The organism is Variovorax ureilyticus (assembly GCF_037889935.1).
Taxonomy (GTDB): Bacteria; Pseudomonadota; Gammaproteobacteria; order Burkholderiales; family Burkholderiaceae_C; genus Variovorax; species Variovorax ureilyticus.
In genome coordinates, this window is sequence record NZ_JBBKZU010000010.1 from 1 (window position 1) to 56,650 (window position 56,650).

53 protein-coding genes and 1 tRNA gene (1 of these 54 cut by a window edge) are annotated in these 56,650 nt (G+C 67.1%); 18 read left to right on the plus strand and 36 right to left on the minus strand.

The genetic code is table 11. From position 1 onward, the window contains the following. Window positions 1–184: 184 nt before the first annotated feature. From urtE to ppk2, 8 genes are all read right to left on the minus strand, one after another. A complete protein-coding gene (urtE, locus tag WKW77_RS21560) occupies window positions 185–877 on the minus strand; it encodes an urea ABC transporter ATP-binding subunit UrtE (RefSeq protein ID WP_184525351.1) in 693 nt (230 codons plus the stop codon). An 11-nt stretch (window positions 878–888) separates the two neighbouring features. Further along, window positions 889–1,764: an urea ABC transporter ATP-binding protein UrtD gene (urtD, locus tag WKW77_RS21565; protein WP_340358934.1), complete on the minus strand. Its 876-nt coding sequence runs from the start codon at window positions 1,762–1,764 to the stop codon at window positions 889–891. Further along, window positions 1,761–3,002, minus strand: coding sequence for an urea ABC transporter permease subunit UrtC (gene urtC, locus WKW77_RS21570; RefSeq protein WP_340358935.1), 1,242 nt, complete (start codon window positions 3,000–3,002; stop codon window positions 1,761–1,763). The genes urtD and urtC overlap by 4 nt, the downstream gene beginning before the upstream one ends. Next, window positions 2,999–4,561: an urea ABC transporter permease subunit UrtB gene (gene urtB, locus WKW77_RS21575; protein ID WP_422823249.1), complete on the minus strand. Its 1,563-nt coding sequence runs from the start codon at window positions 4,559–4,561 to the stop codon at window positions 2,999–3,001. The genes urtC and urtB overlap by 4 nt, the downstream gene beginning before the upstream one ends. A gap of 132 nt (window positions 4,562–4,693) precedes the next feature. Next, complete coding sequence (urtA, locus tag WKW77_RS21580) at window positions 4,694–5,962, minus strand: urea ABC transporter substrate-binding protein (protein ID WP_340358936.1); 1,269 nt, start codon at window positions 5,960–5,962, stop codon at window positions 4,694–4,696. 212 nt (window positions 5,963–6,174) lie between these two features. Then, window positions 6,175–7,023 carry a lipase family protein gene (locus tag WKW77_RS21585; protein WP_340358937.1) on the minus strand — a complete coding sequence of 283 codons (849 nt, stop codon included), beginning with the start codon at window positions 7,021–7,023 and terminating at the stop codon, window positions 6,175–6,177. Window positions 7,024–7,040: 17 nt separating this feature from the next. Continuing rightward, window positions 7,041–8,090, minus strand: a complete 1,050-nt coding sequence (locus WKW77_RS21590) for an extracellular catalytic domain type 1 short-chain-length polyhydroxyalkanoate depolymerase (protein WP_340358938.1) — start codon at window positions 8,088–8,090, stop codon at window positions 7,041–7,043. Between the two features lie 90 nt (window positions 8,091–8,180). Then, entirely contained in the window at window positions 8,181–9,098 is a 918-nt protein-coding gene (ppk2, locus tag WKW77_RS21595) for a polyphosphate kinase 2 (RefSeq protein ID WP_340358939.1), read from the minus strand. 166 nt (window positions 9,099–9,264) lie between these two features. Here ppk2 and WKW77_RS21600 point away from each other — a divergent pair, with 166 nt between their 5' ends. The 7 genes from WKW77_RS21600 to WKW77_RS21630 all read left to right on the plus strand — a co-directional run bounded on the left by WKW77_RS21600 (window position 9,265) and on the right by WKW77_RS21630 (window position 15,658). After that, the gene (locus WKW77_RS21600) at window positions 9,265–10,308 is read left to right on the plus strand and encodes a transporter (protein WP_340358940.1); all 1,044 of its coding nucleotides are present in this window, start codon (window positions 9,265–9,267) and stop codon (window positions 10,306–10,308) included. A gap of 116 nt (window positions 10,309–10,424) precedes the next feature. Beyond that, window positions 10,425–11,279, plus strand: a complete 855-nt coding sequence (locus WKW77_RS21605; protein ID WP_340358941.1) for a 3',5'-nucleoside bisphosphate phosphatase — start codon at window positions 10,425–10,427, stop codon at window positions 11,277–11,279. A 5-nt stretch (window positions 11,280–11,284) separates the two neighbouring features. Continuing rightward, window positions 11,285–12,217 carry a DMT family transporter gene (locus WKW77_RS21610; protein WP_340359192.1) on the plus strand — a complete coding sequence of 311 codons (933 nt, stop codon included), beginning with the start codon at window positions 11,285–11,287 and terminating at the stop codon, window positions 12,215–12,217. Between the two features lie 99 nt (window positions 12,218–12,316). Continuing rightward, window positions 12,317–12,952: an L-threonylcarbamoyladenylate synthase gene (locus tag WKW77_RS21615; RefSeq protein ID WP_340358942.1), complete on the plus strand. Its 636-nt coding sequence runs from the start codon at window positions 12,317–12,319 to the stop codon at window positions 12,950–12,952. Window positions 12,953–12,993: 41 nt separating this feature from the next. Beyond that, window positions 12,994–13,665 carry a site-2 protease family protein gene (locus tag WKW77_RS21620; protein WP_340358943.1) on the plus strand — a complete coding sequence of 224 codons (672 nt, stop codon included), beginning with the start codon at window positions 12,994–12,996 and terminating at the stop codon, window positions 13,663–13,665. 10 nt (window positions 13,666–13,675) lie between these two features. Continuing rightward, entirely contained in the window at window positions 13,676–14,992 is a 1,317-nt protein-coding gene (locus WKW77_RS21625; protein WP_340358944.1) for a tryptophan--tRNA ligase, read from the plus strand. Window positions 14,993–15,061: 69 nt separating this feature from the next. Then, complete coding sequence (locus tag WKW77_RS21630) at window positions 15,062–15,658, plus strand: response regulator transcription factor (RefSeq protein WP_340358945.1); 597 nt, start codon at window positions 15,062–15,064, stop codon at window positions 15,656–15,658. A 113-nt stretch (window positions 15,659–15,771) separates the two neighbouring features. Here the strand turns inward: WKW77_RS21630 and shkS are convergent, their stop codons facing one another. The 3 genes from shkS to serS all read right to left on the minus strand — a co-directional run bounded on the left by shkS (window position 15,772) and on the right by serS (window position 18,937). Further along, window positions 15,772–17,208, minus strand: coding sequence for a surface-behavior sensor histidine kinase ShkS (shkS, locus tag WKW77_RS21635; protein WP_340358946.1), 1,437 nt, complete (start codon window positions 17,206–17,208; stop codon window positions 15,772–15,774). A gap of 258 nt (window positions 17,209–17,466) precedes the next feature. Continuing rightward, window positions 17,467–17,557 (minus strand) — tRNA-Ser (locus WKW77_RS21640). 48 nt (window positions 17,558–17,605) lie between these two features. Beyond that, on the minus strand, window positions 17,606–18,937 hold the full coding sequence (gene serS, locus WKW77_RS21645) for a serine--tRNA ligase (RefSeq protein ID WP_340358947.1): 1,332 nt from the start codon (window positions 18,935–18,937) through the stop codon (window positions 17,606–17,608). A gap of 60 nt (window positions 18,938–18,997) precedes the next feature. On the opposite strand from serS, the gene WKW77_RS21650 reads away from it, so the two are divergent. Beyond that, window positions 18,998–19,408, plus strand: coding sequence for a VOC family protein (locus WKW77_RS21650; protein WP_340358948.1), 411 nt, complete (start codon window positions 18,998–19,000; stop codon window positions 19,406–19,408). 12 nt (window positions 19,409–19,420) lie between these two features. Here the strand turns inward: WKW77_RS21650 and WKW77_RS21655 are convergent, their stop codons facing one another. The 3 genes from WKW77_RS21655 to WKW77_RS21665 are packed head-to-tail and all read right to left on the minus strand — an operon-like array spanning window position 19,421 to window position 21,800. Beyond that, entirely contained in the window at window positions 19,421–20,383 is a 963-nt protein-coding gene (locus tag WKW77_RS21655; RefSeq protein WP_422823241.1) for a threonine/serine dehydratase, read from the minus strand. Further along, on the minus strand, window positions 20,380–21,345 hold the full coding sequence (ispH, locus tag WKW77_RS21660; protein ID WP_340358949.1) for a 4-hydroxy-3-methylbut-2-enyl diphosphate reductase: 966 nt from the start codon (window positions 21,343–21,345) through the stop codon (window positions 20,380–20,382). The genes WKW77_RS21655 and ispH overlap by 4 nt, the downstream gene beginning before the upstream one ends. Continuing rightward, window positions 21,342–21,800 carry an FKBP-type peptidyl-prolyl cis-trans isomerase gene (locus WKW77_RS21665; RefSeq protein WP_340358950.1) on the minus strand — a complete coding sequence of 153 codons (459 nt, stop codon included), beginning with the start codon at window positions 21,798–21,800 and terminating at the stop codon, window positions 21,342–21,344. The genes ispH and WKW77_RS21665 overlap by 4 nt, the downstream gene beginning before the upstream one ends. Window positions 21,801–21,865: 65 nt before the next feature. On the opposite strand from WKW77_RS21665, the gene radC reads away from it, so the two are divergent. Further along, a complete protein-coding gene (gene radC / locus WKW77_RS21670; RefSeq protein ID WP_340358951.1) occupies window positions 21,866–22,543 on the plus strand; it encodes a RadC family protein in 678 nt (225 codons plus the stop codon). A 110-nt stretch (window positions 22,544–22,653) separates the two neighbouring features. Continuing rightward, on the plus strand, window positions 22,654–23,310 hold the full coding sequence (locus tag WKW77_RS21675; protein WP_340358952.1) for a Smr/MutS family protein: 657 nt from the start codon (window positions 22,654–22,656) through the stop codon (window positions 23,308–23,310). A 6-nt stretch (window positions 23,311–23,316) separates the two neighbouring features. Here WKW77_RS21675 and WKW77_RS21680 read toward each other — a convergent pair whose 3' ends face one another. Beyond that, the gene (locus WKW77_RS21680) at window positions 23,317–23,877 is read right to left on the minus strand and encodes a GNAT family N-acetyltransferase (RefSeq protein ID WP_340358953.1); all 561 of its coding nucleotides are present in this window, start codon (window positions 23,875–23,877) and stop codon (window positions 23,317–23,319) included. A gap of 251 nt (window positions 23,878–24,128) precedes the next feature. Continuing rightward, window positions 24,129–24,542: a group II truncated hemoglobin gene (locus WKW77_RS21685; protein WP_340358954.1), complete on the minus strand. Its 414-nt coding sequence runs from the start codon at window positions 24,540–24,542 to the stop codon at window positions 24,129–24,131. 39 nt (window positions 24,543–24,581) lie between these two features. Here WKW77_RS21685 and WKW77_RS21690 point away from each other — a divergent pair, with 39 nt between their 5' ends. Together WKW77_RS21690 and WKW77_RS21695 are read left to right on the plus strand one after the other, a co-directional pair. Beyond that, entirely contained in the window at window positions 24,582–25,604 is a 1,023-nt protein-coding gene (locus WKW77_RS21690) for an isopenicillin N synthase family dioxygenase (protein ID WP_340358955.1), read from the plus strand. A gap of 110 nt (window positions 25,605–25,714) precedes the next feature. Continuing rightward, complete coding sequence (locus tag WKW77_RS21695) at window positions 25,715–26,965, plus strand: D-alanyl-D-alanine carboxypeptidase family protein (RefSeq protein WP_340358956.1); 1,251 nt, start codon at window positions 25,715–25,717, stop codon at window positions 26,963–26,965. A gap of 83 nt (window positions 26,966–27,048) precedes the next feature. Here WKW77_RS21695 and WKW77_RS21700 read toward each other — a convergent pair whose 3' ends face one another. The 13 genes from WKW77_RS21700 to WKW77_RS21760 form a co-directional block, all read right to left on the minus strand. Continuing rightward, the gene (locus WKW77_RS21700) at window positions 27,049–27,639 is read right to left on the minus strand and encodes a GNAT family N-acetyltransferase (protein WP_340358957.1); all 591 of its coding nucleotides are present in this window, start codon (window positions 27,637–27,639) and stop codon (window positions 27,049–27,051) included. Between the two features lie 14 nt (window positions 27,640–27,653). Continuing rightward, on the minus strand, window positions 27,654–30,170 hold the full coding sequence (locus WKW77_RS21705) for an ABC transporter permease (RefSeq protein WP_340358958.1): 2,517 nt from the start codon (window positions 30,168–30,170) through the stop codon (window positions 27,654–27,656). A 75-nt stretch (window positions 30,171–30,245) separates the two neighbouring features. Then, the gene (locus WKW77_RS21710) at window positions 30,246–31,109 is read right to left on the minus strand and encodes a formate dehydrogenase accessory sulfurtransferase FdhD (protein ID WP_340358959.1); all 864 of its coding nucleotides are present in this window, start codon (window positions 31,107–31,109) and stop codon (window positions 30,246–30,248) included. Further along, a complete protein-coding gene (locus tag WKW77_RS21715) occupies window positions 31,106–31,510 on the minus strand; it encodes a hypothetical protein (protein ID WP_340358960.1) in 405 nt (134 codons plus the stop codon). The genes WKW77_RS21710 and WKW77_RS21715 overlap by 4 nt, the downstream gene beginning before the upstream one ends. Next, window positions 31,507–32,718, minus strand: a complete 1,212-nt coding sequence (locus WKW77_RS21720) for a formate dehydrogenase subunit gamma (RefSeq protein WP_340358961.1) — start codon at window positions 32,716–32,718, stop codon at window positions 31,507–31,509. Before WKW77_RS21720 ends, WKW77_RS21715 begins: the two co-directional genes overlap by 4 nt. A 12-nt stretch (window positions 32,719–32,730) precedes the next feature. Continuing rightward, complete coding sequence (locus tag WKW77_RS21725) at window positions 32,731–32,982, minus strand: hypothetical protein (RefSeq protein WP_340358962.1); 252 nt, start codon at window positions 32,980–32,982, stop codon at window positions 32,731–32,733. After that, window positions 32,979–33,599 carry a formate dehydrogenase FDH3 subunit beta gene (fdh3B, locus tag WKW77_RS21730; RefSeq protein ID WP_340358963.1) on the minus strand — a complete coding sequence of 207 codons (621 nt, stop codon included), beginning with the start codon at window positions 33,597–33,599 and terminating at the stop codon, window positions 32,979–32,981. The genes WKW77_RS21725 and fdh3B overlap by 4 nt, the downstream gene beginning before the upstream one ends. Before the next feature lie 99 nt (window positions 33,600–33,698). Beyond that, on the minus strand, window positions 33,699–36,686 hold the full coding sequence (locus WKW77_RS21735) for a formate dehydrogenase subunit alpha (RefSeq protein ID WP_340358964.1): 2,988 nt from the start codon (window positions 36,684–36,686) through the stop codon (window positions 33,699–33,701). Window positions 36,687–36,703: 17 nt separating this feature from the next. Continuing rightward, the gene (locus WKW77_RS21740) at window positions 36,704–36,931 is read right to left on the minus strand and encodes a formate dehydrogenase (protein ID WP_340358965.1); all 228 of its coding nucleotides are present in this window, start codon (window positions 36,929–36,931) and stop codon (window positions 36,704–36,706) included. Window positions 36,932–37,050: 119 nt separating this feature from the next. Then, the gene (locus WKW77_RS21745; protein ID WP_340358966.1) at window positions 37,051–37,668 is read right to left on the minus strand and encodes a TorD/DmsD family molecular chaperone; all 618 of its coding nucleotides are present in this window, start codon (window positions 37,666–37,668) and stop codon (window positions 37,051–37,053) included. Further along, a complete protein-coding gene (locus WKW77_RS21750) occupies window positions 37,665–39,743 on the minus strand; it encodes a 4Fe-4S binding protein (protein ID WP_422823250.1) in 2,079 nt (692 codons plus the stop codon). Before WKW77_RS21750 ends, WKW77_RS21745 begins: the two co-directional genes overlap by 4 nt. Further along, on the minus strand, window positions 39,703–40,374 hold the full coding sequence (locus tag WKW77_RS21755) for a DUF3306 domain-containing protein (protein WP_340358968.1): 672 nt from the start codon (window positions 40,372–40,374) through the stop codon (window positions 39,703–39,705). The genes WKW77_RS21750 and WKW77_RS21755 overlap by 41 nt, the downstream gene beginning before the upstream one ends. After that, on the minus strand, window positions 40,313–40,900 hold the full coding sequence (locus WKW77_RS21760) for a DUF3305 domain-containing protein (RefSeq protein ID WP_340358969.1): 588 nt from the start codon (window positions 40,898–40,900) through the stop codon (window positions 40,313–40,315). Before WKW77_RS21760 ends, WKW77_RS21755 begins: the two co-directional genes overlap by 62 nt. Before the next feature lie 200 nt (window positions 40,901–41,100). On the opposite strand from WKW77_RS21760, the gene WKW77_RS21765 reads away from it, so the two are divergent. After that, a complete protein-coding gene (locus WKW77_RS21765) occupies window positions 41,101–41,625 on the plus strand; it encodes a hypothetical protein (RefSeq protein ID WP_340358970.1) in 525 nt (174 codons plus the stop codon). Here WKW77_RS21765 and WKW77_RS21770 read toward each other — a convergent pair whose 3' ends face one another. The 6 genes from WKW77_RS21770 to apbC form a co-directional block, all read right to left on the minus strand. Then, a complete protein-coding gene (locus WKW77_RS21770; RefSeq protein ID WP_340358971.1) occupies window positions 41,626–41,991 on the minus strand; it encodes an FHA domain-containing protein in 366 nt (121 codons plus the stop codon). Window positions 41,992–42,157: 166 nt separating this feature from the next. Next, window positions 42,158–43,060 carry a LysR family transcriptional regulator gene (locus WKW77_RS21775; RefSeq protein ID WP_340358972.1) on the minus strand — a complete coding sequence of 301 codons (903 nt, stop codon included), beginning with the start codon at window positions 43,058–43,060 and terminating at the stop codon, window positions 42,158–42,160. Beyond that, window positions 43,042–46,014 (minus strand): formate dehydrogenase subunit alpha, encoded by a 2,973-nt coding sequence (gene fdhF / locus WKW77_RS21780; RefSeq protein ID WP_340358973.1) that lies wholly within the window; start codon window positions 46,012–46,014, stop codon window positions 43,042–43,044. The genes WKW77_RS21775 and fdhF overlap by 19 nt, the downstream gene beginning before the upstream one ends. Continuing rightward, a complete protein-coding gene (locus WKW77_RS21785; RefSeq protein ID WP_340358974.1) occupies window positions 46,011–47,837 on the minus strand; it encodes an NADH-ubiquinone oxidoreductase-F iron-sulfur binding region domain-containing protein in 1,827 nt (608 codons plus the stop codon). The genes fdhF and WKW77_RS21785 overlap by 4 nt, the downstream gene beginning before the upstream one ends. A gap of 152 nt (window positions 47,838–47,989) precedes the next feature. After that, on the minus strand, window positions 47,990–48,946 hold the full coding sequence (locus tag WKW77_RS21790; RefSeq protein ID WP_340359194.1) for a LysR family transcriptional regulator: 957 nt from the start codon (window positions 48,944–48,946) through the stop codon (window positions 47,990–47,992). Between the two features lie 132 nt (window positions 48,947–49,078). Continuing rightward, window positions 49,079–50,170: an iron-sulfur cluster carrier protein ApbC gene (gene apbC, locus WKW77_RS21795; protein WP_340358975.1), complete on the minus strand. Its 1,092-nt coding sequence runs from the start codon at window positions 50,168–50,170 to the stop codon at window positions 49,079–49,081. A 156-nt stretch (window positions 50,171–50,326) separates the two neighbouring features. Between apbC and WKW77_RS21800 the strand changes: the two genes are divergently transcribed. Continuing rightward, on the plus strand, window positions 50,327–51,268 hold the full coding sequence (locus tag WKW77_RS21800) for a CysB family HTH-type transcriptional regulator (RefSeq protein WP_340358976.1): 942 nt from the start codon (window positions 50,327–50,329) through the stop codon (window positions 51,266–51,268). A gap of 32 nt (window positions 51,269–51,300) precedes the next feature. After that, entirely contained in the window at window positions 51,301–52,566 is a 1,266-nt protein-coding gene (locus tag WKW77_RS21805) for a patatin-like phospholipase family protein (protein WP_340358977.1), read from the plus strand. Here the strand turns inward: WKW77_RS21805 and WKW77_RS21810 are convergent. Next, window positions 52,541–53,008, minus strand: coding sequence for a GNAT family N-acetyltransferase (locus tag WKW77_RS21810; RefSeq protein ID WP_340358978.1), 468 nt, complete (start codon window positions 53,006–53,008; stop codon window positions 52,541–52,543). The genes WKW77_RS21805 and WKW77_RS21810 overlap by 26 nt on opposite strands. A 130-nt stretch (window positions 53,009–53,138) precedes the next feature. On the opposite strand from WKW77_RS21810, the gene metG reads away from it, so the two are divergent. The 3 genes in view from metG to WKW77_RS21825 are tightly spaced (at most 35 nt apart) and all read left to right on the plus strand, a layout consistent with a single transcriptional unit that may run on beyond the window. After that, a complete protein-coding gene (gene metG, locus WKW77_RS21815; protein ID WP_340358979.1) occupies window positions 53,139–55,217 on the plus strand; it encodes a methionine--tRNA ligase in 2,079 nt (692 codons plus the stop codon). After that, on the plus strand, window positions 55,217–55,435 hold the full coding sequence (locus WKW77_RS21820; protein WP_340358980.1) for a hypothetical protein: 219 nt from the start codon (window positions 55,217–55,219) through the stop codon (window positions 55,433–55,435). Before metG ends, WKW77_RS21820 begins: the two co-directional genes overlap by 1 nt. A 35-nt stretch (window positions 55,436–55,470) precedes the next feature. After that, a protein-coding gene (locus tag WKW77_RS21825; protein ID WP_340358981.1) for a SulP family inorganic anion transporter crosses the window boundary here: on the plus strand, window positions 55,471–56,650 show its 5' portion. Its footprint extends 503 nt past the window's final position; 1,180 of the gene's 1,683 nt are visible here — the first part of the coding sequence; it begins with the start codon at window positions 55,471–55,473; its stop codon lies off the right edge, out of view.

The window sequence follows — 56,650 nt, forward strand, 5'->3', positions numbered from 1 at the left end:
CATCGGTCACCACCCACGACTCAACTCGCTTCTTCGCCAAGGTATCGATCCAGCGCCGCGATCACAACGCGGCTCGGATCGATAGTTTACCTATTTACGGATAGGTTCTTAGCCGGGCCACCGGTGTTGCCCCCGGTAGGGGGGGTGGAGAGCGACACGAAGTGCGCGAGCCTGGGGGCGAGCTTTATATAGCGACGAGCTGGCGAACGCCCTGCGCTTCCATGTCCTTGCCAAGGCCGCGCGCGATGACTTCGCCGCGTTCCATCACGAGATAGTCGTCGGCCAGCTCCTGCGCGAAGTCGTAGTACTGCTCGCACAGCACGATCGCCATGTCGCCGCGGTCGGCCAGCATGCGGATCACGCGGCCGATGTCCTTGATGATGCTGGGCTGGATGCCTTCGGTGGGCTCGTCGAGGATCAGCAGCTTCGGCTTGGGCGCCAGCGCACGCGCGATCGCGAGCTGCTGCTGCTGCCCGCCCGAGAGATCGCCGCCACGCCGGTTGAGCATCTGCTTGAGCACCGGGAAGAGCTCGTACAGCTCCGGCGGCACCGGCGTGCTGCCCGACTTGTAGGCGAGCCCCATGCGCAGGTTCTCCTCGACCGTGAGCCGCGCGAAGATCTCGCGGCCCTGCGGCACGAATCCCATGCCGGCGCGGGCGCGCTCATACGGCGTGCGCTTGTGGATCGGCGCGCCGTCGAACTCGATGCTGCCGCTCTTGATGGGCACCAGCCCCATAAGCGACTTCAGCAGCGTGGTCTTGCCCACGCCGTTGCGGCCGAGCAGCACGGTCACCTTGCCGAGCCGCGCCTCGAAGCTGACGTCGCGCAGGATGTGCGAGCCGCCGTAGTACTGATGAATGTTCTTGACCGTGAGCATGTACTGCCTTCTTATCGACCGAGATAGACCTCGATGACGCGTTCGTCCGCCTGGACCTCGTCCAGCGTGCCCTGCGCGAGCACCGAACCGTCGCACAGCACGGTCACGATCTCGGAGATGGTGCGGATGAAGCTCATGTCGTGCTCCACCACCATGAGCGAATGCTTGCCCTTGAGCGACAGGAACAGCTCCGCGGTGCGCGCGGTTTCCTCGTCGGTCATGCCGGCGACCGGCTCGTCGAGCAGCAGCAGCTTCGGGTCCTGCATCAACAGCATGCCGATCTCCAGCCACTGCTTCTGGCCGTGGCTCAGGTTGCCGGCCATGCGCAGCACGCTGCCTTCGAGATGAATGGTGTGCAGCACTTCAGCAAGGCGGTCGCACTGCGCCGAATCGAGCTTGAAGAGCATGGAGGACTTGACGCCCTTGTCGGTGGCCAGCGCCAGCTCGAGGTTCTCGAACACGGTGAGGTGTTCGAACACCGTCGGCTTCTGGAACTTGCGTCCGATGCCGAGCTGCGCGATCTCGGCCTCCTTGTGGCGCAGCAGGTCGATCGTGCTGCCGAAGTAGACCGAGCCTTCGTCCGGCCGGGTCTTGCCGGTGATGATGTCCATCATCGTGGTCTTGCCCGCGCCGTTCGGACCGATGATGCAGCGCAGTTCGCCCGGTGCGATGTCCAGCGAGAGCTTGTTGATCGCCTTGAAGCCGTCGAAGCTCACGCTCACGTCTTCGAGGTACAGGATGCGGCCGTGCGTCACATCGACTTCGCCCGGCGTCAAGTGCCGGCCGTAGCCGGCGGCACGTCCACCGGATTCGGTGTGCAGGGCCTGTTCGAAGGCGATGTGGCGGGCGACGCGCTCGGCCCCGGCGTCCATCAGGTCGGGGGTCATGCGCGTGCTCCCTTGGGTTCGACGGCGAGCGGCGGCGTGAGCGATGGAGGCTCGACGCCCTGCTCCGCAGCAACCGCGCGCTGGGCCTCGCGGCGCGCCTCGCCGGGTTCCGCTTCGACCGGTGCGACCTTCTTCTCTTTGGACGCCCATTTCCTCACCAGCCCCACGATGCCGTCCGGCAGGAACAGCGTGACCGCGATGAACAGCGCGCCGAGGAAGTACAGCCAGTATTCCGGGTAGGCCACCGTGAGCCAGCTCTTCGCGCCGTTGACGATGAAGGCGCCCAGGATCGGCCCGATCAGCGTCGCCCGCCCGCCGACTGCCGCCCAGATCGCGATCTCGATCGAGTTGGCCGGGCTCATCTCGCTCGGATTGATGATGCCGACCTGCGGCACGTAGAGCGCGCCGGCCACGCCGCACATCACGGCCGAGATCACCCAGATCGTGAGCTTGTAGCCCAGCGGGTTGTAGCCAGAGAACATCACGCGCGACTCGGCATCGCGGATCGCCTGCAGCACCCGGCCGAACTTGCTGCCGATGAGCCACTTCGAGAACAGGAAGAAGCCGAACAGCGTGAGTCCGGTGAGCGCGAACAGGACCATGCGCATTTCCTGCGTCTGGATCGGAATGCCCAGGATGCGCTTGAAATCGGTGAACCCGTTGTTGCCGCCGAAGCCGGTCTCGTTGCGGAAGAAGAGCAGCATCGCCGCGAAGGTCATCGCCTGCGTGATGATCGAGAAGTACACGCCCTTGATGCGCGAGCGGAAGGCGAAGAAGCCGAACACGAAGGCGATGAGGCCCGGCACCGCGACGATCAGGATCAGCGTGGCGACGAAGCTGTCGCTCACCGCCCAGTGCCACGGCAGCGTCTTCCAGTCGAGGAACACCATGAAGTCCGGCAGATCGCTCTTGTAGTTGCCGTCGCGGCCGATCTGTCGCATGAGGTACATGCCCATCATGTAGCCGCCGAGCGCGAAGAAGAGGCCGTGGCCCAGCGAGAGGATGCCGGTGTAGCCCCAGATGAGGTCCATCGCGAGCGCGCAGATCGCGTAGCACATGATCTTGCCGACCAGCGCCACCGCGTAGTCGCTCATGTGCAGCACGCTGCCGGCGGGCACCACCATGTTGAGCACCGGCGCCAGCGCGCACACCACGATCAGCGCGACGAAGAAGGCGGTCCAGCCCTTGCCGCTCAGCAGCGGGCCCTTGGAGGGAAGTACGACTTTGCTGCTGCTCATGCTTCGGCGCTCCGCCCCTTGACCGCGAAGATGCCCTGCGGACGCTTCTGGATGAAGATGATGATGAAGACCAGCACCGCGATCTTCGCGAGCACCGCGCCGGCCCAGCCTTCGATGAACTTGTTCAGGATGCCCAGGCCCAGCGCCGCGTACACCGTGCCCGCGAGCTGGCCGACGCCGCCCATCACGACCACCATGAACGAATCGACGATGTAGCTCTGGCCGAGGTCCGGGCCGACGTTGCCGATCTGCGAGAGCGCGCAGCCCGCGAGCCCCGCGATGCCCGAGCCGAGCGCGAAGGCGTAGGTGTCGATGCGCGCGGTGTTCACGCCCATGCAGGAGGCGATCGGGCGGTTCTGCGTCACGCCGCGCACGAAGAGGCCGAGCCGCGTGCGCCCGATCAGCCAGCCCATCGCGAGCAGCACCAGGCCCGCGAAGATGATGATGCAGATGCGATTCCACGGCAGCGTGACGTTGCTCAGCAGGCTGAGCCCGCCGCTCATCCAGGCGGGGTTCTCCACGCCGACGTTCTGCGCGCCGAAGATCGAGCGCACCAGCTGCTGCAGCATCAGGCTGATCCCCCAGGTGGCGAGCAGCGTTTCGAGCGGCCGGCCGTAGAGGAACCGGATCACGCCGCGTTCGAGCACCGCGCCGACGAAGGCCGATGCAAGGAAGGCGACCGGGATCGCCGCCACCAGGTACCAGCCGAACATCGATTCGGGCAGCAAGCGTTGGAAGATGCCCTGCATCACGTAGGTCGCATAGGCGCCGATCATCATCAGCTCGCCATGCGCCATGTTGATCACGCCCATCAGCCCGTAGGTGATGGCAAGGCCCAATGCGGCCAGCAGCAGCACCGAGCCCAGGCTGATGCCACTGAACACGGCGTTGATGCGGTCGCCCCAGACGAGCGAGCCGTCGATGCTGCTGATCGACGCGATGATCGCCGCCTTCACGTCGGCCTCGGTCTCTTCGGCGAGGCGTTGGTTCAGCAGCAGCTTGGTGTCCGGGCTGCGGCTGTCGCCAAGCGCCTTGGCGGCATCGAGCCGCTTGGCCTTGTCGGCGCTGCTCAGCAGGCTCGCCGCGCGCACCAGTTCGAGCTGCGCCTTGACCTTGTCGTTGGCCTCGGCGGCCAGCGCCTTCTCGACCATCGGCAGCCGCGATTCGTCGGGCTCCTTGAACAGCGCCTGCGCCGCTTCCATGCGCACCGCGTCGTCCTTGCTCGTGAGCTTGAGGGCGGCCTGTGCCGCCTCGAGCGCGCCGCGCATCATGTTGTTGTTGACCACGTCCTCGGCATCGTCCGGCAGCTTCAGTTCCGCGCCGGTGACCGGGTCGTAGGCCTTGTCGTCCTTGATGACGAACACCTTGTCCGCGGTGACTTTCACCGCGTCATCCGACATCGCCTGGATGAAGGCGGCGGTCTTGTCGTCAGCGGCGGCAACCGCCTTGTTGAGCGCCTCGACGCGGGCTTCCGTGTCTCCGGAGGCGATGCTCTTCGCCTCGTCGGCAGTCAGCGCATGCGCGGGCAGACCCACCAGAAGCGCAAGCCCCGCTGCCAACAGATAAGAGCGCGAAAAAAATTGCACAACATTCCCTATTCCAGAAACACCGCGGATCCGGCTTTGCCGGTCCGCTGGTGTTGCCCCCTGAAAGGGGGTGTCAGAGCCACACGAAGTGGGCGAGGCTGGGGGTCAGAGAGATTTACCGGCCGGGTAGTCCGGCTTCTTGTCGTTGCCCTCGATGTACGGGCTCCACGGCTTGGCCTTGACCGGACCCGGCGTCTTCCACACCACGTTGAACTGGCCATCGGCCTTGATCTCGCCGATAAACACGCTCTTGTGCAGGTGGTGGTTCTTCTCGTCCATCTTCGAGACGATGCCCGACGGCGCGGTGAAGGTCTGGCCGGCCATCGCGGCGATCACCTTGTCGGTGTCGGTGCTCTTGGCCTTCTCGACCGCCTGCTTCCACATGTGGATGCCGATCCAGGTGGCTTCCATCGGGTCGTTGGTCAGCGGCTTGTCCTTGTGGCCGGCGATGTTCTTCGCCTTGGCGTAGTCGCTCCACTGCTTGATGAACGCCGTGTTGGTCGGGTTCTTGATGCTCATGAAATAGTTCCACGCCGCGAGATGGCCCACGAGCGGCTTGGTGTCCACGCCGCGCAGTTCTTCCTCGCCGACCGAGAAGGCCACGACTGGCACATCCTTGGCCTTCAGGCCGGCGTTGCCGAGTTCCTTGTAGAAGGGCACGTTCGAATCGCCATTGATGGTCGACACCACCGCGGTCTTGCCGCCGGCCGAGAACTTCTTGATGTCGGCGACGATGGTCTGGTAGTCGCTGTGTCCGAACGGCGTGTACTTCTCGTCGATGTCCTTGTCGGCCACGCCCTTGCTCTTGAGGTAGGCGCGCAGGATCTTGTTGGTGGTGCGCGGATACACGTAGTCGGTGCCCAGCAGCACCCAGCGCTTGGCGCCGCCGCCTTCCTTGCTCATCAGGTAGTCGACGGCGGGAATGGCCTGCTGGTTCGGCGCGGCGCCGGTGTAGAACACGTTCTTGCTCAGCTCTTCACCCTCGTACTGCACGGGGTAGAACAAGAGGCCATTCATTTCCTCGACGACCGGCAGCACCGACTTGCGCGAGACCGAAGTCCAGCAGCCGAAGATGACGGCGACCTTGTCCTGGCCGAGCAACTGCTTGGTCTTCTCTGCGAACAGCGGCCAGTTGGAGGCCGGGTCGACCACCACCGGCTCGAGCTTCTTGCCCATCACGCCGCCCTTGGCGTTGATGTCGTCGATCGCCATGAGCACCGTGTCCTTGAGCACGGTTTCCGAGATCGCCATCGTGCCGGAGAGCGAGTGCAGCACGCCGACTTTGATGGTGTCCTGCGCGAACGCGGGCGCAACTGAAAGTCCCGCCAGCGCGGCGGCGGCGGCGAGCGCCTTGAGGGTGAAACGACGTTGCATGATGAGACCTTCTCCTGTGGTTTGAACGATGGAGAGAGTCTGCGGAAAGGGTCGCCCCCCCGAAATACGCCGGGTGGCGTACAGGGTGTTGCTCGCCCCCAGCCTCGCCCACTTCGTGTGGCTCTGCACCCTCGACCGGGGGCGCAACCTGCGGCCCGGCCAAGCCGGTTCCGCGGTTGCCCGCGAACGGGCGCGCCTGGCGGCGCTGCCGGCTAGAAGAATCCGCGGGCGTAGTTGATCGGCGCGTGGTCCGCCAGCTCGCGCAGCAGTACGGCGCCGGGCTTCCACGCATGCTCCGACGCATACCGCGCCCGGCCTTCGGCACGGTCGGCCTCGATCATGGTCGGCGCCGGGTCGTCGATGCATTCGCCGGTGATGCAGGTGATGTAGGTCACTGCACCCGCGTGCGCATAGAACGACAACGCGGGTGGCAGTTGGGTGACCACGTCGCACCCATCCACCAGCCGCGCGACGTTGATGTGCGCGAGGGACGCGACGAACTCCGCGTCGCCGACACGCGGCGAGCCGAGCGTCACAAGCATCTCGGGCTTGAGGACGCTCGCGGCCAGCGTCGCCAAAGCGGCGCCGAGGCTGTGGCCGGTGAGGATGAGACGGCTGCGCGGCTGAGCCTCGCCGGCCAGCCAGTCCATCAGCTGCGGCATCACGCCGCGCGTCGCCTTGGCGAAGCCGGCGTGCACGCGCCCGCCGCTTTCGTGCCATTCGATCTGCTGTGCCTGCAGGTTGGTGGCGAGGTGGCGGATCTCGTCCGGCTGCGTGCCGCGGAAGGCGATGAGCGCCGTGCCGTCGCCGCCATGGATCGTCGCGAATGCGAAGGTCGCTGCATCGATGAACAACCTCGGTTCGCCAAAGCCGGCCCGCGCGAGTGCGGCAGCAAGACGCATTTCCTCCGACTCCCCCTGCTCCGCCCGGTAGTACGCGAGCCGCGAGGCCTCGACAGCCCATTGCGTCGGCGTGTAGAGACCGCCGCGCTCGAACAGCGTCTCCTGGCGCTCCGGCGTGTAGAGGGCGGCGCGGCTGGCGTCGTAGGCGATGGTGGGCATGTGGACTCCTCCCCGATTCAGGGCGCGCGTTGGCCGGCACTCAGGCGCAGCTGGCGTGCCGCGAAGGCCCAGACCAGCTTGCTCGCGTCCGGCCCGGCCGCATCCGTGAACAACATGCTGGAGACACCGCCGCTCCACGCATGGCCGAGGCCGGCGATCTCGCACAGGGTGACCGCGACGCGTCCCCGGCGCGTGAAATCGGTGATGCGCATGGGATGGCGCTTGCCCCGCTGCACGGTGCGCACGGCGCCGGCGCGCGCGCCGGTGGCCACTGCCCACACCGCCGCGGTGCTGCTGGCGTTGCTGGCGGACACGACGGTGTCCGCATCGCCGTGCAGCACCAGCAGCGGCGGCAGCGTCGCGAAAACCGCCGCGGCGCCCATGGCCTTGCCCACCGCGGTGGCGAGCATCGGCGGCACGTGCTGCCCGCGCATCGCACCGAGCGCGGTGGCCGGCGACTTGGCCGCGCCCGGTGCCACGCCCGAATGCATCGCCACGGCCTTGAAGCGCAGCGGATAGCGCGTCGCCAGCAACGCCGCCATGCTGGCGCCGGCGGAGAGCCCGGCGAGCGCGACGCGCTCTCGATCGAGCGGATACAGCATCAGCACCTGGTCGACGGCCGCCATGAGCGTGGCGGCCTCCGCGTCGGCCTTGCCGGAGCGGCGGTCGTACCAGTTCCAGCAGCCCTGTGCGTTGGCGATCCGGTCCTGTTCGGGGTAGAGCACCATGAACCCTTCTCGCTCGGCGATGCGGTTCATGCGGGTGCTGATGGCGAAGTCGCGCCCGGTCTGCCCGCAGCCGTGGAGCATGACCAAGAGCGGCAGCTTCTCGCCGAACTTGAGCTGCAGATCGGGCGGCCGGTAGAGGTGATAGCGCCGCGCCCCCGCCGGCCCCAGCGCGACGCCGGGCAGCCAGTCGCCGCGCCCCGGCGGAGGCTTGAGCTGCTTTGCTGCGGCCCGCTGCACCTGGGTGGCGATGCGCTTGCTGCTGCCCAGCGTCGCCTTGGTGAGCGCCTTCAGGTTGCGCTGGTAGGCGCGTGTGAGCGGAGAGATTGCACGGCGGGCCATCAATATGCGAGAAGGGTCGTCCGCGCACGGTAGCAGCTTCGACCGAAGCAGGCTACCCGGACGATTGGCCGATCCGGCCCGGCGGCTCGATCAGTACAGCTCGGGCACGTACATGCTCTCGGGCACGGGGTGGCGCAGGTAGTCCGCATGGCGCTCGCGGGCCGGCAGGACCACCGGCGCATGCTCGACCTCGTGGTAAGGCAACTGGCCCAACAGGTGGCTGATGCAGTTGAGCCGCGCCTTCTTCTTGTCGACCGCCTGCACGACCCACCACGGTGCCTCGGGGATGTGGGTGCGGTCGAGCATCAATTCCTTGGCCTTGGTGTATTCCTCCCACCGGCGGCGCGATTCGAGGTCCATGGGGCTGAGCTTCCACTGCTTGAGCGGGTCGTGGATGCGGCTCAGGAAGCGCATGTGCTGCTCGTCGTCCGTGATGGAGAACCAGTACTTGATCAGCTTGATGCCTGAGCGCACCAGCATCCGCTCGAAGTCGGGCACCGTGCGGAAGAACTCCTCGTACTCGTCGTCGGTGCAGAAGCCCATCACGCGCTCGACGCCCGCGCGGTTGTACCAGCTGCGGTCGAAGAGCACCATCTCCCCGGCCGCGGGCAGATGCGCCACGTAGCGCTGGAAGTACCACTGGGTGCGCTCGCGATCATTCGGCGCCGGCAACGCCGCCACGCGCGCCACGCGCGGGTTCAGGCGCTGCGTGATGCGCTTGATCACGCCGCCCTTGCCGGCCGCGTCGCGGCCCTCGAACAGGATGACCACCTTCTGCCGGGTGTTCTGCACCCAGTCCTGCAGTTTCACCAGCTCGCCCTGCAGGCGGAACAGTTCCTTGAAATAGGCCTGGCGGGCGGCTTTGTCGTCGATCTTGCCGCTTTCGATCTCCTCGATGCTGCGGTCTTCGATCTCGAGCTCGATCTCTTCGTCGTAACTGTCGACCAGGTCGCGCGCGATGCGCTGCATGAGTTCTTCCTGGTCGCTCAGGATGTTGGGGAGCGTCATGATCCGTCTCTGGGGCAAGAGAAAACCTCATCCTGCGACGGCCGGATGACAGTCCTGTGACGAAAAGTGAGCAGGACGGCCGGCGTCACATGACTGTCACGAGCAGGGTGGAGCATGCCGGATTCGCCCACGGGATGTTCACTCATCTGTTCTGACACATACGGCTTTGGCACTTTCCCAGGATTGGACGTTCGGTGCCTATGGCAGCGATGAAGCAGGCCTGATCTGCGGCTACCTGTTCGACGCAGGGTCGGCCCGGCCGGTGCGCGCGGTCGATTCGTCGCAGGCGGCCGAATGGCTGGCCCGGGACGCGGGCCACGAGGACGGCATGGCGGATCGCGCATTCATGTGGCTGCACTTCAACCTCAGCCACGCGCCGGCCGAGCGCTGGCTGAGACGCCACGCGGGCCTGTCCGACGTGTTCTACGAGACGCTCAGGGACGGCCTGCACTCCACCCGCATCGAGCGTGCGGACGACTCGCTGATCGCGGTCATCAACGACGTGCACTTCGAATTCAGCTTCGAGCCCTCGGACATCTCCACCCTCTGGATCAGCGTCGGCCCGCGACTGGTGGTGACCGCGCGCAGCCAGCCGCTGCGCTCGGTGGACGCGCTGCGCACGGCCGTGAAAGCCGGGGACGCGCCGAAGTCGTCGACCGAATTGCTCGAACACCTGATGCGGGTGCAGGCGGATGTGCTGGTGAAGATCGTGCGCGACGGGACCGCCCGCATCGATTCGATCGAGGACGAACTGCTGGCGGGCCGCCTCGACCACAAGCGGGCACGCCTGGGCATGCTGCGGCGGGTGCTGGTGCGCCTGCAGCGCCTGCTGGCGCCCGAGCCGGCGGCGCTGTTCCGCCTGCTGCAGACGCCGCCGCAGTGGATGTCGGAATCCGACGCCCGGCAGTTGAGCGCCGCGACTGAAGAGTTCTCGGTGGTGCTGCGCGACATGGGCGCTCTGCAGGAGCGCATCAAGCTGCTGCAGGAAGAGATCGCGGCCAACGTGAACGAGGACAACAACCGGAGCCTGTTCGTGCTGACGGTAGTGACGGTGCTCGCGTTGCCGATCAACATCATGGCGGGCCTGTTCGGGATGAACGTGGGCGGCATCCCGCTGGCCGAGCACAAGCACGGCTTCTGGATCATCGTGGGCATCGTGGCCACGTTCACCGCGGTGGCCGCCTGGCTTGCCTTCCGGAAGAAGCAGTGAGATCCGCCCGGCCCGCAGCGTAGCACCCGGGCCACTTGACTGCTATTCATTCGATAGCAATTCGCTCAGCAACCATGCGCCCTGCAGGCAAGAACCAGAACGAATAAGATCATAGCGTGACATCCATCCTCAACGCCGATCTGCACTGCCATTCCGTGGTCTCGGACGGCACGCTCACTCCCGAGGAACTCGCAGCGCGCGCCGCGGCCAACGGCGTCGAGCTCTGGGCGTTGACCGATCACGACGAGATCGGCGGCCAGCGCCGCGCGGCCGCCGCGGCACGCCAGAACGGCATCAAGTACCTCACCGGCACCGAGATCTCGGTCACCTTCGCGGGCGAGACGGTGCACATCGTCGGCCTGGGTTTCGACCCCGACGACGCGGGCATGAGCGAAGGCCTCTACGACACCCGCGGCGGGCGCGGCAAGCGCGCGCAGGAGATGTCCGAGCAACTCGCCAAGGTCGGCATCCAGGATGCCTACGAAGGCGCGCTCAAGTTCGTCGGCAACCCCGAGCTGATCTCGCGCACGCATTTCGCACGATTCCTCGTGGAAGGCGGCTACTGCCGCGACACCGCGGAGGTCTTCCGCAAGTACCTGACGGAAGGCAAGCCCGGCTACGTGCCGCACCGCTGGGCCACGCTGAAGGACGCGGTGACCTGGATCACCGCCGCCAACGGGCTGGCGGTGATCGCGCACCCCGGCCGTTACAAGTTCACCGCCAACGAGGAATACGCGCTGTTCCTCGAATTCAAGGCCCACGGCGGCAAGGCGATCGAGGTGGTGACCGGCAGCCACACGCCTGCCGAGTACGTCGAATACGCCGACAAGGCGCTGGAGTTCGGCTTCGCCGCCTCGCGCGGCAGCGATTTCCACAGCCCCGACGAAAGCCATTGCGACTTGGGCAAGCTCCCGTGGCTGCCCGGGAACCTCACGCCGGTGTGGGAGCTGCTGGAGCACCGCATCCAGTGAGCTCGCTGCCAGACGGCGTCATCGCAACGAGCCGAACCACCCGCGACATCGAATCCGAGCGCATCCTTGCCGGCATCGGGCTGGTGCTGCTGGCCGTCGCCTGCTTCGCGACGCTCGACACCGCGACCAAGCTCTCGACCGCGTCGGTGCCGATCCTCATGGGCGTGTGGGTGCGCTATGCCTTCCAGGCGGTGGCGACCACGATGGTGCTGCTGCCGCGGCACGGCACCGCGCTGTTGCGCACGCGCCATCCGCGCTACCAGCTGCTGCGCGGTGCGCTGCTGCTGGCATCGAGCACGCTGGCCTTCTTCAGTCTGCGCTACATGCCGCTGGCGGAGTTCACCTCGATCGTGCTGATCGCGCCGCTCGTGATCACGCTGCTCGCCGCCACCACGCTCAAGGAACAAGTCTCTCCGCTGCGCTGGGTGTTGGTGGCGGGCGGCTTCGTCGGCACGATCGTCATCCTGAGGCCGGGCGGCGGCGCCTTCAGCTGGGCCGTGCTGCTGCCGATCGGGCTGGTGCTGACCAATGCCTGGTTCCAGGTGCTGACGAGCAAGCTCGCGCGCACCGAGAACCCGCTCACGATGCACTTCTATACCGGCTGGGTGGGCACCCTGCTGGCCTCGATCACGGTGCCCTTCGTCTGGACTGCGCTGCCGTCCTGGCATTGGTGGGCGCTGCTGTGCCTGATGGGGTTCATGGGGACGATCGGGCATTTCCTGCTGATCCTCGCCTACCAGCGCACGCCGGCCTCGACGCTCACGCCCTATCTCTACGCGCAGATCGCTTTTGCGATGCTGGGCGGCTGGTTCATGTTCTCGCAAGTGCCCGACATCGTCTCGCTGGCCGGCATGGCCTTGATCGCAGTCTGTGGTGCGGCGGGCGCGTGGCTCACGGTGCGCGAACGCCGCGTGCCGATCGAACCGGCGGAGTCTTGACCTACCCCGTGCTCGCTCGCTGCGTGCAGCCGCCTCGCAGGCTTGAGGAGACTGACGGCAGAATGGCGGGCTCCCTTCGTACGTTCCCGTCAGGTTTTCATGGCCCAGTACTTCGAAGTCCATCCCGACAACCCCCAGCAGCGGCTTCTCAAGCAGGCCGCGGCCCTGCTCGCGCGCGGCGAGATCGTGGCGGTGCCGACCGACTCCAGCTACGCGCTGGCCTGCCACCTCGACGACAAGGACGCGGTCGACCAGTTGCGGCGCATTCGCCAGGTCGACGAGAAGCACCACCTCACGCTGATCTGCCGCGATCTGAGCGAGCTCGCGAACTACGCCCGTGTCGACAACAAGCAGTACCGGCTGCTGAAGGCCGCGACCCCGGGCCCTTACACCTTCATCCTCGAAGCAACGAAGGAAGTCCCGCGCCGCGTGAGCCATCCGCAGCGCAAGACCATCGGCCTGCGCATGCCCGACCACAAGGTGCTGTGCGAGCTGCTCACCCTGCATGGCGAGCCGCTGCTCGCCACCACCCTCATTCCGCCCGGCGAGACCCGGGCGATGAACGACGCGGAGCAGATCCGCGAACGTTTCGAGAAGCAGATCGGCGCGGTGATCGATTCCGGCGCGTGCCCGTCGGAGCCGACGACCGTGGTCGACCTCGTGCCCATGGGCACCGGCGGCGACCCCGTGCTGGTGCGGGAGGGCCGCGGCCCGCTCGCCCTGCTCGGCCTCTGAGACGCCCGAGGGACACGCAACCCGTCTGAGACAATTCGCCAGTGGACATTTCCAACACCATCCAGACCGTGCTCATCTACGCACTGCCGGTGATCTTCGCGATCACCGTGCACGAAGCCGCGCACGGCTACGTCGCCCGCTATTTCGGCGACAACACCGCCTACGTGCTCGGCCGCGTGACGCTCAATCCGATGAAGCACATCGACCCGGTCGGCACCATCCTGATGCCGCTGCTGCTCTTTTTTGCGACCTCGGGCAGCTTCCTCTTCGGCTATGCGAAGCCCGTCCCGGTGAGCTTCGGCCGGCTGCGCCATCCCAAGCGCGACATGATCTGGGTCGCGCTGGCCGGGCCGGCGGCCAACTTCATCCAGGCAATCTTGTGGGCGCTGTTCTACGTCGCGCTTGCCGCCTTCGGTGTCAGCGAACCTTTCTTCCTGAAGATGGCGCAGGGCGGCGTGCTGGTGAACCTCGTCATGTGGGCCTTCAACCTCTTTCCGCTGCCGCCGCTCGATGGCGGACGCGTGCTCGCCGGACTTCTGCCGCGCGGCCGCGCGCAGGAATTCCTCGCGCGCATCGAGCCCTATGGCTTCTTCATCGTGATGGCCCTCGTGCTCGCCGGCATCGTGAGCACCTACTGGCTGCAGCCGCTGATGGCCCTCGGCTACGAAGTCGTCAACCTGCTGCTCTCCCCCATCATCGCCCTGATCCGCTGAGTCTTTTCACATGGCTTCGTCCAACCCCGACATCGTCCGCTTCCTCACCGGCATCACCACCAGCGGAACGCCGCATCTCGGCAATTACGTGGGGTCGGTGCGGCACTCGGTGCGCTTCAGCCGCCGCGCGGACGTGCAGAGCTTCTACTTCCTCGCGGACTATCACGCGCTGATCAAGGTCGACGACCCCGCGCGCATCCAGCGCTCGACGCTCGAGATCGCCGCCACCTGGCTGGCCTGCGGGCTCGATCCCGAGCGCGTGACCTTCTACCGGCAGTCCGACATTCCCGAGATTCCCGAGCTCACCTGGTTCCTGACCTGCGTGGCCGGCAAGGGCCTGCTCAATCGCGCCCACGCCTACAAGGCGCAGGTCGACAAGAACGTCGCCCGGGGTGAAGACCCTGACGCGGACGTGAGCGCCGGCCTCTTCATGTACCCCGTGCTGATGGCGGCGGACATCCTGATGTTCAATGCCCACAAGGTGCCGGTGGGCCGCGACCAGGTCCAGCACATCGAAATGGCGCGCGACATGGGCGCGAGCTTCAACCATCTCTACGGCGAGCACTTCACGCTGCCCGAGGCCGAGATCGACGAAGCGGTGGCGACCCTGCCCGGCCTGGACGGCCGCAAGATGAGCAAGAGCTACGACAACACCATTCCGCTCTTCACGCCACGCGCCAATCTGCAAAAGCTCATCGCGGGCATCGTGACCGACTCGCGCGCGCCCGGCGAGCCCAAGGAGACCGAAGGCTCCGCCCTGTTCCAGATCTACCAGGCGTTCGCAGACAGCGAGGAGACGGAGACCTTGCGCAAGGCCTTCGCCGACGGCATCGGCTGGGGCGAGGCCAAGCAGGTCCTCTTCGAGCGCATCGACCGCGAGATCGCACCGATGCGAAAGCATTACGAAGAATTGATCAACGACCCGGCGCAAATCGAGACGATCCTGCGTACCGGGGCCGAGAAGGCGCGCGCGCTGTCGAAGCCCTTCCTCGCCGAGCTGCGCCACGCGGTCGGCCTGCGCAACCTGGCCGCGAGCCCCAAGCCCGCTGCGCGCAAGGCGGCGAAGGTCGCGCGCCCGAGCTTCAAGCAATACAGGGAAAGCGATGGCCTTTTCTACTTCAAGTTTCTCGACGCGACGGGCGCCCAACTGGTACAAAGCCGAGGGTTCGCAACGCCGCAGGAAGCCGGACGCGCCATCGCCACGCTGAAGCAGGAGCGCGGCGCTGCGCTGGCTCTGCTTGCCGAGCAGCTCGAACCCATGGACGACAAGGGAGTGAGCGCGGCATCCGCCGCGCTAGAGACACTGGCCGCCGAAGCGGCCGAGTGAAGGATGATCTGAGAGAAAGCAACGCACGGCGAGGGGCACGACCCGGACCGCGCACACAGTGAGAAAACCATGAGTATCTACGTCATCGACGACCACCCCCTGATGCGCGACGCCATCGTGATGGTTCTGCGCCGCCTCCGCCCGGCCGAGACCATCGTCGAACTCGAACGCCTCGACAAGCTCACCGCCGCCGTCAAGCAATACGGAGCGCCGGGGCTTTTCTGCCTCGACCTGAAACTCCCCGACATCACCGGCGTTTCCGGCGTGGTCGCGGTGAAGCGCGACTATCCGGAAGTCCCGATCGCGGTCTATTCGGCATCGCCGTCGGCCGACATGGAAGAGGCCTGCATCGAGGCCGGCGCGGACACCTACATCGAGAAGTCCGCCAGCTCGGCGGAACTCACCGCGGCGCTGCGCGGCCTGCTGATGGCCGACTCTGAAGCTGAAGAGCCGGTGACGGCGACCAGCAACAAGCTGTCCAAGCGCCAGACCCAGTTGATCGCCATGCTCGATCAGGGCATGAGCAATCGCGACATCGCGACCGAGCTGGACATCAGCGAGCACACGGTCAAGGTGCACCTGTGGCGCCTGTTCCGCCGCCTTGGCGTGAAGAGCCGCACCCAGGCGCTGCATCACGCCCGTACGAACGGACTCCTGCCCGGGTAGCTAGGCACACCCCCAGGCTCGCGCACTTCGTGTCGCTCTCCACCCCCTTGCAGGGGGCACTCCCGGCGGCCCGGCAAAGCCGGTTCCGCGGGGAGCTCGGGCATTTCGGGTTCTTAGCCTACTGCGCCGGAGATCCGGGTTTGGGCCTGGCTCTCGTCCGCGTCATGCAATGCGACGCGGAACACGCTGCCCTTGCCCAGGCGAGATCGCACGCTGACCGGATGGCCCAGCGCATGCGAGAGGCGCGCGACGATCGCGAGGCCGAGACCGAAGCCGTCCGAGGTGCCGGCATGGTCCGCCACCTTGTAGAACTCCAGGAACACGTCGCGCAGGTGTTCACGGGCAATGCCGATGCCGGTGTCCCAGACCTCCACCCGCAGGCCGTCGCGCGTCTGCCTTGACGCGAGCAGCACGCCGCCCTCGGCCGTGTACTTGATCGCGTTGGCGAGCAGGTTGCCGATCATGCGGCGCACGCGGATCGGATCGGTGAGCACCGTTCCCGGCGTCACGTGCATGCGGAAGGTCAGGCCCTTGGCTTCCGCGACGGGGCGGTATTGCAGTTCGAGATCGTGCAGGAGCTGGGCCACGTCGACCCGCTCGATATGCAGCCGCACCTGCCCCGAATCGATGCGCGCGAGATCGAACAGCGAGTCGAACAGCGCATTCACCGCATGGGTGGCGCGCACGATCTTCGGCGCGATCTCGGCCACCAGCTCCGGCTCGTTGCGCAGCCAGTCGGCGTAGAGGGATAGCGCGAGCACCGGCTGGCGCATGTCGTGCGCGGCGCTCGCGAGGAAGCGGTTCTTCATCGCCACCGCCGACACGGCCGCCTGGCGCTGCTGGGTGAGCGAATTGATCAGGATGTGGTTGTGGAACAGCAGCTCGAAGCTGTTGCGCGCCGTCTCGTGGATGCGCCGGCCCGCACGCAGCAGCAGCCACCAGTGCAGGCCCGGCAGCATCAGGAAGCCGTAGTGGAAATGCGGCTTCTCGAAATTCAGCTCGATCATGCGCAGCGCGATCGCCGCCAGCATCGTGAAGAAGAGCGTGTTCACGTAGCGCTTGAGCAGCGGCGGATGCAGCGCCAGCCCGTTGAGCGGGAACGTCGCGACACCGGCCACGATCAGCCAGCTCATGAACTGGTTCACCAGCGGCGTGCGCTCGAAGAAGATCAGGATCGACAGGCCCCAGGCGAAGGCGCTGGTGCTCCAGAGAAAGCGGTAGTGGTCGACGAAGTACTGCTGGGCCGCCGAATCGCGATCGGCGTAGTGCCGCGCATAGATCTGCTCGCCCCAGATGCGGCAGGCGGTGGCCGCGATGCCGATCGCGAGCCAGACCATGAGCTGCCAGACGGGCACGTGCCCCCAGCTCAGGCCGACCATCGCGGGCATCAGCGCCGCGGCCAGCAGATACGAGCCGCGCGAGGCGCGCATCAGGCTTCGGATCAGCTCACCGCGAACCCATGGTTCGGCCTCGTCGGCAGACGCCGGTGCCGGCGTGAGGCTCGCGAAGGACGAGTTGCCCAAGCCCGCAAACGACGAATTTCCCATCATGGCAATACTGGTCCCTTGTCAGTCAGGCACAAAAAAGCCCCTCGCGGGGCCATGAAAGCGGCTGCCTCTACCAACCTGCAGCGGTCTGCCGAGCATTCGATCTTAATTCGCTGTGCGAAATGTCTTGCTTCGATTCTTCCCCGATGCGTCGCATGCACACAACGTGCCGCCGAGGCCGCAAGGAATCACGCGAGAAAAAAAAACGGGCCCGAGGGGCCCGTTTGATCTTGGCTGGACCAGAGCGATCGCCAAGGTTACTGGAGGAGAGGGAGGGATTCGAACCCTCGGTGGGCTATGAACCCACGCCTGATTTCGAGTCAGGTACATTAGACCACTCTGCCACCTCTCCGGTGTTGGTCGAGCCCGCGATTCTAGCAGAGCTTCAACGGGTTTTTTCTCAGGGCCGCAAAACTTCGAGGCCGCCGAGGTACGGCCGGAGGGCGGCCGGCACGGTGATCGAGCCGTCCTCGTTCTGGTGGTTCTCGAGCACCGCAACCAGCGTCCGCCCCACCGCCAGACCCGAACCGTTGAGCGTGTGCACCAGTTCGTTCTTGCCCTGCGCGTTCTTGAAGCGCGCCTGCAGCCGGCGCGCCTGGAAGGCTTCGCAGTTCGACACCGAGCTGATCTCGCGATAGGTGTCCTGCGCCGGCAGCCACACTTCGAGGTCATAGGTCTTGCTCGACCCGAAACCCATGTCGCCCGTGCTGAGGAGCACCACGCGATACGGCAGTTCGAGCGCCTGCAGCACGGCCTCGGCATGGCCGACCATCGCCTCGAGCGCTTCGTAGCTTTTCTCGGGATGCGTGATCTGCACCATCTCGACCTTGTCGAACTGGTGCTGGCGGATCATCCCGCGCGTGTCGCGGCCTGCGCTGCCCGCTTCCGAGCGGAAGCACGGCGTGTGCGCGGTGAGCCGGATCGGCAACTGCGCCTCGGGCACCACTTCGTCGCGCACGAAATTCGTGAGCGGCACTTCGCTGGTCGGGATGAGATAGAGCGCCTGCAGGTCGGGCGCAGCCTCGCCTTCCTGGCCGCCCTTCTTCGCGGCGAACAGGTCGCCTTCGAACTTGGGCAGCTGGCCCGTGCCGCGCAGCGTCTCGGCATTGACGATGTAGGGCACGTAGCACTCGGTATAGCCGTGCTGCTGCGTTTGCAGGTCGATCATGAATTGCGACAGCGCGCGATGCAGGCGCGCGATCGGCCCCTTCATGACATTGAAGCGCGAGCCCGACAGCTTGGCGCCGGTCTCGAAATCCAGCCCCAGCGGCGTGCCGAGATCTACGTGATCCTTGGCGGCAAATGGCAGCGGCTCTGCAGAACCTCCAGCGCCACCCTTCGGGCTCCAGCGGCGGATCTCGACATTGGCCTGCTCGTCCTCGCCGACCGGCACGCTCGCGTGCGGCAGGTTGGGCACCGCCAGCAGCAGTGCGTGGAGCTCAGGCTGGAGCGCATCGAGGCGGGTGGCCGACGATTCCTGCTCGGCCTTGAGCGCATTGACCTCCGCCATCAGCGCATCGACCGATTCGCCCTTGGCCTTCAGCGGCCCGATCTGCTTGTTGAGCGCGTTGCGCTTCGCCTGCAATTCCTCGGTGCGGGTCTGCAGGGTCTTGCGTTCGGCCTCGAGCGAACTGAACCTGGCGACGTCGAGGTAGGGCTGGTTCTTCTTGCGGGTTTCGAGGCGCGCAACGACCGAGGCGAGGTCCTTGCGTAACAGTGTGATATCGAGCATTGCGCGATTTTAGGTGCGCGTGCATGGTGGTCCCCTGAACACAAACCTCAAGGAGCCAGCATGGAAGCCTATCTGACCTTCAACGGCAACGCGGCCGAGGCGCTCGCGTTCTACGCCAAGTGCCTGGGCGGCAAGATCGAATTCAGCATGACCTTCGCCGAGAGCCCCATGGGCGCGCAGACGCCCGACAACTACAAGGACAAGATCATGCACGCCACGCTGACCGCGCGCGGCCAGAAGCTGATGGCCTCCGACGCACCGCCCGAATACAAGTTCGAAGGCTACAAGGGCTTCTCGCTGTCGGTGCAGGCCAAGGACGTGAAGGAAGGCGAACAGCTTTTCAGCGCCCTCTCCGCCGGCGGCAAGGTCGCGATGCCCTATGCGGCGACCTTCTGGTCGCCGGGCTTCGGGATGCTCGAAGACAAGTTCGGCGTGCCGTGGATGATCAACGTGGATCATCCACCGGCCTGACCGGCCGGCGCTTCAGGCGAGGGTGGCCGGATCCACGTTCGCGCCGCAGACGATCAGGCAAAGCTTCTCGCCGCTGTGCGGCACATAGGCGCCACTTTGCAGCGCCGCCAACGGCAGCGCTGCGGCCGGCTCGACGGCGAGCTTCAGTTCCTTCCACAGCCAGAGCTGCGCCGAGCGGATCGCTTCGTCCGTGAGCAGGAGAGCCTCGGGCACATGGCGCTGCGTGATGTCCCACGAGATGCTTCCGATGCGCCGCGCGCCGAGAGAATCGGCTGCGATGCCGCCGACTTCGACGTCCACCGGCGCGCCGGCCTCACGCGCCTTGAACAACGTCGGCGCCCGCTCGGGCTCCAGCGCCACCACACGGGCACGGGACTCGAACCACGCGGCGAGGCCCCCGATCAGACCGCCACCGCCGACGCTGACGAGCACCGAATCCGGGATGCCGCCCTGCCGTTCGATCTCGAGCCCCAGCGTCCCGGCCCCGGCGACCACCTCGGGCTGGTCATAGGCATGCGTCAACAACGCGCCCGTCTCACGCTGCCGCGCGAGGCACGCAGCCAACGCATCGGCGTAGGCATCACCGCCGACCACCACCTGCGCACCCAGCGAACGCAGCCGCGCACGCTTGGCCTCGGAGGACACGTTCGGCAGGAAGACTTCGCAATGCACCCCCAGCGCCTGCGCCGCAGCCGCCGTCGCGATGCCGGCGTTGCCGCCCGAAGCGACGATCACGCCGCTTGCCGGGATGTCGTTGGCCAGCAGCCGGTTCATCATGCCCCGCGCCTTGAAGCTGCCGCTGACCTGAAGCTGCTCCAGCTTCAACCAGACTTCGACATCGCGAGCCGCGAGGCCGAGCGCGGCGCCCTGGAGCTTCCACAGCGGCGTCTCGCGCAGGAAGCCCGGTGTGCGTTCGCGCGCACGCCTGGCTGCCGACTCGATGTCCCGACGCCAGTCGACCGCGCCGTCCGTCACGAGATGTGCCCCGGCGCGGGAACGTCGTCCAGCTTGAGCCCCTTGGGCAAAGGGAACTTGAGCGTTTCCTGGATGCCGTCCATCTTGCGCACCGACACCGCGCCGAGGGCCTTGATCCGGTCGGTCACCTCGCGCACCAGCACCTCCGGCGCCGAAGCGCCTGCCGTCAGGCCGACGCGGGACTTGCCTTCGAACCACTCGGGCCGGAGCTCTGCGGCCGAATCGACCATGTAGCTCTCGGTCCCCAGGCGCTGCGCCAGTTCGCGCAGGCGGTTGCTGTTGGAGCTGGTCGGGCTGCCCACGACGATCACCAGATCCACTTGCGGACTGAGCAGCTTCACCGCGTCCTGGCGATTCTGGGTCGCATAGCAGATGTCCTGCTGCTTGGGCTCGCGCACCTTGGGGAAGCGCGCGCGCACCGCGGCCGAGATCTCGGCCGCATCGTCGACCGACAGCGTGGTCTGCGTGACCACCGCGAGCTTCTCCGACTGCGAAGGCGCCACGCGCGCCACGTCTTCCACGTCTTCCACCAGATGGATGCCGCCGGAGAGCTGGCCCATCGTGCCTTCGACTTCCGGATGGCCCTTGTGGCCGATCATGATGAACTCGTAGCCTTCCTTGGCGAGCTTGGCGACCTCGACGTGGACCTTGGTCACCAGCGGGCAGGTGGCATCGAAGATCTCGAAGCCACGCGCACGCGCCTCGGCCTGCACCGCCTTGCTCACGCCATGCGCGCTGAACACCAGCGTCGCGCCCGGCGGCACTTCGGCGAGGTCCTCGATGAAGACCGCGCCCTTGGACTTCAGCTCGTTCACCACGAAGGTGTTGTGGACGATCTCGTGGCGCACGTAGATCGGCGCGCCGAATTTCGCGATGGCGCGCTCGACGATCTCGATCGCGCGATCCACGCCGGCGCAGAAGCCGCGCGGCTCGGCAAGGATGACTTCTTCGACGCGGCTCACAGCACGCCGATCAGCTTGACCTCGAAGGTCACGGGCTGACCTGCGAGCGGATGGTTGAAATCGAAGCGCACCGCGGTCTCGTTCGACTCGATCACCGCACCGGCATAGCTGCCGGTGCCGTCGGGCGTCGGGAACTGCACCACGTCGCCGACGGCGTACTGCTCGTCGGGGTCGCCCATCTGCGCGAGCAGCTTGCGCGCGACCCACTGCTGCATGTCGGGATTGCGTTCGCCGAAGGCCGCGCCGGCCGGCAATTCGAAGGTGGCGTGCGTGCCCTCCTCCAGGCCGATCAGCCGCTGCTCGACCGCGGGCGAAAGCTCCCCGGTGCCCAGCGACAGCGTGGCGGGCTTGTCGTTGAAGGTGTTGATGATGTCGCCCGCAGGCCCGGCAAGGCGGTAGTGCAGGGTGAGGAAGGAACCGGCCGTGACGACGGCGGGCTGGGTGGTCGAGGACAAGGTGAGAGGCCGCTATAGACTGAGAGGCGTATTTTAGGGAGAGGGGCCACGACCCCGTGCAAGCCATGTCATTCAAGGACCTGATCGAGGGATCGCGGCCGCGCGAAAAGCTCATGGAATTCGGCGCCGGCGCGCTGGCCGATGCGGAGCTGGTGGCGCTCTTGCTGCGCACCGGCATCCGCGGCAAGAACGTGCTGCAGCTCGCGCAGGAGCTCCTCGATGCGTTCGGCGGCATCTCCGGGCTGCTGCACGCGGGGCCGGGCGACCTCAAGCGCATCAAGGGCCTGGGCGGCACCGCCAAACGCGCGGAGCTTGCCGCCGTGCTCGAACTCGCCCGGCGCGCCATGGCCGAAGGCCTCAAGGAAAGCCCGATCTTCGACACGCCGGATGCCGTGAAGCAGTACCTGCAGCTTCATCTCTCGGCCAGGCCGCACGAGGTGTTCGCAGCGCTTTTCCTGGACGCTCGGCATCGCCTGATCGCGATGGAGGAGCTGTTCCGCGGCACGCTGACGCAGACCAGCGTCTACCCGCGCGAGGTGGTGGCCCGATCGCTGCACCACGGCGCCGCCGCAGTGGTGCTGGCCCACAACCACCCGAGCGGTTGCACCGAACCCTCGCGCGCCGACGAACTGCTGACCCAGACGCTCAGGAATGCGCTGGCCACCGTCGACGTGCGCGTCCTCGATCACATGGTCGTCGGCCGGGGCCACACGCTCTCGATGGCCGAACACGGGCTCATCTGAAGCGCCGCCATCGGCGATCCACGACAATGACCGTGGTCTTGCGAACGATTCGGCGATGCCGCCCGGTCGACGTGAGCATGACCGCTCGAGTCCTTTCCCGCATCGCACGCATGCCCCCCAAACCCCGAAACCTCAAGAGCCTCGCCGACCTCAAGGACGTGCAGCGCTCGCTCGCCCAACAGCGCGAACGCGAAGCCGCCGAGGCGATCGCCCGCGCGGCGGCCGAGAAGAAGCGCGCCGCCGAGCAGGACCTCTTCGCACGCGCCATCGGCGCCACCCAGCCTTTGCGGCGCAAGGCCGCGGTGCATCTGGCGCCCGAACCGCCGGCGCCGGTCCCGGTGCAGCAGCAGCTCGACGAACAGCGCGTGCTGCGCGAATCGCTCTCCGACGAGTTCGACGTCACCACGCTGCTCGACGCCGACGACGCGATGAGCTTCCGCCGACCCGGCGTCAACACCGACGTGACGCGCAAGCTGCGCGCCGGCGAGTGGACCATCCAGCGCCAGATCGACCTCCACGGCATGCGTACCGACGAGGCGCGCGAGGCCCTCGGCGCCTTCATCCGCGAGGCCTACAAGCAGGGCCTGCGCTGCGTGCGCGTGGTGCACGGCAAGGGCCTGGGCTCCCCGGGCCGCCAGCCGGTGCTCAAGGCCAAGGTGCAGCGCTGGCTGATCCAGAAGAACGAGACGCTGGCCTTCGTGCAGGCCAAGCCGGCCGAAGGCGGTGCCGGCGCGCTGGTGGTGCTGCTGGCGCCGTCGCGGCGCTGAACGCCGTCAGCGCATCGGCACCAACCGCGCCATCGCCACGGCATCCACGTAGCGGCCGTCGCGCAGGGCATACGCGCGATGCAGGCCTTCGTCGACAAAGCCGAAGCGCCGATAGAGTTCCTGCGCCCGCAGGTTGTCCACATAGACAGTCAACTCCAGCCTCGAAATCCCCAGCCATCGATCTGCGTAGTCGCACAACGACTTCATGAGGAGCGTGCCAGCGCCCCGGCCTTGCCAATCGGAACGCACCTGAATGCCGATGTACATCACGTGGCGCCGTCGCGGCGATGGACCGGTCGAATGCAGACCCGCCGCCCCAATCACCTCGCCGTGAGCCTCGACCACCAGAAGCAGGCCTTCCTGATTGGCGGCGCACATCTTGGTCAACCGCTCGCGCCAGAGATCAGTATCGCCATACGGCATCTGCAGCAGCTGCGGGTAGACCTCGGGGTCGGACATCATTTGAGCAAACGCCTCCGCATCCGTAGTTCGCGCTCTACGCACTTGCATCGCCGGGCGACCCGTCTCGCCGGGTTCCACTTGCCTGTTGATGTCGTGATCGCTCATCGAGATTCCTTCCTGATGGTTTGAACGGCCAGAAAAACACAAGGCCCGCGAATGCGGGCCTTGTGAAGCAGAAATCTGGATTGGAAAGCAGGCGACCCTAACCCGTACTTCCCAACAAGGCGACACCCACGGCATGCAGTCGCATGCCGGCGCGCATCGGAAGGATGGGTAGGAGCTTCGCGGTCATGGCGTTGGAGTATGGCGACCGCGCCCAGACCGGTCAAGACATCGAAGGTGCATGGGCGTGCGAGCTATCGGTTGCGCATCCAGTCCGCAGTCTGGAAGAACGAGCCGCGCAAGCGCTCGCGCAAGGCCTCCGGCACGCCGGTCTCGCCCATCGCCTGGTCCATGCAGGCAAGCCACTCGTCGCGCTCCTTGATGCCGATGGTGTGGCCGCCGATGCTCTGCGGCAGGTGGCGCGCCCGCAGCATCGGGTGGCCGAAGCGGTCGGTGTAGTGCTGCGGGCCGCCGAGCCATCCGCAGAGGAACCAGAAGAGCCGCTGGCGCGCGTTGTCCAGCGAGCTGCCGTGCACCGCGCGAAGGCGGGCGTAGGCGGGCTCCAGGTCCATCAGATCGTAGAAGCGCTCCACCAGCGCGTGGACTTTTTCCTCGCCGCCGATCCATTCGAAGGGCGTGTCGAAAGGCGGCTTTTCCTGAATTTGCATGGGCGACATTGTCCCAAGGACTTGCGGCACCATCGCGGGATGCGTGATTTACCCCTTTCCCCCGGCGATGGCGCCCTGCCGGTCATCGACGTGTCCGGACTCGCGGCCGGCGGCGAGGCCCGCGAGGACGTGGCGGCGGGGATCGGCGCCGCGTGCCGCGCCCACGGCTTCTTCTACGTCGTCGGCCATGGCGTGGATGCGGCGCTCGTACATCGGCTCGAAGAGCTGAGCCGCCGCTTCTTCGCACAGGACGAAGCGACCAAGATGCGCTGGCGGATGGCGCTCGGCGGCCGGGCGTGGCGCGGCTACTTCCCCCTGGCGGGCGAACTGACATCCGGCCGGCCGGACTGGAAGGAGGGCCTGTACCTCGGCACCGAACTGCCCGAGGACCACCCGCTGGTGCGCGCGCGCACGCCGGTGCACGGGCCCAACCTGTTCCCCGAGATCGAGGGGATGCGCGAAACCATCCTCGCCTACATGGATGCGGTCACGAAGCTCGGTCACAGGCTCATGGAGGGCATCGCGCTGAGCCTCGGCCTGCCGTCCGGTTACTTCGCGGAGCGCTACACCGCGGATCCGCTGATCCTCTTTCGAATCTTCAACTACCCCACGCAGGCGGTGCCGCAGGGCATGGACGTGCACTGGGGCGTCGGCGAGCACACCGACTACGGCCTGCTCACGATCCTGCACCAGGACGACGTCGGCGGCCTGCAGGTGCGCACGCCCGAAGGCTGGATCGAGGCGCCGCCTGTCGCAAACTCTTTCGTCTGCAACATCGGCGACATGCTGGACCGCATGACCGGCGGGCTCTACAAGTCGACGCCACACCGCGTGACGCGCAACACCTCGGGGCGCGATCGGCTTTCGTTCCCGCTGTTCTTCGATCCCAACTTCGAGGCCCGCGTGCAGCGCATCGAAGGACTGGCCGGCGCGCAGGCGCTCGACGACAGCGCCCTGCGCTGGGACCGTGCGAACGTACACGCCTTCAGCGGCAAGTACGGCGATTACCTGCTGGCAAAGGTGTCGAAAGTGTTTCCGCAGCTTCGGGACGAAGTGCTTTAGCACTGAACTCCCGCTCCAATCTTCGATCCTTCATGCGCGATCGAAGTCGGCGGTCGCATTCGATCCGCGACAATCGCGTCCTGCCTCTGCGTCCTGCTCCCTGAATTCCCATGCAATCCAAGACTCTCTCCATCCTTCCTCTCGCCTTCGCCATCGCCGCCGGCGCCCTGGTTCCCAATTCGGCGTCCTTCGCGGCCCCCCCTCACGCTGCCAAGCATGCCGCAGCCCCGAAGAAGCCCGCGGCGGCCGAGGCGCCTGCCCCGGCGGCGGCCCCTGGGCAAACCGCCGTGGCAGGCGGTGCGCCGGCGCTCGCCGCCAAGGCATGGCTGCTGATGGACTTCGACTCCGGCGAAGTGCTCGCCTCGTCCAACCCCGACGAACCGCTGCCGCCGGCGTCCCTGACCAAGATGATGACCAGCTTCCTGGTCGAACAGGCACTTCGCTCGGGCAAGCTCAAGAAGGACGATCTCGTCACGACCAGCCAGAATGCCTGGTGCCGCGGCTCGAGCACCGAGTCCTGCATGTACCTGCCGCTGAACAGCCAGGCCACGGTGATCGACATCCTGCGCGGCATCATCATCCAGTCGGGCAACGACGCGTCCAAGGCGATCGCCGAGCACATGGCCGGCTCCGAAGAGGGCTTCGCCAAGCTCATGAATGCCGAAGCCAAGCGGCTCGGGATGACGAACACGAACTTCGTCAACGCGACGGGCCTGCCCGACCCGGCGCACAAGGCGTCCGCGCGGGACCTCGCGATCCTGGCGCGCGCGATCATCCGCGACAGTTCCGACTACTACCCGATCTACGCGGAACGCGAGTTCAAGTACAACAACATCAAGCAGGGCAATCGCAACGCCCTGCTTTACACCGACCCGACGGTCGACGGCCTGAAGACCGGCCACACCCAAGAGGCCGGCTACTGCCTCGTCACGTCGTCCAAGCGCAACGGCATGCGCCTGATCACGGTGATCCTCAACACCAACAGCGCGCAGGCGCGTGCCGACCAGACGCGCCAGCTCCTCGGATGGGGCTACAGCAACTTCGAGAAGGCCACCCCGATCCAGCCGAACACGGTCGTCACGAACGCCAAGGTCAGCTTCGGCAAGGCCGACACCGTCGCCGCGGGCCTGGGGTCGCCTTGGACCCTGACCGTGCCGCGCGGCCAGCAGGTGCAGACCTCGGTGGAAGTCAAGCCCGACCTGCAGGCGCCAGTGGCCAAGGGCGCGGTGATCGGCAAGGTGGTCGCGACCTCGAACGGCAAGCCGGTCGGAGAAACGCCGCTCGTCGCGCAGGCCGATGTGGAACGCTCGGGCCTGATGCTGCGCGCTTGGCAGCACGTGGCCAAGTTGTTCGGCAAGTGAGCGATGGCGGCGCGCGGCGTGCGGTGATCCCGTGTGCCGCCGCGCCGTGCTCTCCGCGACGCGCTTCCCTCACGCAGGCATCCTCACGAGACACGCAGCTCGAACGGCCTTTCACGTTCCCCTGAAGCGAGCCACGCCTCCCGCCTCAGCCGATAGAGCACATGCAAGCGAAGCGGATGCCCCACAGCCATGCGCGGATGTTCGAAGGTCCCGTCCGCAGCCATCCCGAGGCGCTTCATGACCGCCTCCGAGGGCAGGTTCCGCGCCGCCGTGAACGACACGATCTCCGGAAGCCCGAGACGCTCGAAGCCCACTCTCAAGGCCCCGCGCGCGGCTTCGGTCGCATAGCCGCGCCCCCAGAACGCACGCGCCAGCCGCCAGCCGACCTCGACGCATGGCGAGCACGGCAGGTCAGCCCGCGGAACGCTCAGCCCGACGAAGCCGATGAAGGCGCCGCCCGCGCGCTCCTCCACCGCCCAGAGGTCCCATCCGCGTTCATCGAAGCCGGCCTCGATGCGATCGACCATGGCATCGCTTTCGGCGCGCGAGAGCGGCGCCTGGAAGAACGCCATCACGCGCGGATCGGCGTTCAGCGCCGCGAAGGGCTCGCGGTCGCCGCCCTGCCACCGGCGGGCACGCAGGCGTTCGGTCTCGAATTCGATGGACGCGACCATCGAAGCACGGCCCGCTATTCCGCCGCCTGCCGCAAGGTGGCAACCACCGGCCGGCGCAGCACTTCGCGCAACCCCCACCAGCCCGCGGCCAGCGCGAGCACCGCGCCCGACAGCGCGCCGGCAATCGGCACCAGGGGCGATGCGGTCCAGGTGAAATCGAACACGTAGCGCGCGAGCGCCCAGCCGATGACCGAGGCCACGATGCTCGCGAGGAAGCCGGCCATCAGCCCGACGCCCGCAAGCTCCGCGCGCTGCACCTGCCGCAGCAGGCTGCCGCGCGCACCGACCGCGCGCATCACCGCGAACTCGCGCGCACGCTCCTCGCGCGTGGCGGTGACCGAAGCGAACAGCACCACCAGCCCCGCCGCCAGCGTGAAGCCGAAGAGAAACTCCACCGCGCGGATCACCTGGTCCAGCACGCGCTGCACCTGCCCGATGGTCGCGCTCATGTCGACATTGGTGATGTTGGGATAGGTGCGCACGAGCGCGTTGTCAAAGCCCTTGACGTCCGGTGCGCGGAAGGCGCCCATGTAGGTCACGGGCACGTCGGTCAGCTCGGGCACGGTGTACATCACGAAGAAGTTCGCATGCATCGAACCCCAGTCCACCTTGCGCAGCGAGGTGATGCGCGCATCGTTCTGCAGCCCGCCGATGTCGAAGCGCAGCGTGTCGCCCAGCTTCAGGCCAAGCGTCTCGGCCAGGCCCTCCTCCACGCTGACTTCGCCTGCCGCACCCGGCGTCCATGTACCGGCGGTGACCATGTTGTGCGGCGGCGCCTCGGCGCTGTTGCTGAGGTTGAACTCGCGATCCACGAGCCGCTTCGCGCGATCGTCCGCGTAGTCGTCCGGCGAGACCGGACGGCCGTTGACTGACACCAGCCGGCCGCGAATCATCGGATACCAGTCGAACTTTCGAACGCCGGCATCGCGCAGCGTCTTCTGGAACACATCACTCTGTTCCGGCATCACGTTGATGACGAAGCGGTTCGGCGCATCGGGCGGCGTGGCCTTGCGCCAGCTCGACACGAGATCTGTGCGCAGCAGCACGAGCAGGATCAGGGCCAGCAGGCCGACCGCCAGCGCGCTGACCTGCACCACCGCATAGGCGGGCCGCGCCGAGATCTGCCGCGTGGCGAGCACCAGCCAGCGCGGCGCGGTCGTCTCGTTGACGCTGCGGCGAAGCACCAGCACCGCCAGCCAGCTCAGCAGCGCGAAGACCGCCACCGCACCCGCGAAGCCACCGACCGCGATCAACCCCAGCTTCAGGTCGCTGCTCGCCGCCACCAACAAGGCCGCAAAGCCGGCCACGCCGAGCGCGAGCACCGCGATCGACGCCGGCTTCAAATTGCCGACGTCGCGGCGGATGACGCGCAGCGGCGGCACGCGCGACAGCTGAAGCACCGGCGGCAGGCCGAAGGCGAAGAGCAGCGTGAGCCCGACGCCGAGCCCGAAGGCCACCGGCCAGAACGTGGGCGCGGGCAGCGAGTTCTCGACCAGTCCCGCCAGCAGCATCACGAAGGCGTAGTGCACGCCGAAGCCGATTGCGACACCGAGCACGCTGGCGATCACGCCGACGACGGCGAACTCGAAGGCATAGGCGCCGGCGATCGTCCGCTGGCTCTGCCCGAGCACGCGCAGCATCGCGCAATCGTCGAGATGCCGTGCCGCGAAGCCCCGCGCCGCCAGGGCCACCGCCACCGCCGACAGCAGCGCAGCGAGCAACGCGACGAGGTTCAGGAATTTCTCGGCGCGATCCAGCGTCTGGCGCATCTCGGGCCGGCCGCTCTCGAAGGATTCGAGTCGCGCACCGCGAACTTCGCCGCGCTTGAGCGTTGAGTCCGCCCAGTCGCTGAAGCGCTTCACCGCAGCCGGTTCACCCGCCACCGCGAAGCGATAGCTCACGCGGCTCGCCGGCTGCACGAGGCCCGTGCGCGGCACGTCGACCTGGTTGAGCATCACGCGTGGCGCGAAGCTCATGAACCCGGCGCCGCGATCGGGCTCCAGCGTGATCACGCGGGCGATGCGCAGGCCCGCATCGCCGAGCAGCAGCGTGTCGCCGACCTGCAGGCCGAGCGCTTCGAGGAGCGATCCGTCGACCCAGGTGTCGCCTGGCGCCGGAATGTCCCGCGTCGACTGCCCCGGCGAGGTGGTGTCGCCGCTCACGAGCAGGCTGCCGCGCAAGGGATAGCCGGCGGTGACCGCCTTGAGGGCCACCAGCTTGGTCGCGCCGCCCTGCGCATCGCTCGCGCGTGCCATCGTCGGGAAGCCGTAGTTCGTGGTGGTCTGCAGCCCCAGCGCACGCGCGCGGTCGATGAAGGCGGCGGGGGTCGGGTTGTCGCTGGCGAGCACCGCGTCGCCGCCGAGCAACTGCCGCGCATCACGCTGGAGCCCGCCCTTGAGACGGTCGGCGAAGAACCCGACGGCGGTCAGCGCCGCGACCGCGAGCAGCACGGCCACGATGAGCAGCCGGAGTTCGCCCGCGCGCAGATCGCGCCATAGCGTGCGCCAGCCAAGGCGAAGGGAAGCATTCATGGAGGGTGACGATAGCCGAGCGGCCAACGCCCGCCAAACTGAAGGATTTAGGGCCTGCTCACAGCCCCTCGTCGCTCAGGCAGCCGCCGGCTGGCGCGAACCCGCCAGCTCGGGCTGGAGCACCAGCCGCCCGGCGCCGGCGAAGCAGAGGAAACGCCGGTTTGTCGCGCGGCCGATGGCGCACAGGCCCACGCGGGTCGCCACATCGTGGCCCATCTGGGTGATGCCGCTGCGCGAAACCACGATCGCGACACCCATCTGCGCCGACTTGATGATCATCTCGCTGGTCAGCCGGCCCGTCGTGTAGAACACCCGCGCGCCGCCCAATTCCTGTGCGGGCTGCATGGCGATCCAGCCCGCGATGGTGTCGATCGCGTTGTGGCGGCCGACGTCCTCGATGAAGCAGCGCATGCGCACCGCCTCGCCGCCTTCTTCGAGCGTGAAGAGCGCGCAGCCGTGCACCGATCCCGCCGACTTGTAAGTGCTCTCCTGGACGCGGATGGTGTTGACGAGCGCATAGAGCTGGGCCTGCGTCATGCGTGTGTCCGGCAGGCGCAGCCGCTCGATGCCGGCCATCAGTTCGCCGAAGACGCTGCCCTGTCCGCAGCCGGTGGTGACGACCTTCCTGGCGGTGCGCTCCTCGATGCGGTCGATGCCGGCATGCGTGCGCACCGCCGCGCCTCCGACCTCCCAGTCGACAGTGATCGATTCGACGTCCGCCGCCAATTCGATGAGCCGCTGGTTCAGCAGGTAGCCCAGCACGAGCAGCTCGGGCTCGGCGCCGAGCGTCATCAGCGTGACGAGCTCGCGCTGGTCGACGTAGACCGTAAGGTCCCGCTCGGCGGGAATGGACACGATGCCGCGGTCGCCGTGCTCATCGACGATTTCGACCTCGCGCGTGAGCGGCGCCCGGGCCTTCGTCAGGCGCGGGAGATTCACTGCTTGGATGCGGGATTCTGCTCGGCCGACGTCTGGTTGGAGCTCGGCGGCGACGCCGCGGTCGCGGCCGGCGAATGCGCGCCGGAGGCCTCGATCGGCTTGGGCTCCTCGGGCGGCGCGAAGGCGAACGGACCCGGGTCGCTGCAAGGCGGTGTCGGGGTCGCCGTGGGCACCGGCTTGCCGGAGGCCACGAGGCCATCGCGCACATGGGCCGCGACCCGCTCCTGCGCCTGGCAGAGCTGGTAGGTGTCGAGCTTGGCCTGCCAGGCCGCCTTTTGCGTCGTCTCGGCTGCCTTGAGCTTGGCTTCGGGCGTCGAGGGCGGCGCTGGCAACTTGGCGAACGCGGCCGGCGCGGCCACCACGCCGGCGATCAAGCCGCAGAGGATCAACGACTTCTTCATGAGGGACTTCCTTCGACGCGGGCACTGCCGACCGGCGCATGGGCCGCAGCCCGGGCCTCGGCGCTGCGCCGTGCCGGGATCTTGCCATCGGCGACGTCGTCGTACCAGAGCGCGTGATGTTCCCTGGCCCAGGTTTCGTCGACGTAGCCTTCGCGCATGGCCGTGTAGGCACCACGCATGCCCAGCGTGCCGATGTAGATGTGGCCCATGATCAGCGCGATCATGAGCAGCGTGGCCGTCGCATGGATCATGTGGGCGATCTGCATCTCGCCGCGCGTATAGACGAAGCCCGGCAGGAGCTTGTCGAGGAACAACCCGGACGCGATCACGAAGCTGCCGAGCAGGAGCACGCCGCCCCAGAACACGACCTTCTCGCCGGCGTTGAAGCGGTGCGACGGAGGTTCGGTGCCCCCTAACAGCCCGCCGCCCTGGCGAACCCATTTCATGTCGCCCTTTTGCGGCAGGTTGTCGCGGAAGAAGGTGACGATCATGAAGAGCGTGGTCAAGACGAACAGCGGACCGACGAAGTTGTGGATCGTCTTGAGCGCGTAGGTCACCCAGCCGAACAGCGCACCGCCGATGACCGGCAGCAGGAAGAACTTGCCGAACGCCATCACGAGGCCGGAGATCGCGAGCACGATGAAGGCGATCGCGTTCGACCAGTGGGTCGCGCGCTCGAACGGTGTGAAGCGCTCGATCTTGTGGCCGGTTTCCCTTTCATGCAGGCCGATCGGCCCGCGCGTGAAGTAATAGATCGTCAAGGCCAGCAGGGTCACGAAGAGCAACGCGGCGCCGTAGGGAATGATCAGGTTGTTGCGCGTCTGCCGCCAGGCCTCGCCGGCGTTCGTGTAGTGCGAGCCGGGGTACTTCACGAAGCGCTGGATCAGGTTGCCGGCCTCCGGCGCCTGCTCGACCGGCAGGCTGCTGAACCCGGTGACGCCGCCGCTCACCTGCCGCCACATCGGCGCGTTGTTGCCGGGCTGCACGCGCTGGCGCTCGCCGTTGGTCTGTTCTAGGTAGCCGGGGTCCTGGCTCGCGTCGGGCTTGACCTCGAAGATGTTCTGGCTGCGGATGCCGCTGTCCGCCTGGGCCGGCACGGCGGGCGCCGCTGCAGGCGCGGCTGCCGTGGCCGGCGCCTGCGTCTGCGCGCCGGCCAGGCCGCAGCCCAGAGCCGCGACAACGACCAGCGCGTTAAGCACGTGTCTCATACGGCCTCCGCTTCAGTTGATCCGCGTGTATTCGTTCTGGCTGAACTGCATGCGCGCCTTGAGATGCTGTTCCCAGGAGTTCCGGTCGCCGGGCTGCCAGCCGCTGGCGGTGAAGGCGGTGCCGGTATTGGGCTGCGTACCGGTGCCGGTCCACGGCGGGGCATCCAGCCGCACGCCGTGCTCATTGGTCTGCGGCTTCTCGCTGCAGGCGCCGAGCAGCAGCGCGGCGGCGATGACAACAACGGCGGAGAGTGCGCGCTTCACTTGCTGCCTCCATTCGTCTGCGTTCCGGCCTGGCGCGAACCGTAGGCCGTGCCCCAGCCCCAGACCTCGGCGCCCTTGCCGCGCTGGACAACGCGTGTGCGGAAGATGTCCGCCACCACGTCGCCGTCGCCCGCGAGCAGTGCCTTGGTCGAGCACATTTCGGCGCAGGCGGGAAGCTTGCCTTCCGCAAGGCGATTGCGCCCGTACTTCTCGAACTCGGCCTGCGAGCCGTTGGCTTCGGGGCCGCCGGCGCAGAAGGTGCACTTGTCCATCTTGCCGCGCGCACCGAAGGTGCCCTGCGACGGGAACTGCGGTGCGCCGAACGGGCATGCGTAAGAGCAGTAGCCGCAGCCAATGCACACATCCTTGTCGTGCAGCACCACGCCTTCCTCTGTGCGATAGAAGCACTGCACCGGGCACACCGCCATGCACGGCGCGTCGGAACAATGCATGCAGGCGACGGAGATCGAGCGCTCGCCCGGCACGCCGTCATTCAGCGTGACGACGCGGCGGCGGTTCACGCCCCACGGCACTTCGTTCTCGTTCTTGCACGCGGTGACGCAGCCGTTGCATTCGATGCAGCGCTCGGAGTCGCAGATGAATTTCATTCTTGCCATGTCATGCCTCCTGCCGAGCCGCCTCAAAGGAGGCACGCGCCCCCTCGGGGGGCAGCGAATACATGAAATGATGAGAGTGGGGGTTCATGTTCTTCTCCTTCACGCTCTCTCGACGTTGCAGATCGTCGTTTTTGTCTCTTGCATCATGGTCACGCTGTCGTAGCCATAGGTGGTCGAGGTGTTGATCGCTTCGCCGCGCACGATCGGGTGCGCACCTTCGGGGTAATAGGCCAGCATGTCGGCGCCCTGCCAGTGCCCCGAGAAGTGGAAGGGCAGGAACACCGTATCGGGCCCGACACGCTCCGTCACCAGCGCCTGCACGTTGAGGCGCGCGCCGGTCGGGGTCATGACCCAGGCGCGCTCGCCGTTGCGGATGCCCTTCTCGGCCGCGACCTTCGGGTTGATCTCGATGAACATCTGCTGCTGCAGCTCGGCGAGCCACGGGTTGGAGCGCGTTTCCTCGCCGCCGCCCTCGTACTCGACCAGGCGGCCGGAGGTCATGATGTAGGGGAACTTCTCAGAGATCTTGTCGGCGATGTTGCGCTGCTGGACGGTCTTGTAGAGCGTCGGCATGCGCCAGAAGGCCATTTTGTCGTCGTGCGTCGGGTACTTCGCCGCCAGGTCCGGCCGAGTGCCGTAGAGCGGCTCACGGTGCTGTGGGATCGAGTCCGGGAAGTTCCACACCGTCGCGCGCGCCTTGGCGTTGCCGAAGGGATGGCAGCCGTGGTTCTTCATGAACACGCGGATCATGCCGCCCGAGGGGTCGGTCTTCCAGTTCTTGCCGTCGGCCTTCTTCTTCTCGTCATCGGTGAGTTCGTCCCACCAGCCGAGCCGCTTGAGCAGGAGGTGATCGAGTTCGGGGTAGCCGGTGGTGATGGCTGCGCCCAGCGAGTGCGAACCATCCTCGGCGAGCAGGTTCTTGCCGTTGCGCTCCACGCCGAAGTTCGCGCGGAAGTTGCCGCCGCCATCCATCACGTGCTTGGAGGTGTCGTAGAGGTTCGTCGACCCGGGATGCTTGAGCGCCGGTGTGCCATAGCAGGGCCACGGCAGGCCGAAGTAGTCCCCCGCGATGTCGTAGCCGTTGACCTTGTCCTTGACGGAGCCCTTGGCCTTGAGCGTGACCACGTCGAAGGCCGCCATGTTGCGCATGTGCGCCTGCAGGCGCTCGGGGCTCTGGCCGGTGTAGCCGATGGCCCAGCAGTTCGTGTTGATCTCGCGCAGGATGTCGTCGGGCACGGGCTCGTCCATGCCCTTGACCTTCTGCATCTTGTAGTTCTTGCTCAGTTCCTTGCCGAAGCCGAGGCGGTCGGCGAACTGCTGCATGATCATGTGGTCGCTGCGGCTTTCCCACAGCGGCTCGATGACCTTCTCGCGCCACTGGAGCGAACGGTTCGACGCCGTGCAGGACCCGCTGGTCTCGAACTGGGTGCAGGCCGGCAGCAGGTAGACCGCGCGATTGGGGTTGAGGTCTTCCGCCTTGCCGGGCATGGCCGCCATGGCGGCCGTCGCGGACGGATACGGGTCGATCACGACGAGCAGGTCGAGCTTGTCCATGGCCCGCTTCATTTCGAGACCGCGCGTCTGCGAGTTCGGTGCGTGGCCCCAGTAGACGACGCCGCGCAGGTTCGAGTCCTGGTCGATCAGCTCGTTCTTCTCGAGCACGCCGTCGATCCAGCGCGAGACCGTGATGCCGGGCTTGCTCATCATCGCGGGCGAGGCGTAGCGACTCTTGATCCACTCGTAGTCCACGCCCCAGCTCGCCGCGAAGTGCTTCCACGAGCCTTCGGTAAGGCCGTAGTAGCCGGGTAGCGAATCAGGGTTCGGACCCACGTCGGTGGCGCCCTGCACGTTGTCGTGGCCGCGGAAGATGTTGGTGCCGCCGCCCGAGGTGCCCACGTTGCCGAGCGCGAGCTGCAGGATGCATGACGCACGCACGATCGCGTTGCCGATCGAGTGCTGGGTCTGCCCCATGCACCAGACGACGGTGCCGGGCCGGTTCTCGTTGAGCCAGGTCGCGACCTTGAGAACCTGTGCTTCCTTCACGCCGCAGGCTTCCTCGACCTTGTCGGGTGTCCACTTGGCGAGCACTTCCGCGCGAACCTCGTCCATGCCGAAGACGCGGTCGTTGATGTATTTCTTGTCTTCCCAGCCGTTCTTGAAGATGTGATGCAGGATGCCGAAGAGGAACGGAATGTCGGAGCCCGAGCGGATGCGCACGTACTCGTCGGCCTTGGCCGCCGTGCGGGTGAAGCGCGGATCGACCACGATCATCTTGCAGCCGCGCTCCTTGGCATGGAGCATGTGCAGCATGCTGACCGGATGCGCCTCGGCCGCGTTGGAACCGATGTACATCGCGACCTTCGCGTTGCGCATGTCGTTGTACGAATTGGTCATGGCGCCGTAGCCCCATGTGTTCGCAACGCCGGCAACGGTCGTGGAGTGGCAGATCCGCGCCTGGTGGTCGCAGTTGTTGCTGCCGAAGAAGCTCACGAACTTGCGCAGCAGGTACGACTGCTCGTTGCTGTGCTTGCTGGAGCCGATCCAGTAGATCGAGTCCGGACCGCTGGCCTTGCTGAGTTCCTTGAGCTTGGCGGTGATCTCGTCGAGCGCGGTGTCCCAGCTGATGCGCTGGTACTTGCCGTTCACCAGCTTCATCGGGTAGCGCAGGCGGTATTCGCCGTGGCCGTGCTCGCGAAGCGCGGCGCCCTTGGCGCAATGCGCGCCGAGGTTGATCGGCGAATCGAACACCGGCTCCTGGCGCACCCACACGCCGTTTTCGACCACGGCATCGGAGGCGCAGCCGACCGAGCAGTGCGAGCACACCGTGCGGCGGACTTCGACCTTGCCCGCGCCGATCGCGGTGGGCCGGCCATCGGCCGCATCGGCCTTGCGGATCAGCGCGAGCTGGCCCGCCGCGAGGCCGACGCCGACGCCCAGTCCGGAGCGCCGCAGGAAGGCGCGCCGGTCCATGGTCGGCAGCGCGTTGGATAGACCGCGCCGGAGGCTGTGCACGAACGGCGACGCGGAATTCGAGGGAGATGCGGCGCCGTCACGCGAGGCGCTGCCTGCTTTCTTGGTCAATAGCATGGGGTTCACCTCCGTTTTCAGGCGGACGCGGTCTTGTAGTAGCGCTTGACGTGCTCGCTCAGCGAGTAGCCGCCGCCCTTTTCGGGAGCGGGCTTGGGCTCGGGTGCGGCGGCAGAGGCATCGGGTGCCTGAACGACCTTGGGCAGCGCCGTGACGGCCGCTGCGGCTGCGCCGACCGTGGCGGCACCGAAAAAGAATCCCCGACGGGATGCCGGCTTGGTGCCGGAGGCTTGGCTGTCCTGCATGACGAACTCCAGGAGTGGCTGACGCACCAGTCAGATATGAAACCAGTTACATAAGTTCGGATAGTAGTCGAGACCCTAATGGGGGTCGTCCGGAGATTCCCCCGAGATTTCACCCGCTCTCAGTCGAGCATGTCGAACCCCTGCGCCTCGACCTCGCCGAAGGCGCGCGTCAGCGCCGCCAGTGCGGCGTAGAAACGGGCCTTCGGGTGGCGCGAGACGGCGTCGCACATGGCCGGCAGCCATGATTGGATATGCGCCCCGAAGAACGCCTGCTGGCGGGTCAGGTTGGCCACTTCGACATCCTCGCCCGCGATCAGATAGCGCATGACTTCGAAGAGGAACGCGACGTGATCCTCGGTTTCGGGGACGGCCTCTTCGCGGGCAAGACCGAGCTGGTCCAGCTCGCCCCGCAGCTTGGCCAGCGGCTTGTCGTTGAGGAAACCGCTCTGATAGTGCGAGCCGAAGAGAAAGACCTCCGGCTTGCCGATGCCGCCGAAGAGCGCGTCGTACTCGTCGCCGAGCGCGCCAACGTCCATTTCACGCCCGACGCCGACGAGGTGCCGCCATGGTTCCTCCAGAAAGGCGCCTGCGACGGGCGCTTCGGTCGGTGCGACGCGGAAGGCTTCGTGCAGCGCCGCATCCGGCGCGGCATACCAGAGCCGCGCGAGCAAGCCGTAGAGTTCCGCGCGCGCAATTTCTTCGTCGAGGGCCGAAGTCATCGGAAAGGTCTGGCTCATTGCTGTGTGATCTTCGTTTCGTCCTGCGCGCTGTAGAGGTCGACGACCCGGCAGTCGCTGCACATCTTGAGGCGCTCCAGCGCGTCGCCCTGGAACATCGCGTGGCCGGCCAGCTTGAGGAGCATCGCCTCGATGGCCTTCTGCGTGCCGAAGGGTTTCGCGCAGCGGATGCAAGCCCACGGCCTGGCTTCGTTGAGCACCGCCGGCTGCCTGCGTTCGGGCGAGGCCAGGAGGCGCGGCACGAGATCGATCGCGTCTTCGGGGCAGGTGGTCTCGCACAGGCCGCACTGGACGCAGTTCTTCTCGATGAACTGCAGCTGCGGCGAATCCCGGTTGTCCTGCAGCGCGCTTGCCGGGCAGGCGCTGACGCAGGCCAGGCAGAGGGTGCATTTGTCCTTGTCCACCGCGATGGCGCCGAAGGGTGCTCCTGCGGGCAGTGGGATCGCCAGTGGCGCATCGGCCGGCGTCTTCGACGCGGGGGATTCGTCCATCAGGTGATCGAGCGCCAGCTCGAGCGTGCTGCGCTTTTCCGCGCCGACCGCGAAGCGCGCGGCCCTCGCCGGCACGACTTGCCGCGTCTCGCGCAGGTTCGCGAGCGCCTTGTCGAGCGCACCCGAAGTTGCCGCCTCGATGAGCCTGAAATGCGTGCCCGTGTAGCCGAGGCCGTGCAGAAGCGCCTGCGCGATGTCTGCCTGCTTCTTCAGCGCCTCGACATACTGCGGCGCTTCCTCGCCGGTCAGCAGCACGCACACCTGCTGCGCACCGAAGGCCACGGCACTCAGCCACAGGTCGATGCCGGTGCTCGCCGCATGGAAGAGCGCGACAGGGATCACGTTCGCCGGAACGCCCTGTGCCTTGCCGAGCTGCGCTTGCCGGCCGAGCTGTTCGACCAGGGCGCGACCGCCCTCCTCGCTGTGCAGGAGAAGCGCCGCATCGCGTCCGCCGGCATCCGCGTAGGTCGACAGCAGCGTGCGCAGCTTGCGACCCTGGTCCGGCGTGCGCGGATAGGTGTAGCCGAGCGCACCGGTCGGGCACACGGTCGTGCAGGCGCCGCAGCCGACGCAGAGGTTCGGATTCACGACGATGCGCTGGCGCTCCTTGTCGCTGCTCACCGCGTGGGCCGAGCACACCTCGATGCAGGCATTGCACCCGACCACTTCGTTGCGGCTGTGCGCGCAGAGCTTCTGCTTGTAGTCGAAGAACTTCGGCTTTTCGAATTCGCCGACCAGGTCGCGCAGGTGCAGCAGGGTCTGCGCCCCCTTCGGATTCGACAGGCCACCCGGCAGATGGAAGTACCCCTGCGGCGGCGCATGCCAGTCGATGAGCGGCGTGGCGCCGAGGTCAAGCACAAGGTCGAAGGCGCCGCCCTGCGACTCCGGCGTCCGGTCGAACCGGATCGCCCCGGCCACGGTGCAGGCGCGCTCGCAATCGCGGTGCGAGGTGCATTTCGCGGCGTCGATCTGGTAGTCGAGCCCTATGGCCTGCTCGGGGCAGGCGCTCACGCATGCGTTGCAGCGCGTGCACAGGTCGAGGTCGATCGGGTTGTCGCGCGTCCACTGGAGCTTGAATGCGCCGAGCCATCCGGTCAGCGCATCGATGCGACCGGCGACAACCGGCCAGCGCCGCTCCTGCTCGCCGCCGGCGATGCCGGGTCCGCGCGAGAAGATGGTGACGGCTAGCGCGTCGGCGACCAGCGCGGCGGCCTGCTCGGCTTCATCGAGCGGCCCGACGATCAGCACCCGGCCCTGGCTGGCGTAGCCCACGGTGGACACCGGCTCGGGCTCGGGCAAGCCGGCAGCCGCGAGCAGCGCGGCGATCTTCGGCATGGCGCTTTTCGCGTCGCGGCTCCAGCCCCCGGTCTCGCGGATGTTGACGAAGCGGATCGGGGAGGTCGCCCCGGGAGTCTGCTGCGCGAGTTCTCCGAAGAGCCTTTTCTCTTGCGTGCACGCCACCACGACGTCGTCGCCGGACTGGATCGCCCGCTGGAAGGAAGGCGCCTCGCGGCGGCAGAGCGCCGAGTGCAATGGAAGTGATTCAGTCAGCGCTGCCCCGAGCGTCTTCGGCTCGAGGGGCATCGTCTGGTTGCAGTCGCAGATCAGCGTCGTGGTCATCAGTCTTTTGGCTGGCCGGTTGCGCATCGGCAACCGGCGGGCTGGGAAGATCCCCGGAATGCTCGGACTTTGCCACGGCGTCCAAGCCACCACCCTTGGGAGTTTCTTCAGGGTGCGCGGGGTCTTCATCGAAGAGCTTCAGGAACTTCGCGCTGGCCATCTGCCGCAGCGCGCCCGCAGGCAGCGGCGATGGCTTGGAGTAGTCGTCGATGTAGGTGTCCAGGCCGTCCATCACGTTGAAATGAGGATCGGAGAAGAGCTTCCTGAAGGCGGCATTGCGCACTTCCGGGGCTACGTTCTGCGCGACGAAGGGCCGGAAGTCCGAATCGATCTGCAGCGCCTTCACGTCGTCCAGGGTGAGCGGCTGCGTTTCGACCGCGTCGGCGGGCGGCTGGCCGGCGATGGTTTCCGGCTCGATCGTCGGCAATGCCGCCGGCCGATCCGGCAGCGTCTCCTGCGGCTCTTGGGGTTCGTCCGGGACCTGGCCGGCGCGCACCTGCTGCTTGCGGCGCGACCAGCGGTCGAAGAAGCCTTCAGACATCGCCGGCTCCCCGGCCGCGCGGCTTTTCGGTGGAAACGCTGGCGGCGTTGCCAAAGCGATCGGTCAGCGGGCGGAAGCTCTCGGGCCGCTTGCGGCGCTTGGGTTCGACCACGTAGTGCGCATCGACGAACTGGCGCAGCCACGTCACCACTTCCGTGGGCGCCGGCACCTGTTCTACGGTTTCCTGCGCGTCGAGCCAGCGCCCGGCCTCGTAGTAGCTGAGCGTCACGACCACCGGCCGCGGAATCGGCTCGGCGGCGACGGTGGCTTCCTCTTCCATGCGCCAGAGCACGAACCAGCAGGGGGCCGGAGAGGAGACGTTCAGGTGATAGCCCTCGGCCTCGTCGCGGAACAGTTCGACCTTGAATCCCGGGTGCAACCAGCGCTGCTCCTCGTCGTCCTGGTGAAGGAGGCGCGGTTCCCGGCCGAAGCCGGGTTCGTCGGGCACGACTTCGGCCAGCGTCCAGCGCCAGGGCTGCCAGTGGCTTGACGGCCCGTGCAGGCGCTCGCGCCGCATCACGACCGCGACGTCGAGCGGCGAGGCATCGCCCGCAGGGGTTTGGATTTCGGATTGCGCCATGCGGCGGACGATAGCCGATGCGCCAGAGACACAGGCCGTCGCGGGCATCGGTGGAGTCGGAGGTAACAAGTAGTACCGTATGTAGTACTTTTGTGACAAAATCATCACCGAACAAGAAACCTAAGTTCTCATTTTTCTGAAACCGCAACGTTTTGCGTTTCAATAGAACCATTCACAGAAAGTAACAGAAGGTCCTGCACATGAGCTACTACGACTGCGATTTCGCCCCTGGAGCCCTCGAGGTCAAGGTGTCGGACCTGCTCATCGCCACGCCGGACTTCTGCGATCCGCTGATCGATCCGGGGGTCCACCAGGTGCTGAAGCTGCTGCGCGAGCAGCAGGCCATGGACGCAGCCTTCGCCTGCGAGGTGGTGGACGGCCAGCGCGTGACGCACCGCTCGCAGACGACGCTGCGGGCCCAGTTCATCGACGAGCAGGCAGAGCCGCTGGAAATGGCCTTCTGCCGGCAGGTGCTCAATGCCCGCGTACCGGCCGGCTGCTACCTCAGCGCCCCGGTGGTGGTGAACGGCGGGGTTTACGGCACCCTGTACTCGTTCAGCTACAGCCCCGATCCGGCCATCGAGGCGCGCGATCTCAAGAAGCTGGAAATGGCCGCGCAACTGGCGGCCCGTTTGATCAGCGAGCGTCGCCCGCGGCCCGCCCCGCCCGTCGCGCAGCACGCCGCGGCGCCGGTGCAGCACCGCGGCGAAGCGCGCGCCGCCTGATCAGCGCGAAGGGACGAGTTGCAGGAACTCGTCCGCCGCAGGCATGAGCCGCAGCGCATCGACCGGTACGTCGACCCGCCTGTTGCACAGGAAGCGAAGCTGGCAATCGCCGACCAGGATCACGTCGCCGTTGGTCAGCTCGTGCGCGCGGACGCGCTCGCGATTCACATAGGTGCCGTTGCGGCTGCCCATGTCGGTGAGGATGTAGTGCTCGCCGGTCCACTGGATGGCCGCGTGGTGGCGGCTTACGCGGTCGCTGTCGATGCACACGTTGTTGGAATGCGAGCGCCCGATGGTGGTGATCGGACCCGCGAGGTTGACCTGCCGCACGCTGCCGTGCCGGGCCAGGATGATCAGTCTTGCCATGCCAGTTCCTGTAGTTCGTTTGACTTGCATCGGAGCTTAGGCCGTCAAGTCCAAACCGAAAGACAGAAACAGAAGGCTTAATCCCGCGCATTTCAGCCCATGCGGGCAGTCAAAGGCATTCCTTCACGAACCGGCGGATCAATACACGTCCGACCCGTTGACCCGGTCACCGACCGCCCTTGCCCTGCCGCCTGAAGCTCATTTCGAGAAAGTCGAGCAGCGCGCGAAGCGCCGCGCTGTTGTGACGCCGTTGCAGGTAGGCGGCGGACAGCCACATGTCGCTGCGGGAGTAGGGCTCCAGCACCGGCACCAGCTCGCCCTGATCGACATGCGGCTGCACCAGCATCTCCGGCATGTAGATCACGCCGAAGCCCTGCATCGCGATCTGGATCAGAGGCGCGGATTCGTTCGAGTCCATGCGCGTTCTCATCTGGACGTCGAAGGGCTTGCCATCGACTTCGAAGCGCCACTGCGGATGCAAGCCCAGGCGCGAATGCGTCAGCGCGTCGTGGTTTGCCAGCTCGCTCGGATGCGTGGGCTTGCCGTGCTTTCTCCAGTAAACCGGCGAAGCGCACACCACCAGACTGCGGCGAGCCAGCTTGCGCACGATGAGGTTCTCGTCCTCGATCGGGCCGAAATGGAACGACAGGTCGATGCCCTCCTCCGCCATGTCGATGCTCCGATTGCTCAGATGCAGGGTGATGCTGACGTCGGGGTAGTGCCCCATGAACTCGCCGATCATCTTCGGCAGGTCGCCCTGCCCCGCGCCGAGCGGCGCCGAGATGCGCAGGCGGCCGGTCGGCCGGCTCGCGTGTTCCTGCACTTCGGCCTGGGTGTCCTCGAACATCTCCATCATCGGCTTGCTGCGCTCGAGCAGCAAAGAGCCGGCATCGGTCAGGCTCACGGCGCGCGTGGAGCGGTTGAGCAGGCGCACGCCGAGCCGCGATTCGAGCTCGGCGATGTACTTGCTGACGGTCGCCTTGGAAACGTCGAGCTTGCTGGCGGCGCGCGAAAAGCTGCCATGGGAAGCAACTTCGCGGAAGGTTCTGATCAAGTCGAGGCTGTCCATGACTGGGGTGGATTGTCCCCCGTCGCGCCGGTTCCGTACCCAGCCGCCGCCATCGGCACCCCGCCGCGCTCGATCTTCACCGCGCAGTACTTGAACTCCGGAATCTTGCCGAAGGGGTCGAGCGCGGCGTTGGTCATGAGATTCGCCGCCGCCTCGTAATAGGCGAAGGGCACGAACACCGCGCCGTGCGGCGTGCCGTCGTCGCGGCGCACGTGGATCGCCACTTCGCCCCGCCGCGAGCGGATCGTGATCACGTCGCCCGGCGCCAGGCCCATCGCCTCGAGGTCGGCCTGGTTCATCGATGCGGTCGCCATCGGCTCCAGCGCATCGAGCACGGTGGCGCGGCGGGTCATGCTGCCGGTGTGCCAGTGTTCGAGCTGGCGGCCGGTGATGAGCACGTACGGGAAGTCGGCATCGGGCCGCTCGGCGGCCGGGATGATGTCCGCCGGCACCAGCTTCACACGACCGTCGTCGGTAGGGAACTTGTCCACGAAGACGATCGGCTGGCCCGGATCGTCCTCGCCGAGGCACGGATAGGTCACGCTCGATTCGCGCTGCAGGCGCTCCCAGCTGATGCCGCTGATCGCCGCGTGCATCGCCTGCCGCATTTCCTCGTAGACCGCCGCGACGCCGGACTCCTCGCCTTCGTACTTCCACGCCAAGCCCATGCGACTCGCCAGCTGCTGGATGATCCAGAGATCGGGCTTCGCATCACCCGGCGGATCGAGCGCGCGGTTGCCGAGCTGCACCATGCGGTCGGTGTTGCTCACGGTGCCGGTCTTCTCGGGCCAGGCGCTCGCGGGCAGCACCACGTCGGCGAGCCACGCGGTCTCGGTCATGAAGATGTCCTGCACCACCAGATGCTCCAGGCTTGCCAGGGCGTGGCGCGCATGGTTCAGGTCCGGGTCGCTCATGGCCGGGTTCTCGCCCATGATGTACATGCCGCGCACCTTGTGCGGGTCGTCATCGGGCGCAAGCGCCTTGTGCATGATCTCGACCACCGTGTAGCCAGGCTTGTCGTCCAGCGGCGTGCCCCAGAAGTTCTCGAACCACGCATGCGCGCCCGCGTCGTCCACGCGCTGGTAGTTGGGGAACATCATCGGGATCAGCCCCGCATCGCTCGCGCCCTGCACGTTGTTCTGGCCGCGCAGCGGATGCAGGCCCGAGCCCGGCTTGCCGATCTGGCCGGTGACCGTGACCAGCGCGATCAGGCAGCGCGCGTTGTCGGTGCCGTGCACGTGCTGGCTCACGCCCATGCCCCAGAGGACCATCGCGCCCTTGGCGGTCGCGAACGCGCGCGCGACCTCGCGCAGCGTCTCGGCCGGAATGCCGCAGATCGGCGCCATCGCTTCGGGGCTGTAGCCCTTCACGTTCTCGCGCAGCGCCTCGAAGTTGTTCGCGCGGTCGCGGATGAAAGCCTCGTCGACCAGCCCTTCGTCGATCACCGCATGGATGAGCGCGTTCAGCATCGCGACGTCGGTGTCGGCCTTGAACTGCAGCGTGCGCCACGCATGTTTGCCGATCTCGGTTCGGCGCGGGTCGGCCAGCACGATCTTCGCGCCGCGCCTGGCCGCGTTCTTCATCCAGGTGGCCGCGACCGGATGGTTCGCCGTCGGGTTGGCGCCGATCACGAAGATCAGGTCCGCATGCTCGACGTCGTTGACCTGGTTGCTCACCGCGCCCGAGCCCACGCCTTCGAGCAGCGCCGCCACGCTCGATGCATGGCACAGGCGCGTGCAGTGGTCGACGTTGTTGCTGCCGAAGCCGGTGCGCACCAGCTTCTGGAACAGGTAGGCCTCTTCGTTGCTGCCCTTGGCCGAGCCGAAGCCCGCCAATGACTTGCGGCCATGCGTGTCGCGCAGGTCCTTGAGCTTGCCGGCGGCGAGCGCCAGCGCCTCCTCCCAGGACGCCTCGCGGAACGCTCCGAGGTAGTCACCGGGGCGCGGTCCGTCGCCCAAGGTCTTGGGGACGCCGGGCTTGCGGATCAGCGGCTTGGTGAGGCGCTGCGGATGGTGCGCGTAGTCGAAGCCGAAACGGCCCTTGACGCACAGCCGGCCGTGGTTCGCCGGGCCGTCGCGGCCGTCGACGCTGACGATCTTTTCATCCTTCACGTTGTAGGTGATCAGGCAGCCGACGCCGCAGAACGGGCACACCGAATCGACCTTGCGATCCACCTGCTGCGAGCCGATGTGGCTCTTGGGCATGAGCGCGCCGGTCGGGCAGGCCTGCACGCATTCGCCGCAGGCCACGCAGGTGCTGTCGCCCATCGGGTCGTCGAGGTCGAAGACGATCTTCGACGCCTGCCCGCGCAGCGCGTAGCCGATCACGTCGTTGACCTGCTCCTCGCGGCAGGCGCGCACGCAGCGGTTGCACTGGATGCAGGCGTCGAGATTCACCGCCATCGCCGGATGCGACACATCGGCCGCAGGCTGCTCGCGGCGCAAGGCCTTGAGTTCGGGCCGCACCGCGACATCGAGCTTGGCCGCCCATTCGCTGAGCTCGCCGTGCTGCCGCGTGGCGTCGTCGCCGATCCATTTGTAGCCCGCGTCGGGCATGTCCGAGAGCAGCATCTCGACGACCATCTTCTGGCTCTTGACCGCGCGCTCGCTCGTCGCTTGCACTTCCATGCCGGCCGCGACCGTGCGGCAGCAGCTCGGCGCCAGGGTGCGCTCGCCCTTCACCTCGACCACGCAAGCGCGGCAGTTGCCGTCGGGGCGCAGGCCTTCCTTGAAGCACAGATGCGGAATGTCGACACCGTGCCGCTTCGCGGCGGTGAGGATGGTCTCGCCCTCGAAGCCTTCCACGGTCTTGCCGTCGAGCTGGAACTGGATCGAGGAGACTGGCTCAGCCCGGTCCAGGGCACCCGCGGAGCCGGCTCCGCCGGGCCGCAGGGGTGCGCCCCCTTGAGGGGGTGCAGAGCCACACGAAGTGGGCGAGGCTAGGGGTGGTCTCATATTTCCTGCGGGAAGTACTTCTGGATGCAGCGGATCGGATTCGGTGCAGCCTGCCCCAAACCGCAGATGGACGCATCGCCCATGACCTGCGCGAGGTCTTCGAGCGTGGCGTTGTCCCACTTCGGCGCTTCCATCAGCGCGGCCGCCTTCGCGGTGCCGACTCGGCACGGCGTGCACTGGCCGCAGCTTTCATGCTCGAAGAAGCGCATCACATTCAGTGCGGCATCACGCGCGCGGTCGTGCTGGCTCAGCACCATCACCGCCGCGGAGCCGATGAAGCAGCCGTGCGGCTGCAGCGTGTCGAAGTCCAGCGGGATGTCGTTCATGCGCGCGGGCAGGATGCCGCCCGATGCGCCGCCCGGCAAGTAGGCGTAAAGCGAGTGGCCGTCCTGCATGCCGCCGCAGTATTCGTCGATCAGCTCCTGCACCGTGATGCCCGCCGGCGCGAGCTTCACGCCCGGCGACTTCACGCGGCCGCTCACGCTGAAGCTGCGCAGGCCCTTGCGCCCGTAGCGGCCGAAGGAGGCGAACCACTGCGGCCCCTTCTGCACGATGTCGCGCACCCAGTAGAGCGTTTCGAAGTTGTGCTCCAGCGTCGGTCGCCCGAACAGGCCCACCTGCGCGATGTAGGGCGGCCGCATGCGCGGCTCGCCGCGCTTGCCCTCGATGCTCTCGATCATTGCGGACTCCTCGCCGCAGATGTAGGCGCCCGCGCCGCGCCGCAGTTCGATGTGCGGCAGCGGGCAAGGCGGATCGGCCTTCAGCCTGGCGAGTTCGGCCTGCAGGAGTTCGCGGCAGTCGTGATATTCGTCGCGCAGGTACAGGTAGCAAGCGTCGATGCCCACGATGTGCGCGGCGATCAGCACGCCTTCGATGAAGCGGTGCGGATCGCGTTCGAGATAGACGCGGTCCTTGAAGGTGCCGGGCTCGCCTTCGTCGATGTTGACCGCCATGAGCTTCGGCGCCGGCTGATCGCGCACGATGCGCCATTTGCGCCCGGTCGGAAAGCCCGCGCCGCCGAGGCCGCGCAGGCCCGAGTCTTCCATGGCGCGGATCACGGTCTCGGCTTCCTTCTCGTTGCCGATCAGGGCCGCGGCCAGCTGGTAGCCGCCATGCGCCCGGTAGGTGGCGTAGTCGGTGTACGCGGGCTGGACCTCGACCGCATCCGGGGGCGGCGAGACGCTTTGCTGCGCCAGTTCGGAGGGCTCGAAGCGCGCCACGGATCGTGTGGCGGACGTTGGCGCCTGCAGCGGTTCGCCGGAAAGCACCGTGGCGAGCACCTTCTCCGCCGTGGCGCAGGACACCGGCCGCTGATGCACCGCCACCGCGGGCGCCTGCTCGCAGCGGCCGATGCAGGGTGCGGGGATCACGCGAACGTCGCCGCGCCCCGCCTGCCCCAGCAGTTCGGGCAGCCGTGCCAGAAGATGCTTCGCACCGGCCATCTCGCACGCAAGGCTTTCGCACACGCGCACCGTCAGTCCCGGCGCCGCGTCGTCGCCGCGCACGACTTCGAAGTGGTGATAGAAGGTTGCGACCTCGAACACCTCCGCCATCGGGATGTTCATGAGCTTCGCGAGCGCCACCAGATGATGGTCATGCAGGCCACCGTGCGCGTCGTTGATCTTGTGCAGGTACTCGATCAGCAGGTCGCGCGGATAGCCGTCGCCCGCTGCTGGACCGATCAGCTCGCGCACCTGCGCCAGCGACGCTTCCTCGGGCTGGCGGCCCTTGAGCTTGCTCTTGCGCCGGATGCGGTCGCGCAACTGGTCGGGCGTCGCGAGCGCGACCGCCGTGATTTTTCCTTGGGTGCCGGGGTGATTCATTTGCCTGGGCCTTGTCACGCCGGGTTCCGCCAGGCGCCTCGTCTCGTGGTCCGCTATTCGACCTGCGAGTGTCGACGCCGCCCCGCGAGGCGTCAAATAGCTTGCGGACATGGCCCGATTCAGAAATTGAATCGATCGCCCGCGCCGGACCTTCAGGCGCTCGAACCGCTCCCCAGCGCACCGCTGTGCAGTTCCACCTGCTCGCGCCATTGCGGCGTCTGCAACATGGCGAGCGCCGCGGCGAGAGCGCGGGAAGGCCGCACGCCCTGCTGCGTCATGAATCCGATGGGGGTCTTCACATCGGGCTCGACGAGCGGCAGCGCTTCGAGATCGCGATGATGGCGCACCGCCGCCACCATGGCACCCGGCAGCACGCTGCACACATTGCCCGCCACCACGGCGAGCACCAGCGCGAGCACCGAGTTCGTCTCGATCGCGGGCGGCACCGTCTTGCCCCCGCCCCGGAAAGCCTGATCGATGATGGCGCGGTTGTGCATGTCCGGCGTCAGCAGGCACAGCGGGAGCGCCGCCGCCTCCGCCCAGGCGATCGGTTTGCCGATGCGCAGCACGTCGGCGGACGGCTGCTCGGCTCGGCGCAGCAGGAAGTAGTGTTCGATGCTCTGCGGCCAGGCATCCAGCTTCACGTCGCGCAGGTGCATGCGCTCGATGTAGCCGAGCGCCAGATCGAGCGTAAGGGTGTCGAGGCCGGTTTCGAGCTCCTGCGAACTCATCGTCAGCACTGCCGGCACGATCCCCGGATGGCGCTGCCGCAGCATCGCGGCGAAGCGCGCGAGCATCGGAATCGCGGTCGGCACCGCTGCCATCCGCAGGTGGCCGCAGGGGTTGCCCTCCTCGCTGCGCAGCTCCTGCTGCAGCACCTCGCTTTCGCGCAGCATGCGCTGCGCGGTCGCCAGCACGCGCTCGCCTTCGTGCGTGAGGCCGACGTAGGTGCGCCCGCGCCGCACGATCACCACGCCGTATTCGGCCTCCAGCGCGCGCAGCGCGTTCGACAGGGCCGGCTGGGTGATATGGCAGGCCTCGGCAGCGCGGCCGAAGTGCCGATGCTCGTCGAGCGCGACGAGGTATCGCATCGAGGCGAGGAGGTTCAGAGCTCGCCCCCAGGCTGCGCGCACGTCGTGTCGCTTCGCCAACCCCCTACCGGGGGCAACACCGGCGGCCCGGCGAAGCCGGTTCCGCGGTGTTTCCGGGATTTGGTTCGCTTCGGTGAAGCGGATGCCATGTCAGGTGTTTTTGCTGACGGTGATGGTCGGGAACTTGGCGGAGAAGTCCTTCGCCTTCTCGGCGATGCCCACCGCGACGCGGCGCGCGACGGCCTTGTAGATGCCCGCCACTTCGCCGTCCGGATCGGCCACCACCGTCGGCTTGCCGCTGTCGGCCTGCAGGCGGATATTGATGTCCAGCGGCAGCGCGCCGAGGTAGTCCATCTTGTATTGCTCGGCCATCTTCCTGCCGCCCTCGGCGCCGAAGATGTGCTCGACGTGGCCGCAGTTCGAGCACACGTGCACCGCCATGTTCTCGACGATTCCGAGGATCGGCACGCCGACCTTCTCGAACATCTTGATGCCCTTCTTCGCGTCGAGCAGCGCGATGTCCTGCGGCGTGGTGACGATCACCGCGCCGGTCATCGGCACGCGCTGCGACAGCGTGAGCTGGATGTCGCCGGTGCCCGGCGGCATGTCGACGATGAGGTAGTCGAGATCCTTCCAGTTGGTCTGGCGCAGGAGCTGCTCCAGGGCTTGGGTCGCCATCGGGCCGCGCCAGATCATGGCCTCGTCCTGGTCGACCAGGAAGCCGATCGACATCACCTGCACGCCGTGGTTCTCCAGCGGCTCCATGGTCTTGCCGTCCTCGCTCTCGGGACGGCGGTCGATGCCGAGCATCATCGGCTGGCTCGGCCCGTAGATGTCGGCATCGAGCAGACCCACCTTCGCCCCCTCGGCCGCGAGCGCCAGCGCGAGGTTGGCCGCCGTGGTGCTCTTGCCGACGCCGCCCTTGCCCGACGCGACCGCGATGATGTTCTTCACGTTGGGCATCAGCTGCACGCCGCGCTGCACGGCGTGGCTGACGACCTTGGTCGTCACGTTGACCGAGACGTTCCCGACGCCCGGCACTGCTTTGGCGGCCGCCACGAGGGCCTTGCGAAGCTCGGGGACCTGGCTCTTGGCCGGATAGCCGAGCTCGATGTCGAACGCGACGTCGCCGCCCTGGATCTGGACGTTCTTCAACGCCTTGGTGCTGACGAAATCCTTGCCGGTATTGGGGTCCTGGACCGCCTGGAGTGCGCTTGCGAGCGCCTCTTGTGTAACTGCCATCTGGGTAACTCCTGTATGGCAGCTAGTCTAGTGCGGCGGCGGCCGACGGCGCGGCGACCCGGCGATTGCCCATCGCGGCCAAAGATCATTTCCCCATTTGGAACCAACGAATCGGTCGTTCGCGTCCGGCGCGCCGCTCGGGACAATGAAGGCCTCATGAATTTCCAACAACTGCGCTCGGTGCGCGAGGCCGTGCGCTGCGGCTTCAACCTGACCGAAGTCGCCCATCAGCTTCATACCTCCCAGCCCGGCGTGAGCCGGCAGATCCGCGAACTCGAGGAAGAACTCGGCATCGAGCTCTTCGTGCGCGCCGGCAAGCGCCTCACCGGACTCACGGAGCCGGGCGGCCACGTGCTGCCGATCATCGAGCGCATGCTGATGGAAAGCTCGAACCTGCGGCTCGCCGGCCAGGAATTCGTCGCCCGCCAGACGGGGCTGCTCTCCGTCGCCGCCACGCACTCCCAGGCACGCTATGCGCTGCCGGTGGCCGTGCAGGAGTTCCGCGCGCAGTTTCCCGACGTGAAGCTGCACCTGCACCAGGGCTCGCCGAAGCAGATCGCGCAGATGCTGCTCGGCGGCGAGGTCGACGTCGGCATCGCGACCGAGGCGCTCGGCGACTACCCGCAGCTCGTCGCGCTGCCCTGCTATCGCTGGACGCACTCGGTGGTGGTGCCGCCGGGGCATCCGCTGCTGAGCGTGCCACTGACGCTGGAGGCGCTCGCGAAGCATCCGCTGATCACCTACGACACCGGCTTCACCGGCCGCACGCGCATCGACAAGGCCTTCGAGGAGCGCGGGCTCTCGCCCAACATCGTGCTGACCGCGATGGATGCGGATGTCATCAAGACCTACGCACAACTGGGGATGGGCGTGGGCGTCGTCGCGGGCATCGCCTACGAGGCCGAGCGCGACACGCAGCTTCGGGCGCTCGATGCCGGCGAGCTCTTCGGCATCCACCTGACCAAGCTCGCGGTGCGGCGCGGAAGCTATCTGCGCGGCTATGTGCATGCCTTCATCGAATCCTTTGCGCCGACCCTGCCGCGCGAGGTGGTCGAAAAGGCGCTGGCGGACGATCCCGCGGAGGAGATCGAATCCTGATCGCCGGGACGGGGTACGCTTGCGCCCAGCGCATGCCTTCCGTCCCGAACGATCCGCCAAGCTTCGAATCCTCTGCGACCGGCCTGGTCCTGACCGGCGGCGGTGCGCGTGCGGCCTACCAGGTCGGCGTGCTGCAGGCGATCGGCCGGCTGCGGCGCAGCGCGGGCGGGCGCTCGCGCTTCAGTCCCTTCCAGATCATCACCGGCACGTCGGCGGGCGCGATCAACGCGGCGGCGCTCGCGTGCGGGGCCGACGACTTCGAAGCCACGGTCCGCATGATCGGGCGGGCGTGGTCGGGACTCGGCCCCGGGCAGGTCTACCGCGCCGATGCGCTGAGCGTGGTGCGCAGCGATGCGCCCTGGGCGCGGTTGCTGTCTGCCGGCTGGCTCATCGCCAGGTGGCGGCGCAGCGGACTGCGCTCGCTGCTCGACAACACGCCGCTGCGCCAGTTGCTCGCGCAGATGGTGCCGCTGCAGCGGCTCGACGAGCTCATGGCGAAGGGACACCTCGACGCCTTGGCGGTGACCGCTTCGAGCTACGGTTCGGGCGAGCACGTGACCTTCTATCAGGCCGGCCCGCAGCAGCAGCCCTGGGTCCGGTCGAAGCGCACGGCGGTGCCGGTGCGCATCACCCACGACCACCTGCTCGCGTCATCTGCCATTCCCTTCGTATTCCCGGCGACCGCACTCGACGTGGGCGGCCATCTCGAGTACTTCGGCGATGGCTCGATGCGGCAGTCGGCACCGCTGTCGGCGGCAATTCATCTGGGCGCGCAGCGCATTCTCGCGATCGGCTCCGGCCGCATCCAGGAGCCGCAGGATCTCCTCGCGCCCAACGCGCTCAGCGGCTACCCGTCGCTCGCGCAGATCGCGGGGCACACGCTGTCGAGCATCTTCCTGGATTCGCTGACTGCCGATGTCGAGCGCCTGAGCCGGATCAACGCGACGCTCGCGCTGATCCCGCTCGAAGAGCGTCATCGCACCGCACTGCGGCACGTCGAGCTGCTGCTGATCGCGCCGTCTCAGCGGGTGGACGTGATTGCCGCACGTCATGCCCACGCATTGCCGCCCGCAGTGCGCAGCCTGCTCGGCGAACCCTCGATGCCGCGCGCGGCGGAAGAGCTCAAGGGCGCGGCGCTGGCCAGCTACCTGTTGTTCGAGAAGGCCTTCACGCGCGAGCTGATCGCGCTCGGGCGGTCGGATGCGATGGAGCGGCGCGACGCGATCCGCCGATTCTTCGGCTGGAAGCGCAGCGAGGCTGCGCCGGACGGTCTCAGGGCTCTGCGGCGAGACGCTTGACCATCCGCACCGCGTCTTCCACGTCCTCGTAGTAGCCCGGGCTGGAGGCGTATTCCGAGAAGCCGTGGCGCCGATAGAAGGCCTTGGCCGTCGCATTGCCGATCCGCGCCTCCAGCCGGATCGCCTGCATGCCTGCCACGGCGGCCGTGGCTTCGAGCCACGCCAAAAGCGCCGAGCCCACGCCGGAGCGCCGCTGCTGAGCCCGCACTGCGAAAAGTACGATGTGCGCCTCGTCGTCCCCGTACTGCATGATCCCGAAGCCGAGCAGCACGCCGTCCCGGCGCGCGATCGCCACGTTGGTCTCCTCGCTGCGGATGGCGCGCAGCACGCGACGCTCGGTCCATCGCCACGACAGGCCCCGCTCGATCGCGTCGCGCGACAGCTCCGCGATCTCCCTGGCGTCGGCGGCCTGGGCGAGGGTGATTTCGTAAGCGGTGATCACGGGGGAACTCCGGTTGGCGGGACGACTATAGCCCCGCCACCTAAAATGCGTGTCCTTCCGCCGGCCCGGCGGCCGCCGCCGCACTCCGGGCCAGCCTGTTTCTGATCTCCCCCGAAAGCGCCCTCGCGATATGTCCCAGCGCAAAATCTTCGTCACCACCGCCCTGCCCTACGCCAACGGCAAGTTCCACGTCGGCCACATCATGGAATACATCCAGGCCGACATCTGGGTGCGCTTCCAGCGCATGCAGGGCCACATGGTGCACTTCGTGGGTGCCGACGACGCGCACGGCGCGCCGATCATGATCGCGGCCGAAAAGGCCGGCAAGACGCCGCAGGAGTTCGTCGGCGAGATCGCCGCGGGCCGCAAGGAATACCTCGACGGATTCCACATCCGCTTCGACAACTGGCACTCGACCGACAGCGCCGAGAACACCGAACTGGCCCAAGGCATCTACAAGAAGCTCAAGGCCGGCGGCATGATCGCCACGCGCACCATCGAGCAGTTCTACGACCCGGTCAAAGGCATGTTCCTGCCCGACCGCTACATCAAGGGCGAGTGCCCGGTGTGCCACGCCAAGGACCAGTACGGCGACGCCTGCGAAGTGTGCAGCAGCGTCTATTCGCCGACGGAACTCATCAACCCGTATTCGACGCTGACGGGCGCCACGCCCGAACTGCGCAGCTCGGAGCACTTCTTCTTCAAGCTGTCCGACCCGAAGGTGGTGGACTTCCTGAAGACCTGGACGCAGGACGGCAAGCTGCAACCCGAGATGGCCCGCAAGGCCAGCGAGTGGTTCGAAGCCGGCATGGCCGACTGGGACATCTCGCGCGAGGCGCCCTACTTCGGCATCGAGATCCCCGACGCGCCGGGCAAGTACTTCTACGTCTGGCTCGACGCGCCGGTGGGCTATCTCGCGAGCCTGAAGAGCCACTTCGACAAGGGCCAGGCGGCCAAGCACTGGCACGAGCCCTCGCGCACCGCACAGAGCTTCGACGACTTCGTGGCCGATCCCTCCGTGGAGCAGGTGCACTTCATCGGCAAGGACATCGTCTACTTCCACACGCTGTTCTGGCCCGCGATGCTGCAGTTCAGTGGCCGCAAGACGCCGAACCAGGTCAACGTGCACGGCTTCATCACGGTCTCGGGCGAGAAGATGAGCAAGAGCCGCGGCACCGGCATCGATCCGCTCAAGTACCTCTCGATCGGCATGAATCCCGAGTGGCTGCGCTACTACATCGCGGCCAAGCTCAACGCCAAGGTGGAAGACGTCGACTTCACGGCCGAAGACTTCATGGCCCGCGTAAATGCGGACCTGATCGGCAAGTACATCAACATCGCGAGCCGCGCGGCGGGCTTCGTCGCCAAGCGCTTCGGCGGCAAGCTGGGTGCGGTGTCGGCGGACGGCACCGCGCTGCTGTCGGCGCTGCAAGCGGCTTCGGCGCCGATGCAGACGCTCTACGACACCCGCGACTACGCACGCGCACTGCGCGAGATCATGGCGCTGGCCGACAAGGTCAACGAGTACGTCGACCAGAACAAGCCCTGGGAGCTCGCGAAGAAGGAAGGGATGGATGCACGCCTGCACGACGTGTGCACCGCCTGCATCGAGGCCTTCCGCCTGCTCACGATCTACCTGAAGCCGGTGCTTCCGGCGCTTGCGGCGCAGGTCGAAGCCTTCCTGGGCACCGCGCCGCTGGTCTCCGCCGACGCCGGCAAGCTGCTCGGCGCGGGCCACCCGATCAATGACTACAAGCACCTGATGCAGCGCGTCGATGCCAAGCAGCTCGACCAGCTGTTCGAGCTGCCGGAGCCCGCGGCCGAGGCCCCGGCCGCGACGCAACTGCCTGGCGGCGAAGGCATCGCGCCGACGATCACGATCGACGATTTCGCGAAGATCGACCTGCGCATTGCGAAGATCGTGGAATGCCAGAAGGTCGAAGGCTCGACCAAGCTGCTCCATCTCACGCTCGACGTCGGCGAAGGCAGGACGCGCAACGTGTTCTCGGGCATCGCCTCGGTCTACCAGCCCGAGCAGCTCGTAGGCAAGCTCACCGTGATGGTCGCGAACCTGGCGCCGCGCAAGATGAAGTTCGGAGTTTCCGAGGGCATGGTGCTGGCCGCCAGCCACGCGGACGAGAAGGCGACGCCGGGCATCTACGTGCTCGAACCCTGGCCGGGCGCCACCCCCGGCATGCGAGTCAGGTGATGCTGCGTCGGATCGCCTTGCTGGTCGTGCTCGGGGGCACCGTGGTCCTGACGGGCTGCGCGGTCGCGGGCGCGGCGGTCACCGTGACGAGCACCGCGGTGAGCGTGGGCGCCGGCGCGGTCGGACTCGCGGCCGATGCCGCGATCGGCACCGCGCGCATCGCCGGCAAGGCGGTGGGCGCCGCTGCCGATGCGGTGCTGCCCGGCGACTCGGATTAGCGAATTCGCCGCGGGGCGCGTCCACAATAGCGCCCATGACTCCGCGCCCGAAGCTCCCTCCGTTTCGTCCCCGGCTGATCGACGCGCTCGCGGGCTACAACCGGGAACGATTCCTCAAGGATGTCGGCGCGGGCGCGACGGTGGGCATCGTGGCCCTGCCGCTCGCGATGGCCTTCGCGATCGCATCCGGACTGAAGCCCGAGGCCGGCATCTGGACCGCGATCGTCGCGGGCTTCCTCATCTCCGCGCTCGGCGGCTCGTCGGTGCAGATCGGCGGACCCGCGGGCGCCTTCATCGTGATCGTCTACGGCATCGTCGAGCGCTACGGCGTGGCGAACCTGCTGATCGCCACCGCGTGCGCCGGCGTGCTGCTGTTCCTGCTGGGCCTGTTCCGGCTCGGCACGCTGGTGCGCTACGTGCCCGTGTCCATCGTGATCGGCTTTACCAACGGCATCGCGGCGCTGATCCTCATCTCGCAGATCAAGGACTGGCTCGGGCTGTCGATCGACAAGATGCCCGCGGACATGTTCTCGCAGCTTCACACGCTGGCGACGAACCTCGACACGTTCAACCCCTACGCCTTCGGCCTCGGGCTGGCCTGCCTCGCCGGCCTGTTCACATGGCCGCATCTGCTGCGCGAGAAGACGCGGGTCGGCCAGACGGTGCGCATCGTGCTCGGCCGCTTCGCCAACACGCGGACGGCGCAGGTGAGTTCGCGCGTGCCGGGGCCGATCGTCGCGCTGGTCACGCTGACGCTGGTGTCGTATGGATTCGGCCTGCATGTCGAGACCATCGGCACCCGTTTCGGCGGCATCCCGCAGGGCCTTCCGGCGTTCGAACTGCCCGATTTCTCGTGGGAGACGGTCAAGCAGCTCGTGACGCCGACGCTCACCATCGCGGCGCTGGGCGCGATCGAGTCGCTGCTGTGCGCGCGCGTCTCGGACCAGGTGAGCGGATTGCCGCGCCACGATCCCAACCAGGAACTGATGGCCCAGGGCATCGCGAACACGATCGTGCCCTTCTTCGGCGGCATGCCGGCGACGGGCACCATCGCGCGCACCGTGACCAACGTGCGGGCCGGGGCCACGTCGCCGATCGCAGGCATCGTGCATGCGATCACGCTGATGGCGGTGGTGCTCGTTGCGGCGCCGCTCGCGCAGCATGTGCCGCTCGCGGTGCTGGCCGGCATCCTGGTCTCCGTGGGCTGGAACATGG

Bases quoted from the DNA above. Each gene is read 5' to 3' on its own strand.
- urtE (WP_184525351.1), bottom strand. From the start codon at position 877: ATGCTCACGGTCAAGAACATTCATCAGTACTACGGCGGCTCGCACATC.
- urtD (WP_340358934.1), bottom strand. From the start codon at position 1,764: ATGACCCCCGACCTGATGGACGCCGGGGCCGAGCGCGTCGCCCGCCAC.
- urtC (WP_340358935.1), bottom strand. From the start codon at position 3,002: ATGAGCAGCAGCAAAGTCGTACTTCCCTCCAAGGGCCCGCTGCTGAGC.
- urtA (WP_340358936.1), bottom strand. From the start codon at position 5,962: ATGCAACGTCGTTTCACCCTCAAGGCGCTCGCCGCCGCCGCCGCGCTG.
- WKW77_RS21585 (WP_340358937.1), bottom strand. From the start codon at position 7,023: ATGCCCACCATCGCCTACGACGCCAGCCGCGCCGCCCTCTACACGCCG.
- WKW77_RS21590 (WP_340358938.1), bottom strand. From the start codon at position 8,090: ATGGCCCGCCGTGCAATCTCTCCGCTCACACGCGCCTACCAGCGCAAC.
- ppk2 (WP_340358939.1), bottom strand. From the start codon at position 9,098: ATGACGCTCCCCAACATCCTGAGCGACCAGGAAGAACTCATGCAGCGC.
- WKW77_RS21615 (WP_340358942.1), top strand. From the start codon at position 12,317: ATGGCCCAGTACTTCGAAGTCCATCCCGACAACCCCCAGCAGCGGCTT.
- WKW77_RS21625 (WP_340358944.1), top strand. From the start codon at position 13,676: ATGGCTTCGTCCAACCCCGACATCGTCCGCTTCCTCACCGGCATCACC.
- WKW77_RS21630 (WP_340358945.1), top strand. From the start codon at position 15,062: ATGAGTATCTACGTCATCGACGACCACCCCCTGATGCGCGACGCCATC.
- shkS (WP_340358946.1), bottom strand. From the start codon at position 17,208: ATGATGGGAAATTCGTCGTTTGCGGGCTTGGGCAACTCGTCCTTCGCG.
- serS (WP_340358947.1), bottom strand. From the start codon at position 18,937: ATGCTCGATATCACACTGTTACGCAAGGACCTCGCCTCGGTCGTTGCG.
- WKW77_RS21650 (WP_340358948.1), top strand. From the start codon at position 18,998: ATGGAAGCCTATCTGACCTTCAACGGCAACGCGGCCGAGGCGCTCGCG.
- radC (WP_340358951.1), top strand. From the start codon at position 21,866: ATGTCATTCAAGGACCTGATCGAGGGATCGCGGCCGCGCGAAAAGCTC.
- WKW77_RS21675 (WP_340358952.1), top strand. From the start codon at position 22,654: ATGCCCCCCAAACCCCGAAACCTCAAGAGCCTCGCCGACCTCAAGGAC.
- WKW77_RS21680 (WP_340358953.1), bottom strand. From the start codon at position 23,877: ATGAGCGATCACGACATCAACAGGCAAGTGGAACCCGGCGAGACGGGT.
- WKW77_RS21685 (WP_340358954.1), bottom strand. From the start codon at position 24,542: ATGCAAATTCAGGAAAAGCCGCCTTTCGACACGCCCTTCGAATGGATC.
- WKW77_RS21690 (WP_340358955.1), top strand. From the start codon at position 24,582: ATGCGTGATTTACCCCTTTCCCCCGGCGATGGCGCCCTGCCGGTCATC.
- WKW77_RS21695 (WP_340358956.1), top strand. From the start codon at position 25,715: ATGCAATCCAAGACTCTCTCCATCCTTCCTCTCGCCTTCGCCATCGCC.
- WKW77_RS21700 (WP_340358957.1), bottom strand. From the start codon at position 27,639: ATGGTCGCGTCCATCGAATTCGAGACCGAACGCCTGCGTGCCCGCCGG.
- WKW77_RS21705 (WP_340358958.1), bottom strand. From the start codon at position 30,170: ATGAATGCTTCCCTTCGCCTTGGCTGGCGCACGCTATGGCGCGATCTG.
- WKW77_RS21715 (WP_340358960.1), bottom strand. From the start codon at position 31,510: ATGAAGAAGTCGTTGATCCTCTGCGGCTTGATCGCCGGCGTGGTGGCC.
- WKW77_RS21720 (WP_340358961.1), bottom strand. From the start codon at position 32,718: ATGAGACACGTGCTTAACGCGCTGGTCGTTGTCGCGGCTCTGGGCTGC.
- fdh3B (WP_340358963.1), bottom strand. From the start codon at position 33,599: ATGGCAAGAATGAAATTCATCTGCGACTCCGAGCGCTGCATCGAATGC.
- WKW77_RS21735 (WP_340358964.1), bottom strand. From the start codon at position 36,686: ATGCTATTGACCAAGAAAGCAGGCAGCGCCTCGCGTGACGGCGCCGCA.
- WKW77_RS21740 (WP_340358965.1), bottom strand. From the start codon at position 36,931: ATGCAGGACAGCCAAGCCTCCGGCACCAAGCCGGCATCCCGTCGGGGA.
- WKW77_RS21745 (WP_340358966.1), bottom strand. From the start codon at position 37,668: ATGAGCCAGACCTTTCCGATGACTTCGGCCCTCGACGAAGAAATTGCG.
- WKW77_RS21750 (WP_422823250.1), bottom strand. From the start codon at position 39,743: ATGCCCCTCGAGCCGAAGACGCTCGGGGCAGCGCTGACTGAATCACTT.
- WKW77_RS21760 (WP_340358969.1), bottom strand. From the start codon at position 40,900: ATGGCGCAATCCGAAATCCAAACCCCTGCGGGCGATGCCTCGCCGCTC.
- WKW77_RS21765 (WP_340358970.1), top strand. From the start codon at position 41,101: ATGAGCTACTACGACTGCGATTTCGCCCCTGGAGCCCTCGAGGTCAAG.
- WKW77_RS21770 (WP_340358971.1), bottom strand. From the start codon at position 41,991: ATGGCAAGACTGATCATCCTGGCCCGGCACGGCAGCGTGCGGCAGGTC.
- WKW77_RS21775 (WP_340358972.1), bottom strand. From the start codon at position 43,060: ATGGACAGCCTCGACTTGATCAGAACCTTCCGCGAAGTTGCTTCCCAT.
- fdhF (WP_340358973.1), bottom strand. From the start codon at position 46,014: ATGAGACCACCCCTAGCCTCGCCCACTTCGTGTGGCTCTGCACCCCCT.
- WKW77_RS21785 (WP_340358974.1), bottom strand. From the start codon at position 47,837: ATGAATCACCCCGGCACCCAAGGAAAAATCACGGCGGTCGCGCTCGCG.
- apbC (WP_340358975.1), bottom strand. From the start codon at position 50,170: ATGGCAGTTACACAAGAGGCGCTCGCAAGCGCACTCCAGGCGGTCCAG.
- WKW77_RS21800 (WP_340358976.1), top strand. From the start codon at position 50,327: ATGAATTTCCAACAACTGCGCTCGGTGCGCGAGGCCGTGCGCTGCGGC.
- WKW77_RS21805 (WP_340358977.1), top strand. From the start codon at position 51,301: ATGCCTTCCGTCCCGAACGATCCGCCAAGCTTCGAATCCTCTGCGACC.
- metG (WP_340358979.1), top strand. From the start codon at position 53,139: ATGTCCCAGCGCAAAATCTTCGTCACCACCGCCCTGCCCTACGCCAAC.
- WKW77_RS21820 (WP_340358980.1), top strand. From the start codon at position 55,217: ATGCTGCGTCGGATCGCCTTGCTGGTCGTGCTCGGGGGCACCGTGGTC.